Genomic DNA, 56,485 nt, shown 5'->3' on the forward strand with positions numbered 1-56,485 from the left:
CTTTCGACGCCTCGCACGTGACTACGAACGCTTGCCCGAAACACTCGCAGGTCTGCATTTTGTCGTCTTCGCCATGCTTATGCTTGTCCATGCAATCCCAGTACTTCGAAGTTCCTAACACCGTCTAGGGGATCTTTCCCATACGGCCCGGATCGTCTATCGATGGGGTTTTCACTTCGGGCGCCAGCGTCTGGGCGGCGGATGCGCCGATCGTCCAATCATGCAGCACGGTATAAGCGACCGCCAGCAACGTCGGGCCGATGAAAACACCAAGAAAACCAAACGCAAACGCGCCGCCGAGGATGCCGAGCATCACCAGAATCAACGGCATGTCACTGTTTTTGCCGATCAGGATCGGCTTGATGACGTTGTCGGCCATGCCGACTACCAGCAGGCCCCATATGACCACAAAAATCGCCCATCCAGTCGACCCGCCCTGATACAGCCAGATCGCTGCCGGCAACCAGACAATGACCGGACCGCCCGGCACCACCGACAGAAAAAACGTCACGAGCCCGAGCAACGCCGGCGCCGGTACACCCGCCATCCAGAAACCGAATCCCGCGAGAACCGCCTGTACGAGGGCCGTACCAAGAATCCCGTAGACCACCCCCTTCACCGTGCTGCCCGCCAGCGCCAGCAGATACTCGGCGCGCTCACCGGCTACTCGACGCATGCCGGCGTTCAGCCAGGCGGCCGCCCCCTCGCCACCGGTATAAAAGAAGAACGCGAGCACGATGCTCAACGCCAGCAGCCCCAGCCCATGCGTCACCGCAAGCGCCGCCGTCAGAATCCACTTCCCAGCCGGCGCGGCGAGCGTGTGCAATTGCGCGATCAACTCGGAATTGCTGCTGGTCAAGCGCTCCCAAAAGGCCTCGATGCTCGAACCAACCAGCGGGATCCGCTGCACCCACGGCGGTAGATCGGGCAACCCCGACTCGAAAAGTCTTTGCACCAGCGCAACGATGTCGTGAACATGCGCGCCGAACGCGAAACCCGCATAGACGAACGGCCCGAGCACCACGACCAGAATAATCAGCACGATCAAGGTCGCGGCCAGCTTGCGCCGCCCGCCGACCACGCCAGTGAGTCGCCGGTAGAGTCCCCAGGAACTGTAGCTGAGGATGGCGCCCCACAGCAGCGCGGTCGTAAATGGCGCCAGCACCAGCAACGACCCACCCACGAGCACAATCAATGCGAATACCGCGGCAAGTCGCTCGATCAGTTGGTCAGATTTCACGATGAATCTCCTATTGCGCCAGACCGTGGCAATGACATGACACACGCCCGTCAGGCGCCCGCTGAACGCCGTCAGTATAGAAGCGAGTTGGGCGTCCGGGGTGTCTTATACCATCCCGCCAGGGTGTTGCGAGTCGCTTGCGACTGTGCCGGTGGCGACCGCATTTTTTGAGATGAAAGCGCCCAAATTGCCCGGAGATTGCTGGCCAATCCATATAGCTGCCTGGAAAAGACTAGAATATAAGGTTCCGTGCCCCCAATTTTTCTGGATTTATGCGCTCGCGAATCACCAAACGTCTCCCTCCCGACGCCGACAAGCTCGTCGGTCTCTCGCTCGCGCTTTTCGCCTCGGGCAGCCGTACCGAAGATCGCTTCTGGGAAGCGAAGCTCGACGCGCTGCTGGCCAAAGTCGTGCGCAACGCCAACCAGACCACGCTGGACGCCGCGCTCGACCATCTGCAGCAAAACCATCCGGATGCCTACGGCGCGCTGGCCGACATGGCGGAAACGCACAGCGAATCGTTCGTGATCGAACATGAAGGCGTGTCTTATGAAGCGCTGCTGATCGCCGCGCCTGTGCTCGCCTGGACCCGCTACGTGATTCCGTCCGGCCCGCTCAAGTCCGACGCCGCCGACGCCCTGCGCGCACACCTGCAAGCGCACGTGCTCGCCGCCAACACGCGCGTGGCAATGGCTCCGTTCCTGTTCAGCATCGACCAGTTGCCGCGCCATCACGTCGAAACGTGGCGCATCGCCCAGCAACTTGCGCAAGCCGCGGTCAGCGGCGGCAACGCGAAGCTCAATTTCGGCGAACTGCCGGAGACCTCGCCGATTCTGGCGGACCCGCGCTTTCTGCTCGCCGTAGTCGCCGCGCCCGTCGGCGACGCGACGTTCCGCTGGCAGGAAGAAGAGCACGGCACTCGCATCGAGCGCGGCCAATGTCTCGAGCAATGGGCCACCCAAGGCGGCGCGAATCTGTCGGTTGTGCTGCCGGGCTGCGAATTCGAATGTCTGCTGCCGGATGCGTACTACTCGGCGTGCCGCGACGCCGATGAAAGTGTGCGTCCGCACACCGTGCGTACCGCCGTGCGTTATCTTTTCGACACTATTGGCGCGGCGCCGCAGGATCTGCGCGCGGTGGTCGCCGGCTTCGGCGAACGGCGCATCGACGAGTACCGCGTCGGCTTCACGCGCAAGGGCAGCAACGACGTGATCTACGGTGTCGTGTGGCCACTCTACGGCCGCGAAAACGGCGAGGCGGGCATCGACGAGGAGCCGGAGGAAATCACCGGCTCGGACGAACCGCTCGAGGAAATCGTCGCGCTGCTCAAGGAAACCGGCATCACGGATGTGCGCCGCCACGCGGGCCGCTTCGAGCCGGAATATTGCGACGACTGCGGCGTGCCACTGTATGCGGACCCGCTCGGCGAAATCGTCCACGCGGAAATGCCCGAAGACGCCGAGCCCGCGCAACCCCATTTCCATTGATTTCGAAGTCGACATCCCTGCCTTATCGCAAAAAAGCCCCGTATGTACGGGGCTTTTTTGTTGATTGTCCGCATTTCTTATGCCTTTTGGACAGCCGTCAAAACGAAGGGAATTTGTCATCATAGGCACGGTGACGCATCGCCGTGATCGAGTCAGCTCCACGAGTCCCACAGATGCGTCGCGCCATTTCGCCCGATACATCTGGAGACATGCATGCGCTTCGCGATTCTCAATTCAAACGCAGAACGACGTGATGGACTCAAGGCCTTGCTGCGGCAGATCGACCGGCTGGCACGCTTCACAGAAGCCGATGAATGGCGTCTGCTCGAACGTCCGTTCAAGCGTTATCGGCCTGATCTCGTCGTGATCGACTGGGAGGACTGGATGTCGGTTGCGCAGGTGCGCGCGTTGCTCAGCCACTTTCCGGACCTGCGCATCAGCGTGCTCACCGACGGGACTTTGCCCGCGCTCGTGCGCGCGCTGATGGACGAAGGTGTGCTCGGCGTTGTTCCACGCGACACCGATCCCTGCCTGATCGTGCGCGCATTGGAAATGGTGCTGCTCGGCGGTCACTACGTGCCGCCCGGCGCGCTGGCGATCGATCCGCCGCTGCCGACCGACACCGCGATCCGTACGTTCGACGAAGAAAGTCCGCCGCCCCGCCGCAACAAACTCTCGGGCGGGCTGTCACCGCGGCAGGAGCAGATCATGCGCTGCGTGCACATGGGCAGCACCAACAAGATGATCGCGCGCACGCTCGGCATTAGCGAAGGTACGGTCAAGATCCACCTGACGAGCATATTCCAGCAACTTGGTGCGCCCAATCGCGCCGCCGCGGTCGCGCTTTACAACGGATGGCTCACGAATCATTTGCAAGTGCTGCGCAACAACGGCGAGCACAGCGCGCGGCCGGTCATCCGCGGGCAGCCTGGCCCGGTTCCGCTCCGGCGCCGCACACGTGCGCGCTTCCAGTATCCGTTGCCGGGCAGCGACACCAGCAGCGCGCTACCGATGGCCGCGGAGCCCGCCACGTCGTACGGTGAGGCCCCACCCGGCCGGCCCGCGCGGAAGTCGGTCGGGCCGGGTTCCGCATGACGCGGGGCGCGGGGCACGCCGCGCGCATGGGTTGGAACGTCCGCATGCGCGCAGCGTCGAGGGTGGGCTGGCATGGAATCCGCTCACACCTTTTGTCGTCCAACGAGTAATATGAGACACATGGGTTTCCTCTACACACCGCTTCCGTTCTGGGTCGCTGTCGGTGGCTGGATTGCCACTGCGATGGTGATCGCGCTCGCGCTGTGGAAAAAACCTTTCAAAAGACTTCAGGACGGCACGCTCCAGCATGTCTGGCTCGCGATAATCGTCGCGGTGTCGGTGCTGTGGTCGAGCAACGCCTGGCTCGACGACGGCACCGTGATGCACCTGCTCGGCGCCACGCTCGTCGTCACGCTGTTCGACTGGGGGCTCGCCCTGATCGCGATGGCGGTGGTCGCGGGTCTGGCCGCCGTCGTCTTCGATGCGCCGTGGCAGGGCATCGCGCTGACGTTCCTCGTGTACGGAGCCCTGCCCGTCGCCATCTCGACCTTGCTCCAGCGCATCTGCACCGCGTGGCTACCGCGCAATCTTTTCATGTTCATCTTCGGCCAGGGCTTCGTTTCGCCCGCCATTGCCGTGTCGTTGACGGCTGCGGCAGCGCTCGGCATCCATATCGCGGTGTCCGGCGGTTCGATGACCGTGGTGCCGATCGGCTACGCGCTCAGCGTGCTGCTGCTCGCCACCGGCGAAGCATGGTTCACTGGCATGGCGACCGCGCTGATCGCGGTCTACCGTCCCGCGTGGGTGACCACCTACGACGTGCGGCGCTATCGTCTGGGCGGCCCGCGCACCTGAGAATGCGCGCTTTGACGTCGCGTGCGGCGCATCTGTGATAATCAGCGCCTCGTCACTGGAGACTTTCCGGGCGTCCCCGCCAGGACAAGGCAGAATATTTGCAGCAACATTGAACTCAACCCTTACGCAGGGCATCTTATTTGCCTCATCTCCCATTTGCGTCTAAAGAACTAGATGGATCGCACCAATGTACCGAGCCGGTTGCTGCGGGTGATCGGCCGGTTGGCAGCCTGCGCAGCGAGTCTCTCGCTCATCTGCGCGGCTCCCGCACTCGCTGATCAGCTCGAACAGCACAACGACCTCGTCAAAAGATTTATCACCGAAATGCACGCGGATCCGCTCGTCGCGGACTGCGCCGCGCATGGCGACTTCGTCGCGAGCACGTCGACCGCTTTCGACCACGTCGAATTCCCGTCCAGTTCGTTCGACAGTGCGCACTCGTCGGTCACGCCATGGAACGACTCGTTCGACGAAGGCAAGCAGCGCGTCAAGGTGGACAGCATCGTCACCGTCGAGGGCGTCGGCGTGCGCCAGGACAACTCGGGCGAGCCGGCCGATCTGAAATTCCGCTGCGGCTACGTCGGCTCGCAAATGCTCGCGTTCAGCTGGAACGATCCGGTACCGCCAAACCGCGCGCCTAGCGCGGGATCGGGCAAGCACAAAGGCGGCAAAGGCAAGCACGCGGTCGGCGGCAAGACGTCGAAGAAGTCGTCGAAGACAGGCTCGGGCCAATCGTCGCGCACGACGTCGAGCAAATCGGCAAACAAGAGCTCGAAGAAGAAGAGCCAATGACATCTGGCGCTGATCGAGCCGCGCCACCGTCCGATCAGTCGCCCCAATAAAAAACGAGGCACGCACTTTTGCCGTGCGTGCCTCGTTTTTTGTGTCCATCCGTCCGCTTCTTCAGGCGAACGTCTCCACGTGTCGCAGGATCGCTTGCAACATTGCGGCGCCAAGCGATGCGCTGCGCTCGCCGTTCCAGCCGACCCGCTCGTCGGGCAGATTTGCGTTGTCCTTGAACGGCATTTCCAACGTCAACGACAGACAGCCGAATTCGTTGCCGATGTACTTCGACGCGAGCTTCAACGCATCCTCGCGATACTTGCTCGCCGCATAGCCATACTTGTCCTGAAAATCCGGACTCGCGTGCTTGAACGCCTCGATGAACGCCGTCTGCTCGCGGCCCTGCCGCTCGGTGAAGCCCGGCAACATTTCGGAGCCCGCGACGAACACATACGGCAATGCCTCGTCGCCATGAATATCGAAGAACAGGTCGCAGCCTATCGCATGAATCGCGTCGCGCACCACCAGCACCTCGGGACTGCGCGCGGCGTCCGGCTCCATCCATTCGCGATTCAGGTTCGCGCCGGCCGCGTTGGTGCGCAGATTGCCGCGCACGCTGCCGTCCGGATTCATGTTCGGCACGATGTGAAACACCGCATGATCGTAGAGCTTGCGCGCGACCGGGTCGCCCGCCCAATCGCCCCAACCGGCGAGGCGCTTCACGAACCCCTCGATGAACCATTCGGCCATCGTCTCGCCCGGATGCTGCCGGGCAATCAGCCAGATTTTCTTTTTGGGCGCGGCGTTGGCGGCATCGTTGGCGGGCGGCGTGCCGAGCGTGAGCAGCGAAATCGGTCGCCCTTCGACCGTCTTGCCGAGTTCGCTCAGCGACGCGTGCGGCATCTGCTGCACGGCGCCGAGAAACTCCGCATGACGCTCCTCGCTGTACGGTTCGAAGTACGCGTAGTAGATGCTGTCGAAATCGGGCGTATGGTCGATCGTCAGCACGCGGCCGTCGTACGACGTCGGCACGCGAAACCAGTTCACGCGGTCGTAGCTCGCGACCGCCCGATAGTCGCGCCAGCCCTCCGCGAACGCGCACGCGGCGGCGTTCTCGAAGGTCATCGCGCAGCGCTCGCCCGCCGCGCCCGACAGGCGGAAATAGAACCACTGCGCAAACTCGGCGTGGCTGTCGGGCCGTACGCGCAGGCGAATATTGCCGGCGTCCTCGCAGGACAACACATCAACTGCGCCTGCGTCGAAATTGCTCGTAATCGATAACGTCATCGGAGTCTTCCCTGCCTGAATTCACGCTGCCTTTTTAGCGCAGCGGCACGCTTATTCCGCAACGCGGCGGCGAAATACGAAAGTGGAGTCGTTCGAGGCTTCGGCACTGAACGCGTAGCCTTCGGTCTCGAAGTCCTTCAACTGCTCGGGACGATCGAGGCGATTTTCCACCGCGAAGCGCGCCATCAAGCCGCGCGCGCGTTTTGCATGGAAGCTGATGATCTTGTAGCGGCCGCCCTTCCAGTCTTCGAACACCGGCGTGACGACCGGCGCGTCGAGCAGCTTCGGCTTGACCGACTTGAAATATTCGCCCGATGCGCAATTGACCAGCACGCGCGAGGTGGCCGCATTCTTCTTCAACTGCGCGTTCAACGCGTGCGTGATCCGCTCGCCCCAGAACGCGTACAGATCCTTGCCGCGCGGATTGACGAAGCGCGTGCCCATTTCGAGCCGGTACGGCTGCAGCAGATCGAGCGGACGCAGCAGGCCGTAGAGGCCCGACAGCACCCGCACGTGATTCTGCGCATAGTCGAGATCGGCCGACGACAACGTCTTCGCATCGAAACCTTCGTACACGTCGCCGTTGAAAGCGAGCACCGCCTGCTTGGCGTTGTGCATGCCGAATTGCGGCGACCAGTCCGCGTAACGCTGAAAATTGAGGTGCGCGAGCTGATCGGAAATGCTCATCAGCGAAGCGATCTGTTGCGGCGACAAACGGCGCAGGCCGCTGATCAGTTCGGCGGCGTCATCGACGAAATCGGGGATCGTGTGCTTTTTGACGTGCGGCGGGGTGTCGTAGTCGAGCGATTTCGCCGGCGACAGAACGATTATCATAGAGGCTTGCAGGCACGCCGTGCCTGGCGGTCAAAGACGAAAGCCCGATTGTAACGAATGCCCGGTTCCCTCGCCTCAAGCGGCGCGTTGCGCGTCGTACTCGATTCCAATGTCTGGATCGACATACTCGTATTCGACGACCCTCACACGCGGCCGATCGCCGCCGCGCTCGAAAGCGGCGCGCTCGCCGCGCTGATCGACGCGCGCTGCCTCGCCGAGCTCGCCTACGTGCTCGACTATCCGCAGTTCGCGCACCGCAATGTCGACAAAGCCGCTGCGCTCGCGGTCGTCGCGCGGCTGGCGCAACTGGTCAAGCCGTGTGAGCCGACCGAGTCCGCCGCCGACGCGCGGCCGCTGCCCCAATGCAAGGATCGCGACGATCAGAAGTTTCTCGAGCTTGCGCATGCGGCGCAGGCCGACTGGCTCGTGTCGAAAGACCGTGCGGTGCTGAAGCTCGCGAAACGGATCGCGCGCGACTTCGGCTTCAGGATCGCGCAACCGGCACCGTTCGTCGCGGCAATCGGCATCGCGCAGAATGCTGGGGGCGAGCCCGTCAACGCGTGAATCCGACCGTCCGTGTGGCGCGTTGAGCCGAGCGCATGTTGAAGGTTCATCGTCAGGCGGCTTCTGACGATCAACGTGACACCCGCGGCGCGCACAGCGTGTCGCGATTCCCTACAATCAGGCTTCGCCCTTCGCAACGACAGTTCGAGAACCGGCCCACCTTATCGCCCTGCTACCCACGACGCCATGAACGCACCGCACGACACGCCCACGAGCCCCACGTTTCCGTCTCGCCTGCCGAACGTCGGCACGACGATTTTCACCGTGATGAGCGCGCTCGCCGCGGAAAAAGGCGCGGTGAATCTGGGTCAGGGCTTTCCCGACTTCGCCTGCGATCCGCGCATCGTCGACGCGGTCGCGAACGCGATGCGCGACGGTCACAACCAGTATCCGCCGATGGCCGGTGTGCTGCCGCTGCGTCAGGCGATTTCGGACAAGATCGCGAATCTGTACGGCCGCCGCTACGACGCCAATAGCGAAATCACCGTGACCGCGGGCGCCACACAGGCGTTGCTGACCGCGATTCTTTGCACTGTCCATCCCGGCGACGAAGTGATCGTGATCGAACCGACCTACGACAGCTATCTGCCGTCGATCGAACTCGCGGGCGGCAAGCCGGTTTTCGTCACGCTCGACGCACCCGACTACGCGATCCCGTTCGACAAGCTCGCCGCCGCGATCACGCCGAAGACGCGGCTCATCATGATCAACACGCCGCACAATCCGACCGGAACCGTGTGGCGCGAACAGGACGTGCGCAAGCTCGAGGAGATCGTGCGCGGCACCAACGTGCTGATCCTGTCCGACGAGGTGTACGAGCACATGGTCTACGACGGCGCGCCGCATGAAAGCGTCGCGCGTTATCCGGAACTCGCGCAGCGCAGCTTCGTCGTGTCGAGCTTCGGCAAGACCTACCACGTGACGGGCTGGAAAGTCGGCTATGTGGCCGCGCCCGCCGCGCTGACCGCCGAGTTCCGCAAGGTGCACCAGTTCAACGTGTTCACCGTCAACACACCGATGCAGATCGGCCTCGCCGATTACATGAAGGACCCGGCGCCATACGTGGAGCTGCCGGCGTTCTATCAGCGCAAGCGCGATTTCTTCCACGCGGGCCTCGCGAATTCGCGCTTCAGGCTGCTGCCGTGCACGGGCACGTATTTTCAGTGCGTCGACTATTCGGCGATCAGCGACCTGCCCGAAGCCGAATTCGCGCAATGGCTGACCGGCGAAATCGGCGTCGCGGCGATTCCGGTCTCGGCGTTCTATCACGAGGCGCACGAGTCGGGCGTAGTGCGTTTCTGCTTCGCCAAGCAGGAAGGCACGCTCGCTACCGCGCTCGAACGGCTCGCGCGGCTCTAGGATGCCTTGCGCGATGCCACGAACGAACCCACGTTACTTGCCATCGCGCTGCGCGGCACGGGTGTGCGCTTCGCACCCATGCGCGCTTCATGGCACTGCGCTCATGCCCTCAGGACGCACGCGACGCCGCGACACAGGCCTTGCGATCCTCCGTCACGCGCTGCGCAGCCGGCCGCGGGTTGATCGTCTTCACGTAGCGCTTCCAGTCGATCCCCGCTTCGAGCAGAAGATCGCGGCCGTAAATGGTCTGTGTCGCCATACCGACGAGCGGCAGGCTCACGTAGCCGGCGGTATCCGCCACGCTGAATTGCTCGCCGCACAGATACGGCGAGAACTTCGCGATCCGTTTGAAACCGGCGATGTGATGCGTGAGCAGCTTCTCGACGCGCCCTTTCGTCGCGTCGCTGACCGTGCCGCCGAAAAACGCTTCCTTGTACAGATTGCGCACTGTCAGCTCGAGATGTACATCGACGAAAAAGATCATTTCGCGTTCCTTGGCGGCCTGCCACGGATCGGCGGAGAAGATCCGCTTGTCGGGAAAACGCGCAGCCAGATATTCGACGATGCACTGCGACTCGCAGAGGTCGCCGTGCTCGGTCTGCAGATATGGCACCTTGCCGAGCGGCGAATGCTCGAGCAGCGCTTCTTCCTGACTCGGCTTCACGAACTGCTCCTCGAACTCGATGCCATGTTCGAGCAGCACGAACTTGACCTTGTTGTAGTAGTTGGACAGCGCAAAACCGCACAGCTTGATCATGGGGTGTCTCCTTGTGTCATGGTGTGTGAGACCGCGCGTCGAGGTTGAAGCAGCGGCTTTCCATCGAATCATCCAAGAAATTGCACGATCGTGCTATTCTAAAATAACCATGGAGTCGGGCATCACAATGAACTCTCGCAATTTCAGCATCGCGACCATCGGCATCGTCGGCACCGGCGCGATGGGCCGCGGTATCGCGCAAATCGCGGCGCTCGCGGGCCTGCGCGTGCGGCTCTACGACACCCACGCGGCCGCCGTCGGCGCCGCGCGCGACTATCTCGCGGAGACTTTCGCCAAATTGACGGCCAAAGGCAAGCTGGAGCAGTCGCGCTCGCTCGCCGCGCTCGCCAACGTGAGCGGCGTGCAGGCGATCAGCGAACTGGTCGGCTGCGATCTCGTCATCGAGGCGATCGTCGAAAAGCTCGAGGTGAAGCAGGCGCTGTTTCGCGAGCTCGAAACCGTGGTCAGCGGCCGCTGCATCCTCGCGTCGAATACGTCGTCGCTGTCGATCACCGCGATTGCCGCGGGCAGCACCGATCCGTCGCGCGTGGTCGGCTATCACTTCTTCAATCCGGTGCCACTGATGAAGGTCGTCGAAGTGATCGACGGCCTGCGCAGCGACCCCGAAGCCGGCGACGCGCTGATGGATCTCGCGCGCCGCATGGGCCACACGCCGGTGCGCGCGAAGGACATGCCGGGTTTCATCGTCAATCACGCGGGCCGCGGCATGAATACCGAGGGCTTGCGCGTGGCAGGCGAAGGCGTCGCGAGCTTTGCGGACATCGACCGCATCATGCGCGAGCAGGCCGGCTTTCGCCTCGGGCCGTTCGAGCTGCTGGACCTGACCGCGCTCGACGTGTCGCATCCGGTGATGGAGTCGATCTATCACCAGTTCTACGAAGAACCGCGTTACACGCCGTCGCCGATCACGGGCACGCGGCTATCGGGCGGACTGCTCGGCCGCAAGAGCGGCGAAGGTTTCTATCGCTACGTGGACGGCAAGCAGCAGGTTGCCGCCGAAGCGCCCGCGCCGACCACGGTGCCGCAAAGCGTGTGGGTCAGCCAACGCTACCGCGACGCGTACGAGGCCGTCGTGCAACTGGTCGGCAAAGCGGGCGTAAAGCTCGACGAAGACGCGACGCCCGCCGCCGGTTCGCTGATCGTCGTCACGCCGTTTGGCCACGACGCGACCACGGCCGCGGTCGACGAAGCGCTCGACGCGAGCCGCGTCGTCGCCGTCGACGCACTGTTCCCGCTCCTCAGCGCGCAACGCCGCACGCTGATGACCACACCGGCCACGACACGCGCCGCGCGCGATAGCGCGCATGCGCTGTTCGCCGCCGACGGCATCCCGGTCACCGTGATCCGCGATTCGACCGGCTTCGTCGCGCAGCGGGTGGTCGCGACGATCGTCAACATCGGCTGCGACATCGCGCAGAAGCAGATCGCGACGCCGGAGGACATCGACCTCGCCGTCATGCTCGGCCTCGGCTACCCGCGCGGACCGCTCGCGCTCGGCGACGCGCTCGGCGCCACCACCATTCTCACGATCCTGCGCAACATGCACGGCGTGCTCGGCGAGCCGCGCTACCGTCCGTCGCCGTGGCTCGCAAGACGCGCGCAACTCGGCCTCGCGCTCACGCAGCGCGACGCCGCCGACATCCCAACGGAGACCCAATCATGAGCGCCGCCCTGCTCGCTTCACGCCCGGCCAGCAGCGAATCCACGCTGGTCCTCACGCTGTCGAACCCCGGTGCGCGCAACGCGCTGCATCCGGACATGTACGCCGCGGGCATCGAGGCATTCGATACCGTCGAGCGCGATCCGTCGATTCGCGCCGTCGTGATCACCGGCGCCGATAACTTCTTTTGCGCGGGCGGCAACCTGAACCGCCTGCTCGAAAATCGCGCGAAAGATCCCTCCGTGCAAGCCGATAGCATCGACATGCTCGCTCAATGGATTTCGGCACTGCGGCTATCGTCGAAGCCGGTCATTGCCGCGGTGGAAGGCGCGGCGGCAGGCGCGGGATTTTCGCTCGCGCTCGCCTGCGATCTGATCATCGCCGCGGACAACGCCAAATTCGCGATGTCCTACGCGCGCGTCGGTCTGACGCCCGACGGCGGCGGCTCGTGGTTTCTCGCCGAGGCGCTGCCGCGCCAGCTGGCCACCGAGGTACTGATCGAAGCCAAGCCGATCGGCGCCGCGCGTCTGCACGAACTCGGCGTCGTCAACCGGCTCACGAAAGCCGGCACCGCGCTCGATAACGCGCTCGCCTGGGCCGACGAGCTCGGCGCGATTTCGCCCAATTCGGTCGCGCGCATCAAGGGGCTGATCGCCGCGGCCGGTACGCAGCCGCTCGCTGATCATCTGGTCGCCGAGCGCGATAACTTCGTCGCGTCGCTGCATCATCGCGACGGTCTCGAAGGCATCACCGCGTTCCTCGAAAAACGCGCACCCATCTACAAATGAACGACGAGAGAGCCGCCCGACATGCCCGACTACCAACTGCCGAAACGGCGCCGCATCTTCCTGATGCGTCACGGCGACGTCACCTACTTCGACGACTCCGGCCGCGCGATCGATCCTGAAACCGTGCCGCTGAACGCGAACGGCCGCGAGCAGGCGAGCGCGGCGGGCCGCGTGTTCGCCGGGCAGCAGGTGCGCTTTGACCGCGTGATCGTCAGCGGCTTGCCCCGCACGATCGAAACCGCGCGGTGCGTGCTTGCCGAAACGGGTCAGCAGATCGAGCCCGAAATCGAGCCCGCGTGGCGAGAAATTCGCGGCGGACGGCTCGGCGGCATTCCGCCGAGCGATATCGAGGCCGCGTTTCTCGGCGTGTTCGACGGCATCGTGCCGGAGAGCATGCGCTTTCTCGACGGCGAAACGATCGGCGAGCTGTTCGATCGCGTTCTGCCGGCCGTCACGGCGCTGCGCGAAGACACGTCGTGGGACACCGCGTTGCTGGTGCTGCACGGCGGCGTCAATCGCGCGATCCTGTCGCACGCGCTGACGGCCGGCGGCCGCACGTTCTTCGGTCATCTGTCGCAGGCGACCGGCTGCATCAATGCGCTCGACGTCGGCGCCGCGCCGCGCGACTGGGTGCTGCGCATGCTCAACTATTCACCGCCGTCGCCGTTGCATCGCGACGTTCGCAACACCACGATGGAAATGCTCTACGCACAGTTCATCCGATACCAGCGTAGCTGACACCGAACTGGAGGAGACACATGGCGCAAGCCACACAGACCGGCGAACCGACACGCAGACAGGACTACTCGGCTTTCGAGGGCACCCGCCCGGTCAACGAGCGGCAACGCTTCGACAACGACGCGCTCGCCGCGTGGCTGGCCGGACATGTCGACGGATTCGAGGGGCCGCTCACGCTCGAGCAATTCGCGGGCGGACAATCCAATCCCACGTTCAAGCTGATCACGCCGTCGCGCGCGTACGTGATGCGCGCGAAGCCCGGACCCGCGGCGAAGCTGCTGCCGTCCGCGCATGCGATCGAACGCGAATACCGCGTGATGCACGCGCTCGCCGACACCGACGTGCCGGTCGCACAGATGCTCGCGCTGTGCGAGGACGAAAGCGTGATCGGTCGCGCGTTCTACGTGATGGAGTTCGTGGAAGGTCGCGTGCTGTGGGATCAATCGCTGCCCGGCATGACGCCCACCGAGCGCGCGGCGATCTACGACGAAATGAATCGCGTGATCGCGGCGTTGCACAGTGTCGACGCCGCCACCGCCGGCCTCGCCGACTACGGTAAGCCGGGCAATTACTTCGCGCGCCAGATCGGCCGCTGGAGCAAGCAGTATCTGGCGTCCGAGACCGAGCCGATCGACGCGATGCACCGGCTGATCGAATGGCTGCCGCAGCATATGCCGGCCGAAACGAACGAGCGCGTGTCGGTCGTGCACGGCGACTACCGGCTCGACAATCTGATTTTCGATCGCAACGAGCCGCGCGTGCTCGCGGTGCTCGACTGGGAACTGTCGACGCTCGGCGATCCGCTCGCCGACTTTGCTTACCACTGCATGGCGTGGCATGTCGACCCGACGCAGTTCCGCGGCATCGCGGGACTCGATTGGGCCGCGCTCGGCATTCCCGATGAAGCGCGGTACGTCGAGCGCTATTGCCAACGCACCGGTTTCGAGATTCGTGGCGACTGGAATTTCTATCTGGCCTACAACATGTTCCGCATCGCAGCGATCCTCCAAGGGATCATGAAGCGCGTCGTCGACGGTACCGCATCGAACGCGCAGGCGCTCGACGCCGGCCGGCGCGCGAAGCCGATGGCCGAACTCGCCTGGCGCTATGCGCAGAAGGTTCTCTAGACACAAGGGCGCGCCCTGCTCCCCATCATTCGCAGTCCGTTACCCGCGAGGTCCAAGATGAATTTCGATTACACCCCGAAGGTCCAGGCGTTGCGCGAAAAACTGCTCGCCTTTTTCGACGAGCACATTTACCCGAACGAACAGGCGTTCTATGCGGAGATCGCGCGCAACCGCCAGAACGGCAACGCATGGGTGCCGACCGAACTGGTCGAGCAACTCAAGCAGAAGGCGCGCGACGCCGGTCTATGGAATCTGTTCCTGCCGCAATCGGAGCGCGGCGCGGGCCTGACGAATCTCGAATACGCGCCGCTGTGCGAGATCATGGGCCGCGTGCCGTGGGCGCCGGAAGTGTTCAACTGCAACGCGCCGGACACCGGCAACATGGAGACGATCGAGCGCTACGGCAGCGAAGAGAACAAGCGCGAGTGGCTCGAACCGCTGCTGCAAGGGCAGATCCGTTCGGCGTTTCTGATGACGGAGCCAGAGGTCGCGTCGTCGGATGCGACGAACATCCAGACCAGCATCGTGCGCGATGGCGACCATTACGTGATCAACGGTCACAAGTGGTGGTCGTCGGGCGCGGGCGATCCGCGCTGCAAGGTCTATATCGTGATGGGCAAGACCGATCCCGACGCGCCGCGCCATCAGCAGCAGTCGATGATCCTCGTGCCCGCCGACGCCACCGGCATCACCGTGCATCGCCCGCTCACGGTGTTCGGTTACGACGACGCGCCGCACGGCCACATGGAGATCACACTCGACAACGTGCGCGTGCCCGCTACCAGCATGCTGCTCGGCGAAGGCCGCGGCTTCGAGATCGCGCAAGGCCGTCTCGGCCCGGGACGCATCCATCACTGCATGCGCCTGATCGGTCTCGCCGAACGCGCGCTCGAATTGATGGCGAAGCGCTCGCTGCAGCGTGTCGCGTTCGGCAAGCCGGTGGCGTCGCAAGGGGTCACGCAGGAGCGTCTTGCCGAGGCGCGCTGCATGATCGAGCAGGCGCGTCTGCTCACGCTGAAGACCGCGTACATGATGGATACCGTCGGCAACAAGGGCGCGCGCGGCGAGATCGCGATGATCAAGGTGGTCGCGCCGAACATGGCGTGTCAGGTGATCGACTGGGCGATTCAGGCTCATGGCGGCGGCGGCGTCAGCGACGATTTTCCGCTCGCGTATGCCTATGCGTCGGCGCGCACGCTGCGTTTCGCCGACGGCCCCGACGAAGTGCATCGCAACGCGATCGCCAAGCTCGAACTTGCGCGTCATATGGATGCGGGCTCGGTGGCCCGCGTTGAGATGCCGGTCACACGCGTTTGAGTGCTTCGGCTCGGTGTGAGCGTGGGGACTGAGCCCGCGGCAAGCAGCGTCGCGCGATCTATGCTCTAATTTTCGGCAACGGCGGCGCCCTCTTTGCGGCGCCGCTTCGACGAACAAAGGAGCCAGGATGATCGACGTCTATAGCTGGGCGACCCCGAACGGCCACAAGATTCATATCATGCTCGAGGAAACGGGCCTACCCTACAACGTGCATGCCGTGAACATCGGTGCCGGCGACCAGTTCAAGCCGGAATTTCTCGCCATCAGTCCCAACAACAAGATTCCCGCGATCGTCGATTCCGAAGGTCCGAAGGGCGCCGACGGCCGGCCCTTCGCGCTATTCGAATCGGGCGCGATCCTGATTTATCTGGCCGAGAAAACCGGCAAGTTTCTACCGAGCGATCCGGCCGCGCGCTACGCGGCACTGCAATGGCTGATGTTCCAGATGGGCGGCCTCGGTCCGATGCTGGGGCAAACGCATCACTTCCGCGTGTATGCACCCGAGCAGATCGAATACGCGGTCAATCGCTACACCAATGAGGCGCGACGTCTGTACGGCGTGATGGACACGCAACTCGGCAAGACGCGTTACCTGGCCGGCAATGACTATACGATCGCGGACATCGCCGCGTTTCCGTGGACCCGTTCGTGGAAAAACCAGGGCATCGAGCTCGATACCTTGCCGAACGTGAAGCGCTGGCATGAAGAGATCGCTGCGCGGCCGGCGGTGGTGCGCGGCGTCGACGTGCTGGCGTCGGCGCGCGCGCCGCTGATGGACGACAAGGCGAAAGAGATCCTGTTTGGCGCGACGCAGTACGCGAAACACTAGTTTCGGCCGTCTCGCTGACGCGGCTCGACACAAACAGAAAGCGCGAGCGGCATGCCTGCCGGCTCGCGCTTTTTCATTTCGTCTGCGAAGGGAAAACGCTAGAAATAATGCCGCGTGATGAACTCCGCGACGCACACCGGTCGTTCGCTGCCCTGACGCTCCAGCGTCACGTTCCACGCGAGTTGCACACCGCTGTTGTCGACGTCGGTCACCGACTCGACGGCGAACTTCCCGCGCAGCGACGACCCCACTGGTACCGGCGACATGAAACGCACGCGGTTCAAGCCATAGTTGACGCCCATGCGCTGCTCGATCTTCACCGTTTTGCCGAGCAAAGCCGGAATCAGCGACAGCGTCAAAAACCCATGCGCGACCGGGCCGCCAAACGGCGATTCGCGTTTGGCCCGCTCGGGATCGATGTGAATCCACTGATGATCGCCGGTTGCCTCGGCGAAACGGTTGACCCTCTCCTGATCGACGCTCAGCCATTGGCTGACGAGCGGCTCGGCGCCGATGAGCGCGCGCAAAGCACCCGCATTGTCGAAAGCGACTAGCGTCGCCGCGCTCGCCGTCATGCCGCCGCTCCCGGATTGCGCAGGCCGAACATGCCGTTCGAGCGCACGGTGATCACCGTTTCGCCGTGCTGATTGATGCCCTCCCAGCGTGTCGACACGATGCCGCGATCCGGCTTGCTCTGCGACACGCGCTTGTCGACGATGACGTTCATCATCGTGATCGTGTCGCCGACTCGTACCGGCTTGAGCCAGCGGATCTCGTCGATCCCGGGCGAACCCATCGATGTCGAATCCGCCAGTACCTTGCGCACGAGCATGCCCATCATTACCGAGCAGGTGTGCCAACCACTCGCGACGAGGCCGCGGAACGGCGATTCGGCCGCGGCGGCTTCGTCGAGATGAAACGGCTGCGGATCGAACTTCTGCGCGAACTCGACAATCTCCTCGCGCGTGAACATGTGCTTGCCGATTTCGCGGCTCGAGCCCACTTCCATGTCTTCGAAACTGATTTTCATCGTGCACCTCCTTTGTCCGGTGGAACGGCCCGATCAGTCTTCGGCGACCGCAAATCCGGGCAGCGTGGCAAACCGCGCGAGATGATGATCGACGTCGCCAAGCGTGGTCTCGATGATCGCGAGGCGCTTGAACAGATGCGCGGCCGCCACTTCGTTCGTGACACCCATGCCGCCGTGCAACTGCACCGCCTGTTGACCAACGAAACGCGCGGCCTGGCCGACCCGAACTTTTGCCGCGGAGATCGCTCGACGGCGCTCGTTCGCGTCTTCACTCGCGTGGCGCATCGCGGCCAGATACGTGATCGAGCGCGCCTGCTCCGCGTGGATCAGCATCTCGACCATGCGATGCTGCAACGCCTGGAAACGCGCGATCGGCTGGCCGAACTGCTGGCGCGTTTTGGTGTACTCGACGGTGGCGTGATTGAGCGCGTCGAGCGCGCCGAGCGCTTCCGCGCACAGCAGCAGCGTGCCGTAGTCGGCGATCTGCTCGAGGGTTGCCGCCCCCGCGTGTTTGCCGGCGAGCCGGCGCGCGGGCGTGCCATTGAATTCGAGCGTCGCGGCGCGTTGACCGTCGATCGTGCGGTACTCGGTGAGCGTGACGCCGGCCGCGTCACGCGCGACGACAAAGAGTGCGATCTCGCCATCGAGGCGCGCCGGCACGATCCAGTGGTCCGCCTGCGCGCCGTGCAGCACGACCGATTTGGTGCCGCTCAGCGTGTGCTGCGCACGCTGCCCGCTCGCGGTCGTCGCGACGTCGAACAGATCGTAGCGCGCATGCGGCTCGTGAAACGCCACGGCCAGCCTGGCTTCGCCCTGGGCCGCCCGTTCGAGCAGCGCGGCATCTTCGCCGTCGCCGGCGCCGGCAAGGCGCAGCGCTTCGATGCCGACCGCGGTCGCCCAAAACGGCTCGACGACGAGCGCACGGCCGAGCTCCTGCATGACCACGAGCATGTCGATCGGACCACCGTTGAAGCCGCCCTGCGTTTCGGGCACCGGCAACGCGGTCAGCCCCAGTTCGGTGAACGCGGCCCAGTGCACAGCCGATACGCCCGCCTCCGAGCGCACGATCTGCTGGCGCGCTTCGAAGCCGTAGCTCCTGTCGAGATAGCGGCGCAGCGCATCGGCAAATTGCTGTTGTTCGTCGTTGAAAGTGAAGTCCATGCGCCGCTCCTCAAAGTCCGAGAATCATCTGCGCGATGATGTTCTTTTGAATTTCGTTCGAGCCGCCGTAAATCGACGTCTTGCGGAAGTTGAAGTAGTACGCGGCAAGCGGCGCGGCATCGTCGTCGCCGGCAAGACTGTGCTCGCGTTCGCCTTCGAGGAACGGCACGTCGAACGGCGCGGCCAGCGGGCCGATTGCTTCGAACATCAGCTCGGTGAGCCCCTGTTGCACTTCCGTGCCCTTGATCTTCAGCATCGACGCTTCCGGGCCCGGGCCGCGACCGCCCGCCTCGTTGGCTACCACCCGTTGCACGGTGACTTCCAGCGCCATCAACTCGATTTCGAGACTCGCTACCTTCGCCGCAAACACCGGATCGTGCAGCAGCGGCTTGCCGTTCTTTTTCTGATTCAGCGCGACACGCTTCAGAAACGCCAGCTCACGCTTCGACGCTCCGACTCGCGCAATGCCGGTACGCTCGTGGCCGAGCAGATATTTCGCATACGTCCAGCCGCGATTTTCTTCGCCGACGAGATTGTCGACCGGCACTTTGACGTCCTCGAAGAACACCTCGTTGACTTCGTGATCTTCGTCGAGCGTGATGATGGGCCGCACCGTGATGCCCGGGGTTTTCATATCGATCAGCAGGAACGAGATGCCCTCCTGCTTTTTGGCGCCGCTGTCGGTGCGCACGAGGCAGAACATCATGTCGGCGTGCTGGCCGAGCGTGGTCCAGGTCTTCTGGCCGTTGACCACGTAATGATCACCGACGCGCTCCGCGCGGGTGCGCAGCGACGCAAGGTCGGAACCCGATCCCGGTTCCGAGTAGCCCTGACACCACCAGTCCGTGCCGTCGAGAATACGCGGCAGATAGTGGCGCTTCTGCGCCTCGTTACCGTACTTCATCAGCACCGGCGCAACCATCGACACACCGAAAGGCAGCACGGAAGGTGCGCCGATACGCGCGCACTCTTCTTCCCAGATATGTCGTTGCGTCGCGTCCCAGCCGGGGCCGCCGTATTCGCGCGGCCACGCGACTGCCGACCAGCCTCGCGTGCCGAGCAGCCTGTGCCAGCTTGCGAAGTCTTCGCGGGAAAGCCGTTTGTGATTGAGAACCTTGTCGCTCAGCTCGCGAGGCAGATTCGCTTCGAGCCAGGCGCGGATGTCGGCGCGGAACGCGTCTTCAGCGGGGGAATAGTCCAGATTCATGCGTAGTGTCTCCTGGCCGCCACCGCCCGGCCGCCTGGAGCCACCGCGCTATTGCAGTGGTTCCTTCAGCGCAGCTGGGACCGGCAGCGGCATCACTTCGATGCCTTCCTCGACCAAGGCACGCGCATCCTCCGGTGTCGTGACACCGCGAATACTGCGCACAGGCGCTTCGTTGTAGTGAATGCGTCGTGCTTCCTCGGCGAAGCGGTCGCCCACGTTCTCCGTTTTCTCCAGTACCTCGCGCAGCGCGCGCATCATGTGCGCCTGCATTTGCTCCACGCCCGCCGGCGCCTTGGAGTCGGTCGCGCCCGACAGATTCAGACGCGGTGCCGAAGGCAAACGGCTCACCTCGTTCGCACCGCAGATCGGACATTCGACGAGCTTGCGGGACTGCTGCGACTCGAAGTCATCGGTCGAAGCGAACCAGCCTTCGAACCGATGGCCATGCGGACACTGTAAATCGAGGACCTTCATGTGGAATCAGGGCTTGCGTGCCAGTTTAGCGCAAAATGGAAATTTGTGAACGATCGTTCGCAAAACTTTAGAGCCGGCGTGCAACCGCCAGCGGCCGCAAGGGAATATGACGCGGGTGGGCGATTTTAACGCTTTACGGCAGGTGCTGCCGAAGGCGGCCCGGCTAGTAAGCGGTGCCACATCTGCTCCGCTCTACGGCCCGCTTGCGGCGCACTGCTACGCCACGAGATTGCTCAGTTGACGGCTCACACGCGGTTCAATCTGACGGGCCTCCTTCGTCAGATTGATCTGCTTCGCGAGTTTTGCGACATCCGCCACACCGACCTCAATCTCGTACCCGCCGCGCGCGGTCAGCCATTCGAGCACGTCCGCCAGATGCCACACCGATGCACTGCCTTCGTGGACCGGTGACGGGAAGTCGATTGCGTTGTTCAGCATCAGCTTGCGCATGTTTTGCCGCGACACGCCGGCCACCTCGGCCACGTCGGTCAGCCCTACGAAGTCAGGTCCCGCCTCGATCAGCTGCGCGGACGGCACCGCACCTTTCACGTCCTTGAGCGCGCTGGTGACAGCCGCGAGCGCGCTCGCGCCTTCACGGGTGAAAAGCAGCCCGAGGCGGCCGGGTTGCCCGACGCCAATCGTGGCGTCGTCGCACCCCGCTTCGCCCAACCGCTCGACGATTGCGTCTGCATCGCATTCTTCCGCGGCGAGGCGGTATTTCAACGTGAACACATATTCCATACGTTACTCCTGTCTTCGTTGAGCCCAGGTTGTTGCGATTCCTGCTTGATACCTGCTTGATACCTGCGTGATACCTACGAACCCACTAGCGCCGTGCCGTGCAGTTGCCGACGATGCGCCGCAAGTGCCTGGCGTGATTGCCGGCATTCTTCGGCGTACTCCAGACGCTCGATATACAGAACTCCCCGCAACGACATTCGGCGTCTCTGTACGGGCAATGGATTTTTCCCCACGCATGACCTCTTCCGCCGTCCTGAACGCGCCAGCCGTGCTGCTCCGCGTATGCCAATGCGGCCTCGATCTCTTTCTTCATGTGCCTTGCTCGAACCATCGAGACCTCCAATTTAGTCGCTCCAGCACAGGTTGTCAATTGACAACCTGTGCTGGAGCAGAAATGAGATCACTGCGATCTTTAACTTCAGTCATCCAAAACAAAATCGACGACGAATTCGGTGATCGAGAGGTTCATATTAGCCGGCCGCCGGCGCCACGACGAGCCAGCCAGATGGCATAGGAGACGGCTTATTTTTCGAGCCAGAAAGAAACCGCGAAGCCAATGAAAAGCCCCTGCCGGTCATCGACCAACAGGGGCTCCGTTCACCTGCAACGCGGATCAGCTATCGGGCAGACCCGAACTTATACCGTTTCGGGCGCCTCGGTCGGCCACGTACCCGACAGCACTTTCTCGAGCCAGAAGGTACCGATGATCGTCTTCACATCGGTGATCTTGCCCGTGCGCACCCACTCGGATACCTGCTCCACGGTCGCGGTGAAAAGTTCGAGAAACTCGCCTTCGTCGAGGTTGTGCTCACCCGCGGTCAAGCCCCGCGCGAGATAGATATCAATGAATTCGGTCGAGTAAGAAATGATCGGGTGAATCCGAGTCAGGTACACGTACTCGCGCGCGGTATAGCCGGTTTCCTCGCGCAGTTCCCGGACCGCGCAGGCCAGCGCGCCCTCGTTCGGGTCGAGCTTGCCGGCCGGATATTCGACCATCACCTTGCCCATCGGATAGCGATACTGACTTTCGAGCAGCACGCGAGCGTCGTCGAACAAGGGGATCACCATGACGGCGCCCGGATGCTGAACGTATTCGCGCGTTGCCTGTTTGCCGTCGGGCAGTCGGACCGTATCGTACTTGACCGTCATGAACGGTCCTTGATGGACCGTCTTGCTGTCGATACAAGTCTCGGTTAGCGCGGCGTCGTGATTGGGAAGCTCAGCCATGTGCGGACCTCAGAACAGCCAGGCGCGCGCGACGGCGGGACGCCGTCAGCGGCGTTTGACGAGATATTGGAAGGTAAAGCCGGGGAAAGCGAACACGACGAACAGCGCGAACGTGATCGCGTAGAACTGCCAGCCCTGCTCGAAGCGATTTCCCGCGCGCGCTTCGAGCAAAAAGCCCAGCGCGCCGACCACGAAATACAGCACGATCAATTCGGCAATCCGGAGCCAGGCGCTTTTCTTCGCCGCTTTCAACGGCACCGCGGCGAAGAGGCGCTGATTCAGGAACGGCAGGTTGGCGCCGACCAGCGCCAACAGCACGATAAACCAGCCCGCAGCGGACATCAGAGCAGCAGCGTGTGCTGGATCGCCTGCAAGCAGGCGCGCAACAGCGGATCCGGCACGATACCGAGCACCAGCACGGCGACGCCGTTCAACGCGAGCAACGCGCGCGTGCTCGTGTCCGCCACGATCGGCGACTTGTCTTGCGGCTCGTCGAAGTACATCAGCTTGACGATACGCAGGTAGTAGAACGCGCCGAACAGCGACGTGATCACGGCGAGCACGGTGAGCCAGGTCAGGCCGGCGTTCATCGTCGCTTGCAGCACGGCGAGCTTCGCATAGAAGCCGACTGCCGGCGGAATACCCGCGAGCGAGAACATCATGATCATCATCACGAACGCGAATACCGCGCTGCGCTGATTGAGGCCCTTGAAGTCCTCCAGCGTGTCCGCTTCGAAGTCGCGGCGCGCGAGCAGCATGATGACGCCGAAGGTGCCGAGCGTCGTGATCAGGTAGACGATGCTGTAGAACATCGCCGAGCCGTACGCGTTCGCGGCGCCCGTGGTCTTCTGGTCGACCACGCCGGCGAGCAGGCCGAGCAGCACGAAGCCCATGTTCGAGATCGCCGAATACGCGAGCATCCGCTTGACGTTGCGCTGCACGATCCCGGTGATGTTGCCGACGATCAGCGACAGCGCCGCCAGAATCACCAGCATCTGCTGCCATTCGACCGCCAGCGGCAGCAGGCCCATCACGAGGAAACGCAGACCCCACGCGAACGCCGCGACCTTCGGGCCGCCGCCGACGATGAGCGTCATCGCCGTCGGTGCGCCCTGGTACACGTCAGGCACCCACATATGGAACGGCACCGCACCCATCTTGAACGCCACGCCCGCCACGATGAAGATGACGCCGAACAGCAGCACGGTCGGATCGTAGTGGCTCGTGCTGATCGCCTTGAACACTTCGTTCAGGTCGAGCGAGCCGGTCGCGCCATACAGCATCGAAACACCGTACAGCAGGAAGCCGGAAGCCAGCGCGCCGAGCACGTAGTACTTCATCGCCGCTTCGTTCGACGACGCCACTTCGCGACGCAGCGCGATCACCGCGTACAGCGACAGCGACATCAGTTCCAGACCGAGATACAGCGTCAGGAAGTTATTGCCCGAGATCATCACGATCTGGCCGAGCAGCGAGAACATGCCGAGCAGGAAGAAGTCGCCGCGGAACAGGCTACGGTCTTCGAGGTAGCGACGCGAATAAACGATCGTCACCGCATAGCCGAGCGACACCACCGCCTTCATCACATTGGCGAACGGATCGACCACGTACATGTGATCGAAGAAGTAATGCACTTGCGGGTCGAACGCATTGATCGCGAACCAGATCCCGGCGACGAGCGTCGAGAAGAACGCGATGAAATACGTGGTACGGCGACCCTCCTGGCCGACGAACGTGTCGTTGAGCCACGCGATGACAATGGCGGACATCACCAGTGCGTCGGGCAACAGAGCAGTCATAGGGGCGTTTTGCATGGTCTTAAATTCCTCCGCTCGTCGTTACTGAGGCAACGGCAGCTTCGATTGGGCAACGTGGGAGAGGAGGTTTTCCACGGATACGTGCATCACATCGGTAAAGGGCTTCGGGTACAGGCCCATGAACAGCGTCAGTGCGGCGAGCACAGCCAGCATGAAAAATTCGCGACGGTCGATGTCGAGCAGGTTCTTCACATGGTCGTTCGCGACCGCGCCGAAGTACACACGCTTGTACATCCACAGCGTGTAGGCCGCGCCGAGAATCAGCGTGACTGCCGCGCCACTCGCGATCCAGAAGTTGTACTGGACGGAAGCCAGAATCACCATGAATTCGCCGACGAAACCAGAAGTGCCCGGCAAGCCGCAATTCGCCATCGCGAACAGCATGACGAACGCCGCGAACTTCGGCATCACGTTGACGACGCCGCCGTAATCGGCGATCTGACGCGAGTGCATGCGGTCGTACAGTACGCCGATGCACAGGAACATCGCGCCCGACACGAAACCGTGCGAGATCATCTGCACGATCGCGCCTTCCGCGCCGAGCTGATTGAAGATAAAGAAGCCGAGCGTGACAAAGCCCATGTGCGCGATCGACGAATACGCGACCAGTTTCTTCATGTCGGCCTGCACCATCGCGACGAGACCGATGTAGATCACCGCGATCAGCGACAGCGTGATGACGACCGGTGCGAGGAAATGGCTCGCATCAGGCGTGATCGGCAGCGAGAAGCGCAGGAAACCGTACGCACCGAGCTTCAGCATGATCGCGGCCAGCACGACCGAGCCGCCGGTCGGCGCTTCCACGTGCGCGTCCGGCAACCACGTGTGCACCGGCCACATCGGCACCTTCACCGCGAAGGCCAGGAAAAACGCGATAAACAGTAGCACCTGCGGCGTCATCGCGATCTGCGCATGCTGCCACGTGGCGATGTCGAACGAGCCGGTCTGGTTGTACAGATAGATCAGCGCAACCAGCATCAGCAGCGAGCCCGCCAGCGTGTACAGGAAGAACTTGAATGCCGCGTACACGCGGTTCGCACCGCCCCACACGCCGATGATGATGTACATCGGGATCAGCGTCGCTTCGAAGAACACGTAGAACAACAGGCCGTCGGCCGCGCTGAACACGCCGACCATGATGCCCGACAGGATCAGGAAGGCCGCGAGGTACTGGCCGACGTTCTTCGTGATCACTTCCCACGCCGCGATCACGACGATCACCGTGATCAACGCGGTCAACGCAACGAACCACATCGAAATGCCGTCCACGCCGAGGTGATACGTGATGTGGAAGCGCTCGATCCAGTTCGCCTGCTCGACGAACTGCAGCTCGGCGGTGCTCGAATCGAAGCTGGTGATCAGTGGCAGCGTGACGAGGAAGCTCAGAACCGAGCCGATCAGCGAAATCCAGCGCGCGGGGGCGGGGTTCTCGTCGTTGCCGATCGCGAGGACCAGCAGACCGAAGAAGATCGGCAACCAGATCGCGATGCTCAGAATCGGATAAGCGTGCATGGGTGTCCCTCGCCTTATTTGCCGCCGAGCGTTACGAACAGGGTCAGGAGCCCCAGCATGCCGATGATCATGGCGAACGCGTAGTGGTAGATGTAGCCGGATTGGAGGAAGCGGATCACGCTCGCGAACCAGCCGATAAAGCGTGCGCTGCCGTTGACGATGCCGTCGATCACGACCACGTCGCCTTCCTTCCACAGACCCCGGCCAATGGCCACCGCGCCTCGCGCAAACACGACTTCGTTGATCTTGTCCATGTAGTACTTGTTATCGAGCAACGTGTAGATCGGGCCGAATGCGCGCTTGATGACAGCGGGCAGATCCGGACGGACCAGATACAGGAACCATGCGACCACCACGCCTGCGAGCGCGAGCCACACAGGCAGGCCCGACACCGAGTGCAGACCCATCGACGCCCAGCCCTGGAACTCTTCGGTCATCTCATGCAGCGCCGGATGGTTCTCGCTGATGTAGATCACCTTGTCGAACGCGACGCCGTGCTGGAAGAAGTCGCCGAACAGCATCGGACCGACGCCGATCGCGCCGATCACGATCGACGGAATCGCCAGCAGCACGAGCGGCACCCACACGACCCACGGCGTTTCGTGCGGCTCGTGAGCGTGGTCGTCGTGACCATGACCATGGTCGTCATGCCCATGCGACTCGGCCTCCGCGCCCATCGGCGATTCCGGGTGCTTCGGATTGCGGAAGCGCTCCTCACCGTGGAACACCATGAAATACATACGGAACGAATACAACGCGGTCACGAACACGCTTGCGACCACCGCGAAGTACGCGAAACCCGAGCCCGGCAGATGCGACAGTTTCACCGCGTCGATGATCGAGTCTTTCGAGTAGAAGCCCGAGAAGAACGGCGTGCCGATCAGCGCGAGCGAACCGATCAGCGACGTGATCCACGTAATCGGCATGTACTTGCGCAGGCCGCCCATGTTGCGCATGTCCTGATCGTGATGCATGCCGATGATCACCGAACCCGCGCCGAGGAACAGCAGCGCCTTGAAGAACGCGTGCGTCATCAGGTGAAACACGGCGACCGAATATGCCGACGCGCCGAGCGCGACCGTCATGTAACCGAGCTGCGACAGCGTGGAATAAGCGATCACACGCTTGATGTCGTTCTGGACGATCCCGAGGAAACCCATGAACAGCGCGGTAATCGCACCGATGACCATGACGAACGACAGCGCCGTATCCGACAGTTCGAAGAGCGGCGACATGCGCGTGACCATGAAGATACCGGCCGTCACCATGGTCGCCGCGTGAATCAGCGCGGAGATCGGCGTCGGGCCTTCCATCGAGTCCGGCAGCCACACGTGCAGCGGGAACTGAGCCGACTTACCCATCGCGCCGATGAACAGGCAGATGCAAGCCACCGTCAGCAGGCCCCAGTCGGTACCCGGGAAGTTCAGCGCCGCGAGTTCGGTACGCTTCGCGAAGACTTCGCCGTAGTTCATCGAGCCGGCGAACGCGAACAGCAAACCGATGCCGAGCAGGAAACCGAAGTCGCCGACGCGATTCACGATGAACGCCTTCATGTTCGCGTAGATCGCACTCTCACGCTTGAAGTAGAAGCCGATCAGCAGGTACGACATGAGACCCACCGCTTCCCAGCCGAAGAACAGCTGCAGGAAGTTGTTGCTCATCACGAGCATCAGCATCGAGAACGTGAACAGCGAGATGTACGAGAAGAAGCGCTGGTAGCCGTCGTCGTCGGCCATGTAGCCGATCGTGTAGATATGCACCATCAGCGACACGAAGTTCACCACGCAGATCATCATCGCGGTCAGCGAGTCGACCAGGAAACCGACTTCGAGCTGGGTCTTGCCGATTGACATCCATTGATAAACGGTAGCGTTGAAGCTCGCGCCGTCCATCACCTGGAAAAAGACCATGACCGACAGGATGAACGAAATCGCGACGCCGAGGATCGTGACCGAATGCGCACCCGCCCGCCCTATCGCCTTGCCGAACAGCCCCGCAATCAGGGAACCAGCGAGCGGTGCCAGCGGAATTGCCAACAGCAGGTTTTCATTGAGTATCGTGGACATAACCGCTTTTCCTGAAATTAACCTTTGAGCTGATCGAGATCCTCGACATTGATCGTGTCGAGACTACGGAACAGGGTCACCAGAATTGCGAGACCGATCGCCGCTTCGGCTGCCGCAACCGTCAGCACGAAGAAGACGAAAATCTGGCCATGCACGTCGCCCAGGTAGTGCGAGAACGCGATGAAATTGGTGTTCACCGCGAGCAGCATCAGTTCGATCGCCATCAGGATGATGATGACGTTGCGGCGGTTCAGGAAAATGCCGACGATGCTGATCGCAAACAGGATCGCGCCGAGGACAAGGTAATGGGCAAGGGTCAACATGATTTCTATCTCCTGTCCGCTCAGCTGTTCTTGGCCGGCGCCGAGTCGGCTGCTGCTGCAGCTGCCGCGGCAGCCGCGGCAGCCGCCTGTTCCGCAGCGAGGGTCGCCGCGGTTTTCTCTGACGGCATCTTCACAACGCGCACGCGGTCCTGCACGCGCACCTTGACCTGTGCGCTGACGTTCTGACGCTTGCTGTCCTTCTTGTGGCTCGTGGTCAGCGCGATCGCCGCGATGATGGCAACCAGCAGGATCAGGCCGGCAATTTCGAACGCGAAGATGTAGTCGGTATAGATGACCTTGCCGATCAGGCGCGTGTTCGACCAGTCGCCCATGCCAGCGGCAGCCGCGGCCGTGTCGTGCAGCGCCGTGGTGGTCGCGCCGTAGCCGTGCCACAGGATCAGCGCGGTTTCGATCACGATGATCGCGCCCACCGCCGAGGCCATCGGCACGAAGCGTTTGAAGTCCTTGCGCAGCACGTCGAGATTGACGTCCAGCATCATCACGACGAACAGGAACAGCACCATCACCGCGCCGACGTAGACCAGCACCAGCAGGATCGCGAGGAACTCGGCCTCCAGCAGCATCCAGATCGCCGCTGCGTTGAAGAACGCCAGCACGAGAAACAGTGCGGACGACACCGGGTTGCGCGAGGTGATCACCTTCAGCCCTGAAATCACCAGGAGCAGCGCGAAGATGTAGAACAGTACGGTCGTGAATTCCATGATTACCGGTTCATCGTTAGGCCATCGTCAGGCATTGTTCTTTGGCACCCGTGGCTGGCAAAAGCGGACGAAACCGCCAGAACCGCCACACAGGTGCGCCGTGCCGCGGCGTTCAGGCCGCGGCGGTCGGCCCGACAGCAGGCCGTGTTACTGCTTTTACTGCCGCATTTGCAGCAAGCGGGAAAACGCTTCAACGATACGGTGCGTCGGCTGCCTTGTTGGCGGCGATTTCTGCTTCGTAGCGGTCGCCAACGGCTAGCAGCATTTCCTTCGTGAAGTAAAGGTCGCCGCGCTTCTCGCCGTGATACTCGAGAATGTGCGTCTCGACGATCGAATCGACCGGGCAGCTTTCTTCGCAGAAACCGCAGAAGATGCACTTGGTCAGGTCGATGTCGTAGCGCGTCGTGCGGCGCGTGTTGTCCGCGCGCGTTTCCGATTCGATTGTGATCGCGAGCGCCGGGCACACTGCTTCGCACAGCTTGCACGCGATGCAGCGCTCTTCGCCGTTTTCATAGCGGCGCAGCGCATGCAGACCGCGGAAACGCGGCGAGATCGGGGTCTTCTCTTCCGGGAACTGCACGGTGATCTTGCGCTGGAACGCGTAGCGTCCGGTCAGCGCGAGGCCTTTCAGGAGTTCCGTGAGGAAGAAAGTCTTGAAGAAGTTTTGGATTGCGGTCATAGGTTCGTCCGCCCTTTATTTCCAGATGTTCAACGGCGACATGATCCAGAAGCCGACCACCACGAGCCACACCACGCAGACCGGAATGAAAATCTTCCAGCCGAGACGCATGATCTGGTCATAGCGGTAGCGCGGGAACGTGGCACGCGCCCAGATGAACACCGACAACAGGAAGAAAACCTTGGCGACGAGCCAGACGATGCCCGGGATGAACGACAGGAACCCGAACGGGGCGCTCCAGCCGCCGAGGAACAGTGTTGCAGCCAATGCCGAGATCACGATCATGTTGATGTACTCGGCGAGGAAGAACAGCGCGAACGCCATACCCGAGTAATCGATCATGTGGCCCGCGACGATTTCCGATTCGCCTTCCACCACGTCGAACGGGTGACGGTTCGTTTCCGCGATGCCCGAGATGAAGTAGACGACGAACATCGGCAGGAGCGGCAGCCAGTTCCAGGACAGGAAGTTCAGGCCGTGCGAGGCGAAGAAGCCCTGCTCCTGCGAGCCGACGATGCCCGACAGGTTCAGCGTGCCGGCCGTCATCAGCACGACCACCAGCGCGAAGCCCATCGAGATTTCGTACGAGACCATCTGCGCGGCGGCGCGCATCGCGCCGAGGAACGCGTACTTCGAGTTCGACGCCCAGCCGGCCAGAATCACGCCATACACGCCGATCGACGAGATCGCCATCGCGTATAGCAGACCCGCGTTGATGTCACCGAGCACCGCGCCCGCCTGGAAAGGAATCACCGCCCAGACCGCGAAGGCCGGCACCACCACCATGATCGGCGCGATCATGTAGATCCAGCGGCTTGCCTGAGCGGGCTGGATCACTTCCTTCAGCAGCAGTTTCAGCACGTCGGCGATCGGCTGCAAGAGCCCGGCGGGACCGACGCGGTTCGGACCGAGACGCACATGCATCCAGCCGATCAGCTTGCGCTCCCACAGGATCAGGTAAGCGACGCACAGCAGGATCGCGACGGCCACCACCAGGATGCGCACGAGCGCCCACACCGTGGGCCATGCCACACCGAGAAGTTGGGCGCCGCCCGAGTTGATCGTATCGAACAAGCTCATTTACGCCTTCTCCACCACCAGTTCACCGAACAGGCTGCCCAGCGCTGCACCGGCAGGCGTAGCCGCCGATACGCGGACGACCGTCTCCGCAAGATTCGCATCGCGCACGGCCGGCAACTGCACCGCTTGCTCGCCCTGACGAACGCGCACCGCGTCGCCCTCTTTCAAACCCAGTTTGTCGAACAGCGCAGCCGGCAGGCCGACCGAATTCGCCGTACGGGCCGCCGCGGTCAGATGCAGCGACTCCGCGCGACGCACGAGCGCATCGGCATGATAGATCGGCACGTTCGCGAGACGCTCGAACTTGCCTTCCGCCGCCTTCGCGGCCCGGCCGCGCGTCACCGCGACGCTGGTGCGGTTCGATAGACGCGACTTCAGCTCGCCGTCGCCGAGCGCGGCCGCACGCACTTCTTCGACCGTGTCGTATTCGAAGCCCGGCGCGCCGAGCAGGCTGCCCAGCACGCGCAACACCTTCCAGGCCGGACGCGTGTCGCCGAGCGGACGCACGACGCCGTTGAACGCCTGCACCGTGCCTTCGGCATTGACGAACGTACCGCCCGATTCGGTGAACGGCGCGATCGGCAGCAGCACGTCGGCATAGTCGGCGCCGGTCTGGAACGGCGACATCACGACGACCATTTCGGCCTGCTTCAGCGCCGCAAGCGCCCGCGCCGGATTGGCCGTGTCGAATTCCGGCTCGAGATTCAACAGCAGATAGCCCTTGCGCGGCTGCTCGAACACTTCGCGCGCGTTCAGACCGCCTTCGCCCGGCAGCGCGTTCACGAGGTGCGCGCCGACCGTGTTGGCCGCTTCGGTCAGGAAACCGAGCGTTGCACCGGTTGCCTCGGCAATCCATTGCGCTGCGGCGTGGATCGCCGCGAAGTCCGGATGACGGACCGCTTCGTTACCGAGCAGCACGACGCGATGCTCGCCGGTGGTCAGCGATTTCGCGATCTGCTTGTGCGCGTCCGTCGGCTGTGTGCCGGCGAATGCTTCCGGCAATGCGACGCCCTTCGCTTCGCCCACCGCACCGGCGATGCCTGCCAACACCTCGAGCCATGCCGACGGCGCCGCGACCACGCGTTGCGCCTGAGGGATCATCGCGTCGTCGTTGGTGGCCTGGAGCAGCGTAAGTGCCGAACCGCCTCGTGCGACCTGGCGCAAACGCGCGGCGAACAGCGGATGGTCACGGCGCAGATCCGAGCCGATCACGAGCGCCGCATCGACGTTCGACAGATCGGCGATCGTGCCGCCGAGCCACGGCGCGCCAGTAACGGGCGCCGAGAAATCCGACTGACGCAGACGGAAGTCGACGTTCGGCGTGCCGACCGCTTGCGCGATCTGCTTCAACAGGAACAGTTCTTCGACGGTGCTGTGCGCGCTCGACAGCGCCGCGAGCGCGTTCGCGCCGTGGTCGCCCTTGATGCCCTTCAGACCCTTGACCACGTACTCGAGCGCTGTCTGCCAGTCGGTTTCGACCCACTGGCCGCCCTGCTTGAGCATCGGTTTGGTCAGACGCTCGGGGCTATTGAGGCCTTCGTACGAGAAGCGGTCCTTGTCCGAAATCCAGCACTCGTTGATCGCTTCGTTTTCGAACGGCAAAACGCGCATCACGCGATTGTTTTTCACCTGCACGATGAGGTTCGCGCCGACGGAATCGTGCGGGCTCACCGACTTGCGACGCGACAGCTCCCATGTACGGGCGCTGTAGCGGAACGGCTTGCTCGTGAGCGCGCCGACCGGGCACAGGTCGATCATGTTGCCCGACAGCTCGGAGTCGACCGTCTTGCCGACGAACGACGTGATTTCCGCATGCTCGCCGCGGCCCAGCATGCCGAGTTCCATCACGCCCGCGATTTCCTGGCCGAAGCGGACGCAACGCGTGCAGTGGATGCAGCGCGACATCTCTTCCATCGAGATAAGTGGGCCCACGTTCTTGTGGAACACCACGCGCTTTTCTTCGCTGTAGCGCGACGACGACTTGCCGTAACCAACGGCGAGATCCTGCAGCTGGCATTCGCCGCCCTGGTCGCAGATCGGGCAATCGAGCGGATGGTTGATCAGCAGGAATTCCATCACGGCTTGCTGTCCCTTCACCGCCTTGTCCGACTTGGTGCGTACGATCATGCCGGCCGACACCGGCGTCGCGCACGCGGGCACGGCCTTCGGCATCTTCTCGACATCGACCAGACACATCCGGCAATTGGCCGCAATCGACAGCTTCTTGTGATAGCAGAAGTGAGGAATGTAGGTGTCGACCTTATGCGCAGCCTGGATCACCATGCTGCCTTCAGGCACCTCGACTTTCTTGCCGTCTATTTCCAGTTCAACCATGATGGTCAATCTTCCTTAACCTGTTACCGCTCAATCGTTCGCGTGTTCATCGCCCGCTTCGGGCGATGAATCCTGCGGTTGAGGTGTTCGTCTGGTAGTTATCCGTCAGCCAAACCTGTCGGCCCGACTCAGGCAGCCACGGTTTCGGGCGCCGCCGCCATGCCGGCATGACCGCCGACGAGGCAATGCTTGTGGGCGACGTGATATTCGAATTCGTCCCAGTAGTGCTTGAGCATGCCCCGGACCGGCATCGCGGCCGCGTCGCCGAGCGCGCAGATCGTGCGGCCCATGATGTTTTCCGCGACGGAGTTCAGCAGATCCAGATCTTCCTGGCGGCCGAGACCATGCTCGATACGATGCACGACGCGATACAGCCAGCCCGTGCCTTCACGGCAAGGCGTGCATTGACCGCACGACTCTTCGTAATAGAAGTACGACAGGCGCAGCAGCGAGCGCACCATGCAGCGCGTCTCGTCCATCACGATCACTGCGCCCGAGCCGAGCATCGAGCCGGCCTTCGCGATCGAGTCGTAATCCATATCGGTCTGCATCATCATGTCGCCCGGAATCACCGGCGCCGACGAACCACCAGGAATCACAGCCTTGATCTTCTTGCCGCCACGCATGCCGCCGGCGAGTTCCATCAGCGTCGCGAACGGCGTGCCGAGCGGAATTTCGTAATTGCCCGGACGCTCGACGTCGCCCGACACCGAGAAAATCTTCGTGCCGCCGTTGTTCGGCTTGCCGATTTCAAGGTAATTCTGCGGGCCGATGGCGAGCAGGAACGGCACCGCCGCGAACGTTTCGGTGTTGTTGATCGTGGTCGGCTTGCCGTACACGCCAAAGCTCGCCGGGAACGGCGGCTTGAAGCGCGGCTGCCCCTTCTTGCCCTCGATCGATTCGAGCAGCGCGGTTTCTTCGCCACAGATGTACGCGCCGTAACCGTGATGCGCATGCAGCTCAAACGAAAAGCCAGAGCCCATGATGTTGTCGCCGAGGAACCCGGCGCGGCGAGCTTCTTCCAACGCTTCTTCGAAGCGCTTATAGACTTCCCAGATTTCGCCGTGAATATAGTTGTAGCCGACCGTGATGCCCATCGCGTACGCGCCGATCGCCATACCTTCGATCAACGAATGCGGATTGAAGCGCAGAATGTCGCGGTCCTTGAACGTACCCGGCTCGCCCTCGTCCGAATTACAGACGAGGTACTTCTGGCCCGGGAACTGACGCGGCATGAAGCTCCACTTCAGACCGGTCGGGAAGCCCGCGCCGCCGCGGCCGCGCAGACCCGACCCCTTGACGTCGGCGATCACCTGCTCGGGCGCGATCTTTTCTTCCAGGATACGGCGCAGCTGGGCGTAACCGCCGCGCGCCACGTAATCTTCGAGATGCCAGTTGTCGCCGTTCAGGCCGGCGAGAATCAGCGGTTTGATGTGACGATCGTGTAAAGACGTCATTTCGAAAGTTCCTCGAGCAGCTGGTCGATCTTCTCGCGGCTCATGAAGCTGCACATGCGTTGGTTGTTCACCAGCATCACGGGCGCGTCGCCGCACGAACCCATGCACTCACCTTCTTTCAGGGAGAATTTGCCGTCGGGCGTGGTTTCGCCGAAGTCGATGCCGAGCTTCTGCTTCAGGTATTCAGCGGCGCTTTCGGAACCGCCGTCCGGGCCGAGCTGGCACGGCAGGTTCGTACAGAGCGTGATCTTGAACTTGCCGACCGGCGAGGTCTCATACATCGTGTAGAAGGTCGCTACCTCCTGCACGGCGATTGCCGGCATGCCGAGATAATCCGCGACGAACTGCATGAGTTCGGGCGACAGCCAGCCATGCTCCGTTTGAGCAATGGCCAACGCCGACATCACGGCGGACTGTTTCTGATCCGCGGGGTACTTTGCGACCGCACGATCGATTTCTTTCAGGCCTTCAGCTGAGATCATTTTCAGACACGACTCTTTCAATTCCTACCGAACGAAAACCTGTCGCTCACGTCATACTGCGACAGACCCGGCGTTCCTTTGCTTGACCCGCGTGGCGGTGCGACGACCGCAGACGCGCGTCGATGAATACGTCCTAGCGATCCACTTCGCCGAACACGATGTCCTGCGTGCCGATGATCGTCACGGCGTCGGCGATCATGTGGCCGCGCGCCATTTCGTCGAGCGCGGACAGGTGCGCATAGCCCGGGGCGCGGATCTTCAAACGATACGGCTTGTTGGCGCCGTCCGAGATCAGATAGATGCCGAACTCGCCCTTCGGATGTTCGACTGCGGCATACGCCTCGCCTTCGGGCACATGGAAGCCTTCGGTGAACAGCTTGAAGTGGTGGATCAGATCTTCCATGTTCGACTTCATGCCGACGCGCGACGGCGGCGCAACCTTGTGATTGTCCGTCATTACCGGGCCCGGATTTTTGCGCAGCCACTCAATGCACTGTTTCGCGATACGCGTGGACTGGCGCATTTCTTCGACGCGCACCAGATAGCGGTCATAGCAGTCGCCATTCACGCCGACCGGAATGTCGAAGTCGAGCTTGTCATAAACCTCATACGGCTGCTTCTTGCGCAGATCCCACTCGATGCCCGAGCCACGCAGCATCGCGCCGGTCATGCCGAGCTGCAGCGCGCGCTCCGGGCTGACCACGCCGATACCAACCAGACGCTGCTTCCAGATCCGGTTGTCGGTGAGCAGCGTTTCGTATTCGTCGACGCACTTCGGGAAGCGCGTAAAGAAGTCGTCGATGAAGTCGAGCAGCGAACCCTGACGGTTTTCGTTCATCTTCGACAACGCCTTCGCATTGCGAATCTTCGACGCCTTGTATTGCGGCATTGCGTCAGGCAGATCGCGATAGACGCCGCCCGGGCGATAGTAGGCCGCGTGCATGCGCGCGCCCGACACCGCCTCGTACACGTCCATCAGGTCTTCGCGCTCGCGGAACGCATACAGGAACACCGCCATCGCACCGACGTCGAGCGCGTGCGAGCCAATCCACATCAGGTGATTCAACACGCGCGTGACTTCGTCGAACAGCACACGAATGTATTGCGCGCGCAGCGGCACGTCGATGCCGAGCAGCTTTTCAATGGCGAGCACGTAGCCGTGCTCGTTGGCCATCATCGACACGTAGTCGAGACGGTCCATGTACGGCACCGACTGGATGAACGTCTTGCTTTCGGCGAGCTTTTCAGTCGCGCGATGCAGCAGACCGATGTGCGGATCGGCGCGTTGGATCACTTCGCCGTCGAGTTCGAGCACGAGACGCAACACACCGTGCGCTGCCGGGTGCTGCGGACCAAAGTTGAGCGTGTAGTTCTTGATCTCTGCCATGACGTTCTCTTAGTGTTTCAGACCGCCATAGCGATCCTCGCGGATCACGCGCGGCGTGATTTCCCGCGGCTCGATCGTCACCGGCTGATAAACGACGCGCTTCTCTTCCGGGTCGTAACGCATCTCGACGTAGCCGGAGACCGGGAAATCCTTGCGGAACGGATGACCGATGAAACCGTAGTCGGTCAGAATGCGGCGCAGGTCCGGGTGACCTTCGAAGACGATGCCGTACAGGTCGAACGCTTCGCGCTCGTACCAGTTGACCGAATTCCAGATATCGACGACGGACGGCAGGATCGGCATGTCGTCGTCCGGCGCGAACACGCGCAGCCGCAGACGCCAGTTGTTTTGTACCGACAGCAGATGCAGCACTGCCGCAAAACGCGGGCCGTCGTAAGCGCCTTCGGCATAGGTCTGATAATCGACGCCGCACAGGTCGACACACTGCTCGAAACCGAGCGAGCGATCGTCGCGCAGACGCTTTGCCACGTTGAGGTAGTCGCCGGCCTTGACGACGATCGTCAATTCACCGACCGACTCGGTCACGCTCAACAGGAGGCCGCCAAAGGCCGCCTCGAGGTTCGCTTTCAGGGTCTCGAGTTTGCTTGCCATATTGTGGGGAGGCGTTGGCCTTATTGACGGGCGATGGTGTTAGTGCGGCGAATCTTGGCTTGCAGCTGGATCACGCCGTATACCAGCGCTTCCGCCGTGGGCGGACAACCCGGCACGTACACATCGACCGGGACGATCCGGTCGCAGCCGCGCACCACCGAGTATGAGTAGTGATAATAGCCACCGCCGTTCGCGCATGAGCCCATCGAGATCACCCACCGCGGCTCCGCCATCTGGTCGTAAACCTTGCGCAGAGCGGGCGCCATCTTGTTGCACAGCGTGCCGGCGACGATCATCACGTCCGACTGACGCGGACTCGGACGAAACACCACGCCGAAACGGTCGAGATCATAACGGGCAGCGCCCGCATGCATCATCTCGACCGCGCAGCACGCAAGACCGAACGTCATCGGCCACAGCGAGCCGGTGCGTGTCCAGTTGATCAGTTTGTCCGCCGTAGTGGTGACAAACCCTTCCTTCAAGACCCCTTCGATACTCATTTGCTTTCCACTCCAGACGGGGCGGCAAGCCTGGCCACCCACGCAAACCGGCGATTAATCCATCATTCCCAGTCGAGGCCGCCCTTCTTCCAGATGTAGGCAAAGCCAAGCAGGAACTCGAGCAGGAAAATCATCATTGCCGTGAACCCAGTCCAGCCGATGTCACGCAACGCCACGCCCCACGGGAACAGGAATGCGGTCTCAAGGTCGAAAATGATGAAGAGAATGGCGACGAGGTAGTAGCGCACGTCGAATTTCATGCGCGCATCTTCGAATGCTTCGAAGCCGCACTCGTACGGTGCGTTTTTCTCGGTGTCGGGCTTGTTGGGACCGAGGAGCTTGCCAATACTGACCAGTGCTACGCCTAAACCGGTGCCCACAATAAGGAACAGCAAAACGGGGAAATAGGCTGCGAGGTTCAAGACAATCCTCAATCGGTTGGTTCTGAGTGCCGTCAGGAGCATAGCACCCCTGACGCGAAATCACTTCCTCAACGCGCATGACGTAAGCCGTACAGCGATACGCCAGAAGTGAAAATGCCAGCCGAAGCGAAGCAAACGGCTGGCATTTAGATAACATTTGGTGCCGACGGCGAGACTCGAACTCGCACAGCTTTCGCCACTACCCCCTCAAGATAGCGTGTCTACCAATTTCACCACGTCGGCACTATATGCAATCCGGGAAAACAACTTGCAAAACCCGCGAATCGCTTCAAGACTTGAATTGTAACTTGCTTAAGCAGATTGTTCAACGCACAAGACCACGTCCGCCGAAAATTTATTTCGGCACGCCCGTCGCCGGAACCGACGCAGGCGAAGCCGGTGCTGCCGCCACCGGGGCCGAGCCCGCAGCCGGCGCCGAAGCCGCGACCGGCGCAGTAGCTGCCGCGCCCAGCACGCCTGCCGAGGGCTTCACGTGATACGCACCAAGGTAAGTGAGTGCCAGTGTCGTGGCAAAGAACAGCGCTGCGAGCACTGCCGTGGTACGCGACAGGAAGTTCGCCGAACCCGTCGCACCGAACAGGCTACCCGACGCGCCGCTGCCGAAAGCCGCGCCCATATCGGCACCTTTGCCGTGCTGCAGCAACACAAGTCCGATGACCCCGAACGCCGACAACAACTGAACGACGATAATCAATGTTTTCAAATACAGCATCACACTCACCTGAGTCTTTATTTAACCGCGCCGCACACTGTGTGTTGCGCGAAATGGAGTCATCCTCGCCGAGACGCCCAGCTTAACCAGCTACGCTGGTCGCAGCGGCCGCCTTGCAGATCGCCAGGAAATCCTGATCTTTCAACGACGCGCCGCCGATCAGGCCGCCGTCGATATCGAGCTGACGGAACAGTTCTTCCGCGTTGTCCGGCTTAACGCTGCCGCCGTATAGCAACGGCACTTCCGCCGCCCCCTTGGCCGCAAGACGTGCGCGCAGGAACCCATGCACGGCCTGCGCCTGTGCCGCCGATGCGCTCTTGCCGGTGCCAATTGCCCACACCGGCTCATACGCGACGACGAGGCGAGCCGCTTCCTGAGCCGACAGCTTCGCGAGCACCTCGTCGAGTTGACCGCCGACGACCTGCTCGGTGCAACCCGCTTCGCGTTCTTCGAGCGTTTCGCCGACGCACACGATCGGCGTCAAACCCGCCTCGAGCACACGCTGCGCTTTCACCGCGACCAGTTCGGCGCTTTCGCGGTGATACGCGCGGCGCTCCGAGTGCCCGACGATCGCAAACGTGGCGCCGAAGTCCGTCACCATCGGCGCAGCCACTTCGCCGGTATAGGCGCCATGCGTGAACGCGGACACGTCCTGCACGCCCCACACGACCGGGCTGCCTTCGAGCAGCGACTGAGTCTGCCCGAGATAGAGGCTCGGCACGCACACACCGACGCGCACGTCGGCCGGCAATTCACTGGCGCCCTGTGCCACTGCCTGCAGCAACGCGGCGTTGGCGGCGAGCCGCCCATGCATCTTCCAGTTACCGACTACCAGTTTGGCTCGTTGTTGATTCGACATCGTCTCGTATTGTCCTGTCTTGCCAGTCCGGCCTGCTGCCGGCGGACTTCGCTCGCGCCTCGCTGCAGTTTGTTCCTGCGCTCGCGGCCCGCTCGTCGGATTGATCCGGCGCGCGCAAAACGCGCAATTTTACTGCGTGGGGTGGATCGGGTCAAACCGATGACGTCAAGCCTCCTTACCCCACGTCAACACGATCTTGCCGACGTGCGTGCCGCTTTCCATCAGCGCATGCGCGTCGGCAGCCTGGGCGGCCGGAAACACGCGATGCACGACCGGCTTGATGCGCCCAGCTTCGAGATGCGGCCACACGCGCTCCTTCAGTTGCGCGGCGATCTGCGCCTTGAACTCGATCGGCCGTGGTCGCAGTGTCGAGCCGGTCACCGTCAGACGGCGACGCAACACTTCGTTCAGGTTCAGCTCCGCCTTCGCGCCGCCGAGCAGCGCAATTAGTACGATACGGCCACCGTCGGCGAGAGCCGACAATTCGCGCGGCACGTAGCTGCCTGCCACCATGTCGAGGATCACGTCGACGCCACGATCGTTGGTCAGCGACTTGATGACTTCGACGAAATCTTCAGTCCTGTAGTTGATCGCGCGTTCGGCGCCGAGCGCTTCGCACGCGCGGCACTTTTCGTCCGAACCCGCGGTCGCGAACACACGGAAGCCGAGCGCGTGCGCAATCTGGATCGCCGTCACGCCGATGCCGCTCGAACCACCCTGCACGAGCAGCGTTTCATTCGCACCGCCCTCGCCCTGGCCGAGCTGCGCGCGATTGAAGACGTTGCTCCACACCGTGAAAAACGTCTCGGGCAGCGAAGCCGCTTCGATATCCGACAACCCCGTCGGCACCGGCAGGCATTGCAGCAGCGGCGCGGCCGCAAATTCCGCGTAGCCGCCGCCCGCGAGCAGCGCGCACACGCGATCGCCGATCTTCAGACCAAACGGGTTGTTCTTCGCGTCGATCGTGCCGCCGACGATCTCGCCCGCCACCTCCAGCCCCGGCAGATCCGACGCTCCCGGCGGCGGCGCATAGCCGCCCTTGCGCTGAAACACGTCCGGACGATTGATGCCGGATGCCGCCACCTTGATCAGCACCTCGCCAGCCTTGAGCTGCGGCGTCGGACGCTCCGCCAGCTTGAGGACTTCCGGCGCACCGAATTCAGTGATTTCGATCGCTTTCATCTGCGTCAACTCCAAGATTGGATTGCGTTACCTACCCGTTGCTGCCGTCTGCCGTAGCGCACCGCTGCGATTCGAATGCGCAACGCAATCCATCCTGCATGAAAAACGGCCGGCGCGCATGACACGGCCGGCCGTTTGTCCGCTACCGCCTTACTGCGGCGTCGGCTCGCCTTGCGGCGCGTCGTTCAGCAATGCCTTCGCCGACAGACGCACACGACCCTTCTCGTCCGTCTGGATGACCTTGACCTTCACCTGCTGGCCATCCTTCAGATAGTCGTTGATGTCCTTGATGCGCTCGTTCGCGATCTCGGAGATATGCAGCAGACCATCCTTACCCGGCAGGATGTTCACGATCGCGCCGAAGTCGAGCAGCTTGAGCACGGTGCCTTCGTACACCTGGCCCACTTCGACTTCCATCGTGATCGCTTCGATACGACGCTTCGCTTCGGCCATGCCTTCGCTGTTCGTGCTCGCGATCGTGACGACGCCGTCATCCGAAATGTCGATCGTCGTGCCGGTTTCTTCGGTGAGCGCCCGGATCACCGAGCCGCCCTTGCCGATCACGTCGCGAATCTTTTCCGGGTTGATCTTGATCGTGATCATGCGCGGTGCGAACTCCGATAGTTGGGTGTTCGCGCCGGCCACGGCCGAGGTCATCTTGCCGAGGATGTGCATGCGGCCTTCCTTCGCCTGCGCGAGCGCGACCTGCATGATTTCCTTCGTGATGCCCTGAATCTTGATGTCCATCTGCAGCGCGGTCACGCCTTGTTCCGTACCCGCGACCTTGAAGTCCATGTCGCCGAGGTGATCTTCGTCGCCGAGAATGTCGGTCAGCACCGCGAAGCGATTACCTTCGAGGATCAGGCCCATCGCGATACCGGCGACGTGCGCCTTCATCGGCACGCCGGCGTCCATCAGCGCGAGGCAGCCGCCGCACACCGAAGCCATCGACGACGATCCGTTCGACTCGGTGATTTCCGACACGACGCGGATCGAGTAGCCGAACTCGTCGGCGCTCGGCAGGCAGGCGACGAGCGCGCGCTTGGCGAGACGGCCGTGACCGATTTCACGGCGCTTCGGCGAACCGACGCGGCCCGTTTCGCCCGTCGCGAACGGAGGCATGTTGTAGTGGAGCATGAAGCGTTCGCGGTACTCGCCTTCGAGCGCGTCGATGTTTTGCTCGTCGCCCTTCGTGCCGAGCGTCGCGACCACCATCGCCTGCGTCTCGCCGCGCGTGAACAGCGCCGAGCCGTGGGTACGCGGCAGCACGCCGGTGCGGATTTCGATCGGGCGCACGGTGCGCGTGTCGCGGCCGTCGATACGTGGCTCGCCGTTCAGGATCTGCGTACGGACGATCTTCGCTTCGATGTCGAACAGCACGTTGCCGACCGACGCCTTGTCGGCCGCCACGGTGCCCGCTGCCGCCGCTTCTTCCTCGAGCTTCGCCGAGCTCGCCGCGTAGACTTCCTTCAGCTTGGTCGAGCGAGCCTGCTTGTCGCGGATCTGGTAAGCGGCGAGCAGATCGGCCTGCGCGAGTTCGGTCACGCGTGCGATCAGCGCTTCGTTCTTTGCGGCGGGCTGCCAGTCCCACTCGGGCTTGCCGCCTTCGCGGACGAGTTCGTGGATCGCGTCGATCGCGGTCTGCATCTGCTCGTGACCGAACACGACGGCGCCGAGCATCACTTCTTCGCTCAATTGCTGCGCTTCCGATTCGACCATCAGCACCGCGCGTTCCGTGCCGGCGACGACGAGGTCGAGTGCCGATTCCTTCATCTGCGGACGCGTCGGGTTCAGCACGTATTCGTTGTTGATGTAGGCCACGCGCGCCGCGCCGACCGGGCCGTTGAACGGCAGACCGGACACCGCGAGCGCCGCCGAGGCGCCGATCAGCGCAGGGATGTCGGCGGGGATTTCCGGATTCAGCGACAGCACGTGAATCACGACCTGCACTTCGTTGTAGAAGCCTTCCGGGAAGAGCGGACGCAGCGGACGGTCGATCAGGCGCGAGATCAGCGTCTCGCCTTCCGACGGACGGCCTTCGCGACGGAAGAAGCCACCCGGGATCTTGCCGGCGGCGTAAGTCTTTTCGATGTAATCGACGGTGAGGGGGAAGAAGTCCTGGCCCGGCTTCGCGGTCTTCGCGCCGACCACGGTGGCGAGCACCACGGTATCTTCGACGTCGACGATCACCGCGCCGCCCGCCTGGCGAGCGATTTCACCGGTTTCGAGGCGAACGTTGTGCTGCCCCCACTTAAACTCTTTGACGATCTTATTGAACATAGTCATTGCTTTTCCTCATCGTAATGCCGCGCGGACCGGAGCGGCGCGGCAACGCCAAGCCGGCGCCGCATGGGAAGAGTCGTGCTATGCCATTCCAGAGAGCCACGTGCTGCGACTGCGCGCGAACCGCTGGAATGACACAAAACTCCGCCCTGAAGCCCGGCCTTGTTTCCTGTTACTGCTTCTTCTACTGCTGTTCTGCTACTCCTACTACGCTTGCCCGTAGACGCCGCGCGAACCGGCATACGCCGCGGATCACAGGCGGTGCGCGTTACACGAAGCGCGCCGCGCAAAAACAAAATGCCTGTATCAGCGAAACTGACACAGGCATCTTGCTGAACGACTGGCCGATTACTTACGCAGACCCAGCTTCTCGATCAGGCTGCGGTAACGATCCGCGTCCTTACCCTTCAGGTAGTCGAGCAACTTGCGACGGCGGCTCACCATGCGCAGCAGACCGCGGCGGCTGTGGTGATCCTTCGTGTGCTCCTTGAAGTGGGAGGTCAGTTCGTTGATACGGGTCGTGAGCAGCGCGACCTGAACTTCGGGGGAGCCGGTGTCGTTGGCTGCGCGTGCGAATTGCGCGACGACTTCGGACTTCTTGCTTGCTTCAACTGCGGACATGTCAATTTCCTTGATAACTGGACAGGCGGTCACGGAAGAAAGGCCGTGCCGTGGGATACCCGTTTCACAATTTACTGAGTCCCGTTCGTGGCTGAATTAACTGAATCAGAACCCAGCCCAACAACGGGACGCGTATTGTAGCACAGCCGATTCCGGCCGCGAACCCCGGGCCAGCAAGGCGGATTGAGTGTCGCTCGCGGGCGCTCAGTGGCGCCGCATCCGGCAGACCGTCGGCAATAGTGTGCGCTCGGCTGGTATCGCCAGCACCGTGCGGAAGCCATAGCCCGACCCTTCGTTATCGAAATGCACGCCGGGTGTGCCGGCTTTGTCCATCTGCATCACGTAGAGGGGCTGGATCAGCTGATGGTCATCGGCGCGCATCCACGATGCGTGAATACCGTTGTCGAAGCGGATGCCCTCGAGCGCTTTCGCGACCGCCGTCGGAGCGGCGCTGCCGGCGCGGCTCATCGCGGCGGTGAGCGTTTCGATCATCAGTGGCATACGCAGCACCGGATAGTCGTCCTGGGCGGCCGGAAAGCGCGCGCGGAACGCCGCGTACCACGCGTCGGAGGCCGCGCCACCGACATTCGGATGCCACTCGGCCACCGCGATCACGTGACCCACGCCTGCGTCGCCAAGCGCGGCCGGCGCGCCGAGGCTGTTGCCGTAGAACGTGTAGAACTTCGTGTCGAGGCCCTGCTCGCGCGCCGCCTTCACGAGCAGCGTCAGGTCGTTGCCCCAGTTGCCGGTGATCACGGCGTCCGCGCCGCTCGCGCGGATCTTCGCGATGTACGGCGCGAAATCCTTCACGCGGCCGATCGGGTGAAATTCGTCGCCGACCACCGCGATGTCGGGACGCTTCGCCGCGAGCGTCGAACGCGCGAGGCTGCTCACGTCGTGTCCGAAGCTGTAATCCTGGTTCAGCAGGTACACCTTTTTCACCGCCTTGTCGCGCTCGATCACCTCGGCGAGCGCGGCCATCCGCATGCCGGCGTGCGCGTCGAAGCGGAAGTGCCAGAAGCTGCAGTCCGCGTTGGTGAGCGCGGGGTCGTCGGCGGAGTAGTTGAGGAACAGTTCGCGGTTGTCCGGCTCGCGGCTGTTCTGCTTCTCGATCGCACCGATCAGCGCCGCGGCGACCGCCGAGCTATTGCCCTGCAGGATGTAGCCGATATGGCGATCCGCGGCCGCGCGCAATTGCGTCAGCGCTTCCTCCGTGCTGCCCTTGCTGTCGAGCACGACGAGTTCGAACGGATGCGCGCCGTCCGCGAGCTCCACGCCGCCGTGCTCGTTGACCTGCTCGACACCGAAACGCAGATTGCGCTCGACTGCCGCGCCCGCGTTCGCGAACGGGCCGGACATGCCTTCGATCAGCGCGAGCTGGATTGGCGTACCGGTGAGTTTGCCGGCCGGCAGGCTCGCGGACTTGCTTGCGTGATTACCGGCCGGGCTTGCCGCCAGCGTGGCCGCGCGGCTCCCCGGCTTGCCGGTGGGCGGAACGGTCCCCTGCGCGGACGCCTGACTCGCGCCCGTCGAGGCCGGATTCGCCGCCTCAGCCACGCCAACTCCCGCCACCGCCATCGAAATCGCCGTCAGCGCAACCGCCGCCGCCCCTCGCCACATCGCCGTCATGGTCGTCCGCTCTGAATCTTCGAAGCGCGGATCATAGGATGACGCGCACGGAATAGGCAAGCCGGCGCATCCGTTACCGTTTGGTGGCGACGCACGTTCAAGCAACGCCGTTCTTTCGCCACAGCGCGTGTCAAAATAGTGCGTTTCGATGATAAGAACCGCTATTCAAACGCCATCGGAGGAATACATGCCGAACCGCCACCACCCCACGGCGGCTGCTATCACAGCCCCGGCCGGCGCCAGTCTGCGCCGCGCCGCGCTCGTTTGCCTGAGCGTGCTCGCGCTCGCCGGCTGCGCCCAGCCGTGGCAGCAGTATCAACAGGGAGCGGACGCATCGACGGTCATCGCGCGTCTCGGTCCGCCGCGCGAAACCTATGATCTGCCCGACGGCGGCAAGCGTCTGTTGTGGCCGACCCAACCGATGGGCGAAACCACCACCGCCGCCGACATCAACGCAGCCGGCAAGATCATCAACATGCGCCAGGTGCTGCAGCCCAACGAGTTCTACCGCGCCGAGATCGGCAAATGGACACGCGGCGACGTGCTGGTGAACTTCGGCCGCCCGGTCGAAACGTCGTACTTCCCGCTGATGAGGCGCGAAGTGTGGACCTATCGCTATCTCGAAGACAACGTCTGGTACATGATGTACAACTTCTACTTCGATGACCAGGGCATCTTGCGCCTCACGCAGAAGACCCCCGACCCGCTGCACGACCCCGACCGCCGCAACCTGTTCTGAGCATTGAGCACTCTTCGGAAGAAGCACCAAATCTCAAAAAAGCCGCCTTCGATAGGCGGCTTTTTTATTGTTTAAGCATAAAACAGAATTTTATCCTGTTTGCGCCAACAATTTTGCGAAAGAAAGGTTATTGTAAACGCCGTTCGGGCGCCGGCTCGCAATCACGTGCAGACGCGGTTTCGGTCCGGTGCCAGGTCAATTGCCTCTCATACGGAGTTGCTACGATGAACCGACCCAAACACCTGCTGGTCGCCAACGTCGCGTGGGCCCATGAAACCGCGACGCGTAATCCGGCATTTTTTCGCGACCTGATGCGCGGACAGAATCCACACATTCTTTGGATCGGCTGCGCGGACAGCCGCGTGCCCGCCGAAACGATCACGCATTGCGAGCCAGGCGATCTGTTCGTCCATCGCAACATCGCCAACCTGTTTCATCCCGGCGACGACAACGTCGCGAGCGTCCTTGAATACGCGGTGCGGGTGCTCAAGGTCGGCCATGTGATCGTCTGCGGCCACTATGGCTGCGGCGGCGTGCGCGCCGCGCTGCTGCCGCCGGACCCCGCGCTGCCCCATGTGAACCGCCGTATCGCGCCGCTCTGCGCACTCGCCAAAACGCATCACTCGGAGCTGGACGGCGCGGCGACCGAGCCGGATCGCGTCAATCGCCTCGCCGAGCTGAACGTGCTCGAACAGGTGCGGCAGCTACGGGCGAGCCCGATCGTGCACGAGGCTGAGCCGGCGCCGCTCGTGCACGGCTGGATCTTTGCGCTCGACGACGGGCGCATCAAGGTTCTCACCTCCGGCTATACCGCCGACGACGCGATGACCTGCACGACCGCGGCGCACAGCGCGGCCTAGCGAAGCGCGTCGCCCGTCCCATTCGAACCGCGGACGGAGCCGACAGCGGAATCGTCATCGGGCCATACCTGTTCGTCGCCCATCGTCCCACCTCCCGCTCTTCGACACCATGGATAATCAAACCTCTTTCTCCGCGCTCCAGAGCGACGTGCTCGCCGGAACGGCCGTTTTTCTGGTGGCCCTGCCGCTTTGCCTCGGCATTGCTCACGCATCGGGCGTCGACCCGTTTGCCGGACTGGTGTCCGGCATCATTGGCGGGCTCGTGGTTGCCGCGCTGAGCGGCTCGCGTCTGAGCGTGAGCGGCCCGGCCGCGGGCCTCGTCGTGATCGTCGTCGACGGCATCGCACGGCTTGGCGGCTTTTCCGCTTTCCTGCTGGCCGTACTGCTGTCGGGCGTCATCCAGTTCGGCTTCGGCATGCTCAAGGCCGGCCGGTTCGCCGCCTACGTGCCGTCGCCGGTGATCAAGGGGATGCTCGCGGCCATCGGCGTGCTGTTGATCCTCAAGCAGTTTCCCGTTGCGCTGGGGCTGTTCGGCACCGCCGACTCCGGCCAGTCGGCGGCGGCGGTCGCAACGCCGCTCGGCCCAATCTCACCGACCGCCGTGCTGATCACACTGCTGTCGCTCGCGATCCTCGCCGGCTGGGAAACGCGCGCGCTGCGCCGCTTCGCTGTCGTGCGCATCATGCCCGCGCCGCTCGCGGTGGTGCTGCTCGGCATCGGCGCGACGCTCGCCCTCAATCTCGTCGCGCCATCGTTGGCACCGCCCGCCGAAGGGCGGGTCGCGTTGCCATCGCTGGAATCGTTCGCGGCACTGCAGGCCGTGCTCGCGTCGGCCGACTTCGGCCCACGGTTCGCCCAGCTCGTCAATCCCGACATATGGCGTGTTGCGATCACGATCGCCATCCTCGCAAGTCTCGAAACGCTACTGAGCCTCGAAGCGGTCGAACAGATCGATCCGGAGCGCCGCCGCGCGCCTCCCGATCGCGAGCTGAAGGCGCAGGGCGTGGGCAATCTGATCGCGGGTGCGATCGGCGGCCTGCCGATCACCGCGGTGATCGTGCGCAGCTCCGCGAACGTCCATGCCGGCGCAAAAAGCCGCCTCTCGGCGATCGTTCACGGCGTGTTGCTTCTCGTCAGCGTGTTCGCGCTCACGAGCGTGATCAACCTGATCCCGCTCGCCTGCCTTGCCGCGATCCTGATCTTCACCGGGTTCAAACTCGCCAAGCCGTCGTTGTTCGCCGGGCTCGCGCGGCAGGGATTCGCGCCGTTCGCACCATTTATCGTCACAGTCGTCGGTGTGCTCGTCACCGATCTGCTGATCGGTATCGTGCTCGGCATCCTGTGCAGCATGCTGTTTGCGCTGTACGCAAACCTGCGCGGCCCGATCGTGCTCGCGCAGCATGGCGATCACTACCTGCTGTCGTTTCGCAAGGACGTGTCGTTTCTCGGTAAAGTGCCGCTCAAGCACTATCTGCAGCAGATTCCGGATGGCGCCACCGTTATCGTCGATGCGACACGCGCCGATTTCGTCGATCACGACGTGCGCGAACTGCTGGACGCGTTCGTCGCCGATGCGCCTCGCCGTGGGATTACCGTCGACGTCAGATTTCAAGTCCGCGAGCAGGCCCGCGCAACGCGCGGCTGGTCGCTGCGGCGCACGACGGCGGAGTAGTTTCGTCATATCGCGCCGCCGCAGCTGCGCGATGACGGCAGAAAAAAGCCCCGTGTGCCGAGCACCACGGGGCTTCTCCTCCGATCCACACAAGCGATCGCGCGCTACCGGCGCGCCATGCTCGCGTTACTCCGAGCGCTGCGGATTCACCTTGTCCGCATTCGAATACAGCTTGTTGAGCGCCGAAAAATATGCCTTCGCGGATGCCGCGACGATATCCGGATCAGTGCCCGTGCCGTTGACGATGCGCCCGCTCTTCGACAACCGCACGGTCACTTCGCCCTGCGCCTGCGTGCCGGTCGTGATCGCGTTGACCGAGTACAGCAGCAGTTCGGAGCCGCTGCCCACTTCCGTTTCGATCGCGTTGAGGGTGGCGTCGACCGGTCCGTTGCCGCGCGCTTCGCCGGTGATCTCTTTACCCTCTACCGAGAACACGACCTTCGCGTGCGGCTGCTCGCCGGTTTCGGAATGCTGCGACATCGACAGAAACTTGTAGTGCTCCTTCTCGTGCGCTTCCGCCGATTCCTCGTTGACGATGGCGATGATGTCTTCGTCGAAGATCTCCGCCTTGCGATCGGCGAGTTCCTTGAAGCGCGCGAACGCGGTGTTCAGTTCGGCTTCGCTGTCGAGCGCGATGCCAAGCTCCTGCAGACGCTGTTTGAACGCATTGCGGCCCGACAGCTTGCCGAGCACGATCTTGTTCGCGGCCCAACCCACGTCTTCCGCGCGCATGATTTCGTAGGTATCGCGCGCCTTCAGCACGCCATCCTGATGGATGCCCGACGCGTGCGCGAAAGCGTTCGCGCCGACCACGGCCTTGTTCGGCTGCACGACGAAGCCAGTGATCTGCGACACGAGCTTCGAGGCCGGCACGATCTGAGTCGTGTCGAGGCCGACGTCGAGTCCGAAGTAATCCTTGCGGGTCTTCACCGCCATTACGATTTCTTCGAGCGACGTATTGCCCGCGCGCTCGCCGAGCCCGTTGATCGTGCATTCGACCTGGCGCGCGCCGCCAATCTGCACGCCGGCGAGCGAATTCGCGACCGCCATGCCGAGGTCATTGTGGCAATGCACGGAGAACACCGCCTTGTGCGAGTTGGGAATGCGCTCGCGCAGCGTCTTCACGAGTTGGCCATAGAGTTCCGGCACGCCGTAGCCGACGGTGTCCGCGATGTTGATCGTGGTCGCGCCTTCGGCGATCACCGCTTCCAGCACACGGCACAGGAAGTCCAAATCCGAGCGGCTGCCGTCTTCCGGCGAGAATTCGACGTCGTCGGTGAACTTGCGCGCGAAACGCACCGCAAGCCTGGCCTGCTCGAATACCTGCTCGGGCGTCATCCGCAGCTTCTTCTCCATGTGCAGTGGCGACGTTGCGATGAACGTGTGGATGCGGAAATGATCGGCCGGCTTCAGTGCGTCGGCGGCCTTCTGTATGTCCTTGTCGTTCGCGCGCGCAAGCGAGCAGATCGTGCTGTCCTTCACGAGGCCGGCGATCGTATGGATCGCGTCGAAGTCGCCGTTCGAGCTGGCCGCGAAGCCCGCTTCGATCACGTCGACTTTCATCCGTTCGAGTTGCCTGGCGATGCGGATCTTCTCTTCCTTCGTCATCGACGCGCCGGGCGATTGCTCGCCGTCACGCAGCGTGGTGTCGAAAATGATCAGTTTGTCGGACATGTCGGGCCTCCTCGGGAGTCGTTCAGATGTGGGACTTGGTTTTGGAATGGGACGATGAGCGCCGCCGCTGGCAAGGTAGGGCGATCACGATGATCGCGGCCGGTGCGGACGGAACGCAAAAACGCATAAGGGCGTGAACGAAGCATGATGGCGCGGCGCAGCGAACGGCCTCGCCGACCCGGCAAAATCGGCCACGCCCACGCACTGATCCGACGACTATAGCGGCATTCCAGCCACCGCGCAATGCGCGCCGGGGCGGCCTGCGGCGCTGTCCGAAGCGACCGCGTAACGGCACCAACCAACGAAAAACGGCAGCCTGCAGGCTGCCGTTTTTCGTACGTCGCTGCGATGCAGCGCGGTTCAAATCCTCAACGGTCGTGCGACATCGAACGCGCCGGATTGGCCCGGCCGCGCACCGCCTGATACGCCCAGAACACGTAGCCGGACAGACCGTACAGCACGAACAGACCGAACAGCATCAACGGCGGATCGGACGACACGAGCACGAAGGCGACCACCACCAGCAGGATCACGCCGAACGGCACGCGATGCCGTACGTCGAGCGCCTTGCCGCTATAGAACGGCGCGTTCGACACCATCGTCACGCCCGCGTAGATAGTCAGCACGAAGGCGACCCACGGCAGCCAGACGAGCTTCAGCGGCACGCGGTTGTCGGTGGCGAGCCACACGAAACCGGCGATCAGTGCCGCCGCGGCCGGGCTCGGCATGCCCTGGAAAAAACGCTTGTCGACCACGCCGATATTCGTGTTGAAACGCGCGAGCCGTAGCGCCGCGCCGGAACAATAGACGAACGCCGCGAGCCAGCCCCACCGGCCGAGGTCCTTCAGGATCCACTCGTACATCACGAGCGCGGGCGCAACACCGAACGACACCATGTCCGACAGGCTGTCGAACTGCTCGCCGAACGCGCTTTGCGTATGCGTCATGCGCGCGACGCGACCGTCCATGCCATCGAGCACCATCGCGACGAAGATCGCGATCGCCGCGATCTCGAAGCGCACGTTCATCGCCTGCACGACGGCGAAGAAGCCGCAGAACAGCGCGGCCGTGGTGAATGCGTTCGGCAGCAGGTAGATGCCGCGTTTTCTGAGGAACTGCTGACGCTGCGCGCGCCGGCTGTCGGCGACCGGCGACTCCGTGACCACCGGCGGCTTGTTGCGACGAAACGGCCGCGGCAGCGGTCCACTGCTGCGGGGTCGACGCGGTTTGAATGCGGCCATTCGGACAACCTCCTGTATGCCGCTTTACAGCTCGGCGAGGATTGTGGACGACGCCGACACCTTCTCGCCGATCGACACGCGCGGACGGCTGCCCACCGGCAAATACACGTCGACGCGCGAACCGAAGCGGATGAATCCGTAACGCTGGCCGCGGGTCAGCGGCTCGCCTGCACGGACGTAGCAAAGAATCCGCCGCGCGATCAGCCCGGCAATCTGCACCGACGTGACCGTCTGGCCGCCGGCCATTTCGATCACGACCGCGTTGCGCTCGTTTTCGAGCGAGGCTTTATCGACCGCCGCGTTCAGATAGGCGCCAGGAAAGTATTCGACTTTCGAGATCGCACCGTCGACGGGCGAGCGCTGCGAGTGCACGTTGAATACGTTCATGAACACGCTGATCTTCAGCGCTTCGCGATTCGCATAAGGATCATGCGCGGTTTCTACCGCGACGATACGACCGTCGGCAGGACACAGCACCGCGTTGGCCTGCGTCGGAATCGGACGCGCCGGGTCGCGGAAAAACTGCACGATGAAGATCAGGATCAGCCAGAAGAGCCACGCAAAGCCGAACCCCCCGAAGGCGTGAACCAGTAATGCAACGACGGCCGCGATGGCGATGAACGGCCAGCCTTCTCGCGCGATGATCGGATGAGGGTAATTCATGGATGGCTTCTGTGTTTTTGTAAAACCGTAGGATAGCAAAAGCCGCCCAGGGTTCAGCACCCTTGGACGGCTTTTTGACTGGTCCGGCCGCCGCACCGAAGCGCCGCGCCGAACCTCGTTACGTCGAGACGCTTAGTTCTTCGACTGGTCGACGAGCTTGTTCTTCGCGATCCACGGCATCATCGCGCGCAGCTTCGAGCCAACCTGCTCGATCTGGTGCTCGGCCGTCAGACGGCGACGCGATTGCAGCGTCGGTGCGCCAGCCTTGTTCTCGATGATGAAGCTCTTCGCGTATTCGCCGGTCTGGATGTCGGTCAGCACGGCCTTCATCGCCTTCTTCGTTTCAGCGGTCACGATGCGCGGCCCCGTCACGTACTCGCCGTACTCGGCGTTGTTCGAGATCGAGTAGTTCATGTTCGCGATGCCGCCTTCGTAGATCAGGTCGACGATCAGCTTCAGTTCGTGCAGGCACTCGAAGTACGCCATTTCCGGCGCGTAACCCGCTTCGACCAGCGTTTCGAAGCCGGCCTTGATCAGGTCGACGGTACCGCCGCACAGCACAGCCTGCTCGCCGAACAGGTCGGTTTCGGTTTCTTCGCGGAAGTTCGTTTCGATGATGCCGGCCCGGCCGCCGCCGTTAGCCGCTGCGTACGACAGCGCGATGTCGCGCGCCGCGCCCGACTTGTCCTGCGCAACCGCGATCAGGTGCGGCACGCCGCCACCTTGGGAGTAGGTGCCGCGAACCGTGTGGCCCGGCGCCTTCGGCGCGATCATGATGACGTCGAGGTCGGCACGCGGGATCACCTGGCCGTAGTGAACGTTGAAGCCGTGCGCGAACGCGAGCGCTGCGCCCTGCTTGATGTTCGCGTGGACTTCCTTCGCGTACACGTCGGCGATCTGCTCGTCCGGCAGCAGCATCATGACGACGTCCGCGCCCTTCACCGCTTCCGCGACTTCCTTGACTTGCAGGCCGGCGTTTTCAGCCTTGCTCCACGATGCGCCGCCCTTGCGCAGACCGACCGTGATGTTCACGCCGCTTTCCTTCAGGTTCAGCGCGTGCGCATGGCCTTGCGAGCCATAGCCGATGATGGTGACCTGCTTGCCCTTGATGAGGGAGAGATCGGCGTCCTTGTCGTAGAAAACTTTCATGTCGGTTCCTTGGCTAGATTCGATGATTCAGAGAAATTCGGGTACTGCGAATGTTGTTATTGCCAGCCGGGCGATACCGCGTTGCCCGGCCTTGCAAAACGCGACCTCAGACCTTCAGAATGCGCTCGCCGCGACCGATGCCCGAGCTGCCCGTGCGGACCGTCTCGAGAATCGCCGTGGAATCGAGCCCCTCGATGAAGGCGTCGAGCTTGTCGCTCGCCCCCGTCAATTCGATCGTGTAGGTCTTTTCGGTGACGTCGATGATGCGGCCGCGGAAAATGTCCGCCATCCGCTTCATCTCCTCACGTTCCTTGCCGACCGCCCTCACCTTGATCAGCATCAGCTCGCGTTCGATGTGGGCGCCCTCGGTAAGGTCGACCACTTTCACCACCTCGATCAGGCGGTTCAGATGCTTCGTGATCTGTTCGATCACGTCGTCCGAGCCAACGGAGACGATGGTCATGCGCGACAGCGAACGGTCTTCGGTCGGAGCCACCGTCAAGGTTTCAATGTTGTAGCCGCGTGCGGAGAACAGACCCACCACGCGCGACAGCGCGCCTGGTTCGTTTTCCAGCAGGACGGAAATGATGTGTCTCATGTTTCGCTTCTTCCAGATGATGTGTCGATGTCTGCGAGCGGAGCGGCGCCGCTTCGTCTGCCCTCGCCTTTTTTGAAGGCGCGCATCACGAAGCCGGCGCTGGAGTTATCCAGACGCCCCGTCGTTAAAGATCTTCCGAACCCATGAGCATCTCGGTGATGCCCTTGCCGGCCTGAACCATCGGCCAGACGTTTTCGGTCGGATCGGTCTGGAAGTCGAGAAACACCGTGCGATCCTTCAGGCGCAGCGCTTCCTTCAGCGCCGGCTCCACATCGGCCGTGCGCTCGATGCGCATGCCCACGTGTCCGTACGCTTCGGCGAGCTTCACGAAGTCCGGCAGCGCATCCATGTACGAATGCGAATAGCGTTTGCTGTATTCGATCTGCTGCCACTGGCGCACCATGCCCAGATAGCGGTTATTCAGCGAAATAATCTTGATCGGCAGGTCGTACTGCTTGCAGGTCGACAGCTCCTGGATGCACATCTGGATCGAGCCTTCGCCCGTGATGCACAGCACGTCGTCGTCCGGATGGGCCATCTTCACGCCCATCGCGGCCGGTAGGCCAAAGCCCATCGTGCCGAGGCCACCGGAATTGATCCAGCGACGCGGCTTGTTGAACTTGTAGAACTGCGCGGCCCACATCTGGTGCTGGCCCACGTCGGAGCACACGAACGCGTTGCCGTCGGTCAGCTCCCACGCCTTTTCGACCACGTACTGCGGCTTGATGATGTCGCTCTTGCGGTCGAACTTCAGGCAATCTTTCGCGCGCCAGCCTTCAATGTCCTTCCACCAGTCGGCGAGCGCCGCTGCGTCGGGCCCATGCTCGGCCGTCTGCAACTGCTCGATCAGTTCCTTCAGCACTTCCTTCACGTCGCCGACGATCGGAATGTCGACCTTGACGCGCTTGGAAATGGAAGAGGGATCGATGTCGATATGGATGATCTTGCGCGGCCGCGACGCGAAGTGGCTCGGATCGCCGATCACGCGGTCGTCGAAGCGCGCGCCGATCGCGATCAGCACGTCGCAGTGCTGCATCGCCATATTGGCTTCGTACGTGCCGTGCATGCCGAGCATGCCGAGGAATTTCTTGTCGCTCGAGCGGTAGCCGCCCAGACCCATTAGCGTATTGGTGACCGGATAGCCGAGCAGATCGGCGAACTGGTTCAATTCACGCGACGCATCCGCGAGCACGATGCCGCCGCCGGTGTAGATATACGGACGCTTCGCCGACAGCAGCAGCGACACCGCCTTGCGGATCTGACCGGAGTGGCCCTTCGTGACCGGGTTGTATGAGCGCAGCGAAACGCTCTTGATCGGCTCGTATTGGCACGGCGTCTTCGACACGTCCTTCGGAATGTCGATCAGCACTGGGCCGGGACGGCCTGTACGGGCGATGTAGAAAGCTTTCTTGACCGTGGCGGCGAGATCGCGCACGTCCTTCACGAGGAAGTTGTGCTTTACGCAGGGACGCGTGATGCCGACCGTGTCGCATTCCTGGAATGCATCCTGACCGATCGCGGCAGTCGGCACCTGGCCGCTGATCACGACCAACGGGATCGAATCCATATAGGCGGTCGCGATGCCGGTCACTGCGTTGGTGACGCCGGGGCCGGAGGTCACGAGACACACGCCGACCTTGCCGGTGGAGCGCGCGTAGGCGTCCGCGGCATGCACGGCGGCCTGCTCGTGGCGCACGAGCACATGCTGGAACTTGTCCTGCTTGTACAGCTCGTCGTAAATGTAGAGTACCGAGCCGCCGGGATAGCCCCAGATGAACTCGACGTCTTCGTCGGCCAGTGCCTTCATGAGCACGGTGGCGCCGATAGAGTCTGCTTCGTGATGGGGGGTCGTATCCGACGTGGAGAATTCCGCGCTGGGCATATTCATTGATTCACCTTTCGAATTTTCGGCAAAAAATTGATCGGGTGCTCTCTGCCGGGCTTGTGGCTCGGGTTCAAGCGGCGCGTCCAGTTGACAGGAGGGCTTCTTGGGCCACACCTCAATTGAGACAACTCACTTATGTTGCGAACCAGCGACGATAGCTTCTGACGCGCTCGCGGTCAAGAAAATATTGCCATTTGCTCGCGCGTAGGAGAGCGCGATCGGACGGAATGTCGACCGTCATGCAAATGCAAGCTTGAGCAGGTTTCACCCCTATCGGAGCAAAAGTTTGTTAGCATCCGCGAGTTTTACGACATTTTTCGACCGATTACGCGCACGCTTGCTGCGCCGACCCCAACCGGATGGCATCAGACAAGGAACTCGCCGATTTTCTGGCGGGCGTCGAAAGGCGCGCATTCAAGCAGACGGTCTACGCCGTGCGGGACGACGACGCGTCCCTCGACATCGTGCAAGACGCGATGATCAAGCTCGCCGAGAAATACGGCGACCGTCCGGCGGCCGAGCTACCGCTGCTGTTTCAGCGTATTCTGCAGAATGCGACGCACGACTATTTCCGCCGTGCCAAAGTACGCAACACCTGGGTTAGTCTATTCTCGTCGCTCGGCAATGCCGACGACGACGAGTTCGATCCGCTGGAAACCTTCGAGGCCGAGGCGGGTTCGGCTGGCGCCGAGAGCAACGAACAGAAGCTCGAACGAGAGCAGGTCCTGCAGTCGATCGACAACGAGATCCAGAAATTACCGGCACGTCAACGGGAGGCGTTTC

55 protein-coding genes, 1 tRNA gene and 1 pseudogene (1 of these 57 cut by a window edge) are annotated in these 56,485 nt (G+C 62.7%); 17 read left to right on the top strand and 40 right to left on the bottom strand.

Annotated elements, in window-relative coordinates:
• A pseudogene (locus F6X37_RS08240) lies at positions 1 to 118 on the top strand (IS5/IS1182 family transposase); the annotation flags it as partial.
• A gap of 6 nt (positions 119 to 124) precedes the next feature.
• Here the strand turns inward: F6X37_RS08240 and F6X37_RS08245 are convergent.
• The gene (locus F6X37_RS08245) at positions 125 to 1,240 is read right to left on the bottom strand and encodes an AI-2E family transporter (RefSeq protein ID WP_187611057.1); all 1,116 of its coding nucleotides are present in this window, start codon (positions 1,238 to 1,240) and stop codon (positions 125 to 127) included.
• Between the two features lie 272 nt (positions 1,241 to 1,512).
• On the opposite strand from F6X37_RS08245, the gene F6X37_RS08250 reads away from it, so the two are divergent.
• The 4 genes from F6X37_RS08250 to F6X37_RS08265 all read left to right on the top strand — a co-directional run bounded on the left by F6X37_RS08250 (position 1,513) and on the right by F6X37_RS08265 (position 5,409).
• Complete coding sequence (locus F6X37_RS08250) at positions 1,513 to 2,727, top strand: DUF2863 family protein (protein WP_184028728.1); 1,215 nt, start codon at positions 1,513 to 1,515, stop codon at positions 2,725 to 2,727.
• Between the two features lie 213 nt (positions 2,728 to 2,940).
• A complete protein-coding gene (locus tag F6X37_RS08255) occupies positions 2,941 to 3,822 on the top strand; it encodes a response regulator transcription factor (protein ID WP_090803814.1) in 882 nt (293 codons plus the stop codon).
• Between the two features lie 120 nt (positions 3,823 to 3,942).
• A complete protein-coding gene (locus F6X37_RS08260; protein WP_090803813.1) occupies positions 3,943 to 4,617 on the top strand; it encodes an energy-coupling factor ABC transporter permease in 675 nt (224 codons plus the stop codon).
• 174 nt (positions 4,618 to 4,791) lie between these two features.
• Positions 4,792 to 5,409 carry a BspC domain-containing protein gene (locus F6X37_RS08265; protein WP_090803811.1) on the top strand — a complete coding sequence of 206 codons (618 nt, stop codon included), beginning with the start codon at positions 4,792 to 4,794 and terminating at the stop codon, positions 5,407 to 5,409.
• 111 nt (positions 5,410 to 5,520) lie between these two features.
• Here F6X37_RS08265 and F6X37_RS08270 read toward each other — a convergent pair whose 3' ends face one another.
• Together F6X37_RS08270 and yaaA are read right to left on the bottom strand one after the other, a co-directional pair.
• Positions 5,521 to 6,687: a carboxypeptidase family protein gene (locus F6X37_RS08270; protein WP_187610952.1), complete on the bottom strand. Its 1,167-nt coding sequence runs from the start codon at positions 6,685 to 6,687 to the stop codon at positions 5,521 to 5,523.
• 51 nt (positions 6,688 to 6,738) lie between these two features.
• Positions 6,739 to 7,521, bottom strand: coding sequence for a peroxide stress protein YaaA (yaaA, locus tag F6X37_RS08275; protein ID WP_090803807.1), 783 nt, complete (start codon positions 7,519 to 7,521; stop codon positions 6,739 to 6,741).
• A gap of 57 nt (positions 7,522 to 7,578) precedes the next feature.
• On the opposite strand from yaaA, the gene F6X37_RS08280 reads away from it, so the two are divergent.
• Both F6X37_RS08280 and F6X37_RS08285 read left to right on the top strand, forming a co-directional pair.
• Entirely contained in the window at positions 7,579 to 8,085 is a 507-nt protein-coding gene (locus tag F6X37_RS08280; RefSeq protein WP_184045951.1) for a putative toxin-antitoxin system toxin component, PIN family, read from the top strand.
• Positions 8,086 to 8,271: 186 nt separating this feature from the next.
• The gene (locus tag F6X37_RS08285) at positions 8,272 to 9,444 is read left to right on the top strand and encodes a pyridoxal phosphate-dependent aminotransferase (protein WP_187610953.1); all 1,173 of its coding nucleotides are present in this window, start codon (positions 8,272 to 8,274) and stop codon (positions 9,442 to 9,444) included.
• A gap of 109 nt (positions 9,445 to 9,553) precedes the next feature.
• On the opposite strand, the gene F6X37_RS08290 is transcribed toward F6X37_RS08285, so the two are convergent.
• A complete protein-coding gene (locus F6X37_RS08290; protein WP_187610954.1) occupies positions 9,554 to 10,201 on the bottom strand; it encodes a glutathione S-transferase family protein in 648 nt (215 codons plus the stop codon).
• Positions 10,202 to 10,328: 127 nt separating this feature from the next.
• On the opposite strand from F6X37_RS08290, the gene F6X37_RS08295 reads away from it, so the two are divergent.
• From F6X37_RS08295 to F6X37_RS08320, 6 genes are all read left to right on the top strand, one after another.
• Positions 10,329 to 11,885, top strand: coding sequence for a 3-hydroxyacyl-CoA dehydrogenase (locus F6X37_RS08295; protein ID WP_187610955.1), 1,557 nt, complete (start codon positions 10,329 to 10,331; stop codon positions 11,883 to 11,885).
• The gene (locus tag F6X37_RS08300) at positions 11,882 to 12,670 is read left to right on the top strand and encodes an oxepin-CoA hydrolase, alternative type (RefSeq protein ID WP_187610956.1); all 789 of its coding nucleotides are present in this window, start codon (positions 11,882 to 11,884) and stop codon (positions 12,668 to 12,670) included. The genes F6X37_RS08295 and F6X37_RS08300 overlap by 4 nt, the downstream gene beginning before the upstream one ends.
• Positions 12,671 to 12,691: 21 nt before the next feature.
• Complete coding sequence (locus F6X37_RS08305) at positions 12,692 to 13,408, top strand: histidine phosphatase family protein (RefSeq protein ID WP_187610957.1); 717 nt, start codon at positions 12,692 to 12,694, stop codon at positions 13,406 to 13,408.
• 20 nt (positions 13,409 to 13,428) lie between these two features.
• Positions 13,429 to 14,535 (top strand): phosphotransferase, encoded by a 1,107-nt coding sequence (locus F6X37_RS08310; RefSeq protein ID WP_187610958.1) that lies wholly within the window; start codon positions 13,429 to 13,431, stop codon positions 14,533 to 14,535.
• Between the two features lie 57 nt (positions 14,536 to 14,592).
• Positions 14,593 to 15,852, top strand: a complete 1,260-nt coding sequence (locus F6X37_RS08315) for an acyl-CoA dehydrogenase family protein (protein ID WP_187610959.1) — start codon at positions 14,593 to 14,595, stop codon at positions 15,850 to 15,852.
• Positions 15,853 to 15,979: 127 nt separating this feature from the next.
• Positions 15,980 to 16,681, top strand: a complete 702-nt coding sequence (locus tag F6X37_RS08320; protein WP_018420032.1) for a glutathione binding-like protein — start codon at positions 15,980 to 15,982, stop codon at positions 16,679 to 16,681.
• A gap of 98 nt (positions 16,682 to 16,779) precedes the next feature.
• On the opposite strand, the gene F6X37_RS08325 is transcribed toward F6X37_RS08320, so the two are convergent.
• The 30 genes from F6X37_RS08325 to F6X37_RS08470 all read right to left on the bottom strand — a co-directional run bounded on the left by F6X37_RS08325 (position 16,780) and on the right by F6X37_RS08470 (position 45,221).
• Positions 16,780 to 17,256 (bottom strand): MaoC family dehydratase, encoded by a 477-nt coding sequence (locus tag F6X37_RS08325; RefSeq protein ID WP_187610960.1) that lies wholly within the window; start codon positions 17,254 to 17,256, stop codon positions 16,780 to 16,782.
• Positions 17,253 to 17,711 carry a MaoC family dehydratase gene (locus tag F6X37_RS08330; protein WP_090803790.1) on the bottom strand — a complete coding sequence of 153 codons (459 nt, stop codon included), beginning with the start codon at positions 17,709 to 17,711 and terminating at the stop codon, positions 17,253 to 17,255. Before F6X37_RS08330 ends, F6X37_RS08325 begins: the two co-directional genes overlap by 4 nt.
• A 33-nt stretch (positions 17,712 to 17,744) precedes the next feature.
• Positions 17,745 to 18,872 (bottom strand): acyl-CoA dehydrogenase family protein, encoded by a 1,128-nt coding sequence (locus F6X37_RS08335; protein WP_187610961.1) that lies wholly within the window; start codon positions 18,870 to 18,872, stop codon positions 17,745 to 17,747.
• A gap of 10 nt (positions 18,873 to 18,882) precedes the next feature.
• On the bottom strand, positions 18,883 to 20,079 hold the full coding sequence (locus F6X37_RS08340) for an acyl-CoA dehydrogenase family protein (RefSeq protein WP_090803787.1): 1,197 nt from the start codon (positions 20,077 to 20,079) through the stop codon (positions 18,883 to 18,885).
• A gap of 48 nt (positions 20,080 to 20,127) precedes the next feature.
• Positions 20,128 to 20,553, bottom strand: coding sequence for a DUF1178 family protein (locus F6X37_RS08345; RefSeq protein ID WP_184045929.1), 426 nt, complete (start codon positions 20,551 to 20,553; stop codon positions 20,128 to 20,130).
• 216 nt (positions 20,554 to 20,769) lie between these two features.
• Entirely contained in the window at positions 20,770 to 21,294 is a 525-nt protein-coding gene (locus F6X37_RS08350) for a helix-turn-helix transcriptional regulator (protein ID WP_184059308.1), read from the bottom strand.
• Positions 21,295 to 21,379: 85 nt separating this feature from the next.
• Entirely contained in the window at positions 21,380 to 21,625 is a 246-nt protein-coding gene (locus F6X37_RS08355) for a hypothetical protein (RefSeq protein ID WP_090805657.1), read from the bottom strand.
• A 305-nt stretch (positions 21,626 to 21,930) separates the two neighbouring features.
• The gene (locus F6X37_RS08360; protein WP_187610962.1) at positions 21,931 to 22,521 is read right to left on the bottom strand and encodes an NUDIX domain-containing protein; all 591 of its coding nucleotides are present in this window, start codon (positions 22,519 to 22,521) and stop codon (positions 21,931 to 21,933) included.
• A 45-nt stretch (positions 22,522 to 22,566) separates the two neighbouring features.
• On the bottom strand, positions 22,567 to 22,863 hold the full coding sequence (locus F6X37_RS08365; protein ID WP_018420024.1) for a DUF2818 family protein: 297 nt from the start codon (positions 22,861 to 22,863) through the stop codon (positions 22,567 to 22,569).
• Positions 22,863 to 24,335: an NADH-quinone oxidoreductase subunit NuoN gene (nuoN, locus tag F6X37_RS08370; RefSeq protein WP_187610963.1), complete on the bottom strand. Its 1,473-nt coding sequence runs from the start codon at positions 24,333 to 24,335 to the stop codon at positions 22,863 to 22,865. The genes F6X37_RS08365 and nuoN overlap by 1 nt, the downstream gene beginning before the upstream one ends.
• A gap of 24 nt (positions 24,336 to 24,359) precedes the next feature.
• On the bottom strand, positions 24,360 to 25,850 hold the full coding sequence (locus tag F6X37_RS08375) for an NADH-quinone oxidoreductase subunit M (RefSeq protein ID WP_090803779.1): 1,491 nt from the start codon (positions 25,848 to 25,850) through the stop codon (positions 24,360 to 24,362).
• Positions 25,851 to 25,864: 14 nt separating this feature from the next.
• Positions 25,865 to 27,916 (bottom strand): NADH-quinone oxidoreductase subunit L, encoded by a 2,052-nt coding sequence (nuoL, locus tag F6X37_RS08380; RefSeq protein ID WP_187610964.1) that lies wholly within the window; start codon positions 27,914 to 27,916, stop codon positions 25,865 to 25,867.
• Positions 27,917 to 27,933: 17 nt separating this feature from the next.
• On the bottom strand, positions 27,934 to 28,239 hold the full coding sequence (gene nuoK, locus F6X37_RS08385; protein ID WP_187610965.1) for an NADH-quinone oxidoreductase subunit NuoK: 306 nt from the start codon (positions 28,237 to 28,239) through the stop codon (positions 27,934 to 27,936).
• A gap of 20 nt (positions 28,240 to 28,259) precedes the next feature.
• Positions 28,260 to 28,961, bottom strand: a complete 702-nt coding sequence (locus F6X37_RS08390) for an NADH-quinone oxidoreductase subunit J (RefSeq protein ID WP_187610966.1) — start codon at positions 28,959 to 28,961, stop codon at positions 28,260 to 28,262.
• A 190-nt stretch (positions 28,962 to 29,151) separates the two neighbouring features.
• The gene (nuoI, locus tag F6X37_RS08395) at positions 29,152 to 29,640 is read right to left on the bottom strand and encodes an NADH-quinone oxidoreductase subunit NuoI (RefSeq protein WP_090803773.1); all 489 of its coding nucleotides are present in this window, start codon (positions 29,638 to 29,640) and stop codon (positions 29,152 to 29,154) included.
• Positions 29,641 to 29,655: 15 nt separating this feature from the next.
• Positions 29,656 to 30,720, bottom strand: a complete 1,065-nt coding sequence (nuoH, locus tag F6X37_RS08400) for an NADH-quinone oxidoreductase subunit NuoH (RefSeq protein WP_187610967.1) — start codon at positions 30,718 to 30,720, stop codon at positions 29,656 to 29,658.
• Complete coding sequence (gene nuoG / locus F6X37_RS08405; RefSeq protein WP_187610968.1) at positions 30,721 to 33,054, bottom strand: NADH-quinone oxidoreductase subunit NuoG; 2,334 nt, start codon at positions 33,052 to 33,054, stop codon at positions 30,721 to 30,723.
• Positions 33,055 to 33,182: 128 nt separating this feature from the next.
• On the bottom strand, positions 33,183 to 34,511 hold the full coding sequence (nuoF, locus tag F6X37_RS08410; RefSeq protein WP_187610969.1) for an NADH-quinone oxidoreductase subunit NuoF: 1,329 nt from the start codon (positions 34,509 to 34,511) through the stop codon (positions 33,183 to 33,185).
• Positions 34,508 to 34,993: an NADH-quinone oxidoreductase subunit NuoE gene (gene nuoE / locus F6X37_RS08415; protein WP_187610970.1), complete on the bottom strand. Its 486-nt coding sequence runs from the start codon at positions 34,991 to 34,993 to the stop codon at positions 34,508 to 34,510. Before nuoE ends, nuoF begins: the two co-directional genes overlap by 4 nt.
• Before the next feature lie 133 nt (positions 34,994 to 35,126).
• Positions 35,127 to 36,380 carry an NADH-quinone oxidoreductase subunit D gene (locus F6X37_RS08420; RefSeq protein ID WP_090803765.1) on the bottom strand — a complete coding sequence of 418 codons (1,254 nt, stop codon included), beginning with the start codon at positions 36,378 to 36,380 and terminating at the stop codon, positions 35,127 to 35,129.
• A gap of 9 nt (positions 36,381 to 36,389) precedes the next feature.
• Positions 36,390 to 36,992 carry an NADH-quinone oxidoreductase subunit C gene (locus F6X37_RS08425; RefSeq protein WP_090803764.1) on the bottom strand — a complete coding sequence of 201 codons (603 nt, stop codon included), beginning with the start codon at positions 36,990 to 36,992 and terminating at the stop codon, positions 36,390 to 36,392.
• 20 nt (positions 36,993 to 37,012) lie between these two features.
• Positions 37,013 to 37,492, bottom strand: a complete 480-nt coding sequence (locus F6X37_RS08430) for a NuoB/complex I 20 kDa subunit family protein (protein ID WP_006052903.1) — start codon at positions 37,490 to 37,492, stop codon at positions 37,013 to 37,015.
• A 62-nt stretch (positions 37,493 to 37,554) separates the two neighbouring features.
• Positions 37,555 to 37,914, bottom strand: coding sequence for an NADH-quinone oxidoreductase subunit A (locus tag F6X37_RS08435; RefSeq protein WP_184059326.1), 360 nt, complete (start codon positions 37,912 to 37,914; stop codon positions 37,555 to 37,557).
• Positions 37,915 to 38,072: 158 nt separating this feature from the next.
• Positions 38,073 to 38,157 (bottom strand) — tRNA-Leu (locus F6X37_RS08440).
• A gap of 112 nt (positions 38,158 to 38,269) precedes the next feature.
• Complete coding sequence (gene secG / locus F6X37_RS08445; protein ID WP_184059328.1) at positions 38,270 to 38,647, bottom strand: preprotein translocase subunit SecG; 378 nt, start codon at positions 38,645 to 38,647, stop codon at positions 38,270 to 38,272.
• An 82-nt stretch (positions 38,648 to 38,729) separates the two neighbouring features.
• Positions 38,730 to 39,506 carry a triose-phosphate isomerase gene (gene tpiA / locus F6X37_RS08450; protein WP_187610971.1) on the bottom strand — a complete coding sequence of 259 codons (777 nt, stop codon included), beginning with the start codon at positions 39,504 to 39,506 and terminating at the stop codon, positions 38,730 to 38,732.
• Positions 39,507 to 39,671: 165 nt separating this feature from the next.
• The gene (locus F6X37_RS08455; protein ID WP_187610972.1) at positions 39,672 to 40,688 is read right to left on the bottom strand and encodes an NAD(P)H-quinone oxidoreductase; all 1,017 of its coding nucleotides are present in this window, start codon (positions 40,686 to 40,688) and stop codon (positions 39,672 to 39,674) included.
• Between the two features lie 150 nt (positions 40,689 to 40,838).
• Positions 40,839 to 42,974: a polyribonucleotide nucleotidyltransferase gene (pnp, locus tag F6X37_RS08460; protein WP_187610973.1), complete on the bottom strand. Its 2,136-nt coding sequence runs from the start codon at positions 42,972 to 42,974 to the stop codon at positions 40,839 to 40,841.
• 345 nt (positions 42,975 to 43,319) lie between these two features.
• Entirely contained in the window at positions 43,320 to 43,592 is a 273-nt protein-coding gene (rpsO, locus tag F6X37_RS08465) for a 30S ribosomal protein S15 (protein WP_008920609.1), read from the bottom strand.
• Between the two features lie 204 nt (positions 43,593 to 43,796).
• Positions 43,797 to 45,221 carry a branched-chain amino acid ABC transporter substrate-binding protein gene (locus F6X37_RS08470; protein ID WP_187610974.1) on the bottom strand — a complete coding sequence of 475 codons (1,425 nt, stop codon included), beginning with the start codon at positions 45,219 to 45,221 and terminating at the stop codon, positions 43,797 to 43,799.
• A 187-nt stretch (positions 45,222 to 45,408) separates the two neighbouring features.
• Between F6X37_RS08470 and F6X37_RS08475 the strand changes: the two genes are divergently transcribed.
• The 3 genes from F6X37_RS08475 to F6X37_RS08485 all read left to right on the top strand — a co-directional run bounded on the left by F6X37_RS08475 (position 45,409) and on the right by F6X37_RS08485 (position 48,492).
• The gene (locus tag F6X37_RS08475; RefSeq protein WP_187610975.1) at positions 45,409 to 45,960 is read left to right on the top strand and encodes a hypothetical protein; all 552 of its coding nucleotides are present in this window, start codon (positions 45,409 to 45,411) and stop codon (positions 45,958 to 45,960) included.
• A gap of 224 nt (positions 45,961 to 46,184) precedes the next feature.
• Positions 46,185 to 46,820, top strand: coding sequence for a carbonic anhydrase (locus tag F6X37_RS08480; protein WP_018420005.1), 636 nt, complete (start codon positions 46,185 to 46,187; stop codon positions 46,818 to 46,820).
• A gap of 109 nt (positions 46,821 to 46,929) precedes the next feature.
• On the top strand, positions 46,930 to 48,492 hold the full coding sequence (locus tag F6X37_RS08485) for a SulP family inorganic anion transporter (RefSeq protein ID WP_187610976.1): 1,563 nt from the start codon (positions 46,930 to 46,932) through the stop codon (positions 48,490 to 48,492).
• 126 nt (positions 48,493 to 48,618) lie between these two features.
• On the opposite strand, the gene F6X37_RS08490 is transcribed toward F6X37_RS08485, so the two are convergent.
• The 6 genes from F6X37_RS08490 to F6X37_RS08515 form a co-directional block, all read right to left on the bottom strand.
• Positions 48,619 to 50,166: a 2-isopropylmalate synthase gene (locus tag F6X37_RS08490; RefSeq protein ID WP_018420003.1), complete on the bottom strand. Its 1,548-nt coding sequence runs from the start codon at positions 50,164 to 50,166 to the stop codon at positions 48,619 to 48,621.
• Between the two features lie 368 nt (positions 50,167 to 50,534).
• A complete protein-coding gene (pssA, locus tag F6X37_RS08495; protein ID WP_018420002.1) occupies positions 50,535 to 51,407 on the bottom strand; it encodes a CDP-diacylglycerol--serine O-phosphatidyltransferase in 873 nt (290 codons plus the stop codon).
• A gap of 24 nt (positions 51,408 to 51,431) precedes the next feature.
• A complete protein-coding gene (locus F6X37_RS08500; protein WP_184059342.1) occupies positions 51,432 to 52,070 on the bottom strand; it encodes a phosphatidylserine decarboxylase in 639 nt (212 codons plus the stop codon).
• A gap of 132 nt (positions 52,071 to 52,202) precedes the next feature.
• Positions 52,203 to 53,219: a ketol-acid reductoisomerase gene (gene ilvC, locus F6X37_RS08505; RefSeq protein ID WP_008920617.1), complete on the bottom strand. Its 1,017-nt coding sequence runs from the start codon at positions 53,217 to 53,219 to the stop codon at positions 52,203 to 52,205.
• A gap of 106 nt (positions 53,220 to 53,325) precedes the next feature.
• Entirely contained in the window at positions 53,326 to 53,817 is a 492-nt protein-coding gene (ilvN, locus tag F6X37_RS08510; RefSeq protein WP_018420000.1) for an acetolactate synthase small subunit, read from the bottom strand.
• Positions 53,818 to 53,941: 124 nt separating this feature from the next.
• Positions 53,942 to 55,705 (bottom strand): acetolactate synthase 3 catalytic subunit, encoded by a 1,764-nt coding sequence (locus F6X37_RS08515; RefSeq protein ID WP_184028488.1) that lies wholly within the window; start codon positions 55,703 to 55,705, stop codon positions 53,942 to 53,944.
• Between the two features lie 356 nt (positions 55,706 to 56,061).
• Between F6X37_RS08515 and F6X37_RS08520 the strand changes: the two genes are divergently transcribed.
• A protein-coding gene (locus tag F6X37_RS08520) for an RNA polymerase sigma factor (RefSeq protein ID WP_090803748.1) crosses the window boundary here: on the top strand, positions 56,062 to 56,485 show its 5' portion. The gene runs 140 nt beyond the window's last position; 424 of the gene's 564 nt are visible here — the first part of the coding sequence; the start codon lies at positions 56,062 to 56,064; its stop codon lies beyond the right edge, outside the window.

The organism is Paraburkholderia sp. 31.1 (genome assembly GCF_014397645.1).
GTDB lineage: Bacteria > Pseudomonadota > Gammaproteobacteria > Burkholderiales > Burkholderiaceae > Paraburkholderia > Paraburkholderia tuberum.

Coding starts and splice junctions, on each gene's coding strand:
- F6X37_RS08250 (WP_184028728.1), top strand. CDS start 1,513: ATGCGCTCGCGAATCACCAAACGTCTCCCTCCCGACGCCGACAAGCTC.
- F6X37_RS08255 (WP_090803814.1), top strand. CDS start 2,941: ATGCGCTTCGCGATTCTCAATTCAAACGCAGAACGACGTGATGGACTC.
- F6X37_RS08260 (WP_090803813.1), top strand. CDS start 3,943: ATGGGTTTCCTCTACACACCGCTTCCGTTCTGGGTCGCTGTCGGTGGC.
- F6X37_RS08265 (WP_090803811.1), top strand. CDS start 4,792: ATGGATCGCACCAATGTACCGAGCCGGTTGCTGCGGGTGATCGGCCGG.
- F6X37_RS08270 (WP_187610952.1), bottom strand. CDS start 6,687: ATGACGTTATCGATTACGAGCAATTTCGACGCAGGCGCAGTTGATGTG.
- yaaA (WP_090803807.1), bottom strand. CDS start 7,521: ATGATAATCGTTCTGTCGCCGGCGAAATCGCTCGACTACGACACCCCG.
- F6X37_RS08280 (WP_184045951.1), top strand. CDS start 7,579: ATGCCCGGTTCCCTCGCCTCAAGCGGCGCGTTGCGCGTCGTACTCGAT.
- F6X37_RS08285 (WP_187610953.1), top strand. CDS start 8,272: ATGAACGCACCGCACGACACGCCCACGAGCCCCACGTTTCCGTCTCGC.
- F6X37_RS08290 (WP_187610954.1), bottom strand. CDS start 10,201: ATGATCAAGCTGTGCGGTTTTGCGCTGTCCAACTACTACAACAAGGTC.
- F6X37_RS08295 (WP_187610955.1), top strand. CDS start 10,329: ATGAACTCTCGCAATTTCAGCATCGCGACCATCGGCATCGTCGGCACC.
- F6X37_RS08300 (WP_187610956.1), top strand. CDS start 11,882: ATGAGCGCCGCCCTGCTCGCTTCACGCCCGGCCAGCAGCGAATCCACG.
- F6X37_RS08305 (WP_187610957.1), top strand. CDS start 12,692: ATGCCCGACTACCAACTGCCGAAACGGCGCCGCATCTTCCTGATGCGT.
- F6X37_RS08310 (WP_187610958.1), top strand. CDS start 13,429: ATGGCGCAAGCCACACAGACCGGCGAACCGACACGCAGACAGGACTAC.
- F6X37_RS08315 (WP_187610959.1), top strand. CDS start 14,593: ATGAATTTCGATTACACCCCGAAGGTCCAGGCGTTGCGCGAAAAACTG.
- F6X37_RS08320 (WP_018420032.1), top strand. CDS start 15,980: ATGATCGACGTCTATAGCTGGGCGACCCCGAACGGCCACAAGATTCAT.
- F6X37_RS08325 (WP_187610960.1), bottom strand. CDS start 17,256: ATGACGGCGAGCGCGGCGACGCTAGTCGCTTTCGACAATGCGGGTGCT.
- F6X37_RS08330 (WP_090803790.1), bottom strand. CDS start 17,711: ATGAAAATCAGTTTCGAAGACATGGAAGTGGGCTCGAGCCGCGAAATC.
- F6X37_RS08335 (WP_187610961.1), bottom strand. CDS start 18,872: ATGGACTTCACTTTCAACGACGAACAACAGCAATTTGCCGATGCGCTG.
- F6X37_RS08340 (WP_090803787.1), bottom strand. CDS start 20,079: ATGAATCTGGACTATTCCCCCGCTGAAGACGCGTTCCGCGCCGACATC.
- F6X37_RS08345 (WP_184045929.1), bottom strand. CDS start 20,553: ATGAAGGTCCTCGATTTACAGTGTCCGCATGGCCATCGGTTCGAAGGC.
- F6X37_RS08350 (WP_184059308.1), bottom strand. CDS start 21,294: ATGGAATATGTGTTCACGTTGAAATACCGCCTCGCCGCGGAAGAATGC.
- F6X37_RS08355 (WP_090805657.1), bottom strand. CDS start 21,625: ATGGTTCGAGCAAGGCACATGAAGAAAGAGATCGAGGCCGCATTGGCA.
- F6X37_RS08360 (WP_187610962.1), bottom strand. CDS start 22,521: ATGGCTGAGCTTCCCAATCACGACGCCGCGCTAACCGAGACTTGTATC.
- F6X37_RS08365 (WP_018420024.1), bottom strand. CDS start 22,863: ATGTCCGCTGCGGGCTGGTTTATCGTGCTGTTGGCGCTGGTCGGCGCC.
- nuoN (WP_187610963.1), bottom strand. CDS start 24,335: ATGCAAAACGCCCCTATGACTGCTCTGTTGCCCGACGCACTGGTGATG.
- F6X37_RS08375 (WP_090803779.1), bottom strand. CDS start 25,850: ATGCACGCTTATCCGATTCTGAGCATCGCGATCTGGTTGCCGATCTTC.
- nuoL (WP_187610964.1), bottom strand. CDS start 27,916: ATGTCCACGATACTCAATGAAAACCTGCTGTTGGCAATTCCGCTGGCA.
- nuoK (WP_187610965.1), bottom strand. CDS start 28,239: ATGTTGACCCTTGCCCATTACCTTGTCCTCGGCGCGATCCTGTTTGCG.
- F6X37_RS08390 (WP_187610966.1), bottom strand. CDS start 28,961: ATGGAATTCACGACCGTACTGTTCTACATCTTCGCGCTGCTCCTGGTG.
- nuoI (WP_090803773.1), bottom strand. CDS start 29,640: ATGACCGCAATCCAAAACTTCTTCAAGACTTTCTTCCTCACGGAACTC.
- nuoH (WP_187610967.1), bottom strand. CDS start 30,720: ATGAGCTTGTTCGATACGATCAACTCGGGCGGCGCCCAACTTCTCGGT.
- nuoG (WP_187610968.1), bottom strand. CDS start 33,054: ATGGTTGAACTGGAAATAGACGGCAAGAAAGTCGAGGTGCCTGAAGGC.
- nuoF (WP_187610969.1), bottom strand. CDS start 34,511: ATGACGTCTTTACACGATCGTCACATCAAACCGCTGATTCTCGCCGGC.
- nuoE (WP_187610970.1), bottom strand. CDS start 34,993: ATGATCTCAGCTGAAGGCCTGAAAGAAATCGATCGTGCGGTCGCAAAG.
- F6X37_RS08420 (WP_090803765.1), bottom strand. CDS start 36,380: ATGGCAGAGATCAAGAACTACACGCTCAACTTTGGTCCGCAGCACCCG.
- F6X37_RS08425 (WP_090803764.1), bottom strand. CDS start 36,992: ATGGCAAGCAAACTCGAGACCCTGAAAGCGAACCTCGAGGCGGCCTTT.
- F6X37_RS08430 (WP_006052903.1), bottom strand. CDS start 37,492: ATGAGTATCGAAGGGGTCTTGAAGGAAGGGTTTGTCACCACTACGGCG.
- secG (WP_184059328.1), bottom strand. CDS start 38,647: ATGCTGTATTTGAAAACATTGATTATCGTCGTTCAGTTGTTGTCGGCG.
- tpiA (WP_187610971.1), bottom strand. CDS start 39,506: ATGTCGAATCAACAACGAGCCAAACTGGTAGTCGGTAACTGGAAGATG.
- F6X37_RS08455 (WP_187610972.1), bottom strand. CDS start 40,688: ATGAAAGCGATCGAAATCACTGAATTCGGTGCGCCGGAAGTCCTCAAG.
- pnp (WP_187610973.1), bottom strand. CDS start 42,974: ATGACTATGTTCAATAAGATCGTCAAAGAGTTTAAGTGGGGGCAGCAC.
- rpsO (WP_008920609.1), bottom strand. CDS start 43,592: ATGTCCGCAGTTGAAGCAAGCAAGAAGTCCGAAGTCGTCGCGCAATTC.
- F6X37_RS08470 (WP_187610974.1), bottom strand. CDS start 45,221: ATGACGGCGATGTGGCGAGGGGCGGCGGCGGTTGCGCTGACGGCGATT.
- F6X37_RS08475 (WP_187610975.1), top strand. CDS start 45,409: ATGCCGAACCGCCACCACCCCACGGCGGCTGCTATCACAGCCCCGGCC.
- F6X37_RS08480 (WP_018420005.1), top strand. CDS start 46,185: ATGAACCGACCCAAACACCTGCTGGTCGCCAACGTCGCGTGGGCCCAT.
- F6X37_RS08485 (WP_187610976.1), top strand. CDS start 46,930: ATGGATAATCAAACCTCTTTCTCCGCGCTCCAGAGCGACGTGCTCGCC.
- F6X37_RS08490 (WP_018420003.1), bottom strand. CDS start 50,166: ATGTCCGACAAACTGATCATTTTCGACACCACGCTGCGTGACGGCGAG.
- pssA (WP_018420002.1), bottom strand. CDS start 51,407: ATGGCCGCATTCAAACCGCGTCGACCCCGCAGCAGTGGACCGCTGCCG.
- F6X37_RS08500 (WP_184059342.1), bottom strand. CDS start 52,070: ATGAATTACCCTCATCCGATCATCGCGCGAGAAGGCTGGCCGTTCATC.
- ilvC (WP_008920617.1), bottom strand. CDS start 53,219: ATGAAAGTTTTCTACGACAAGGACGCCGATCTCTCCCTCATCAAGGGC.
- ilvN (WP_018420000.1), bottom strand. CDS start 53,817: ATGAGACACATCATTTCCGTCCTGCTGGAAAACGAACCAGGCGCGCTG.
- F6X37_RS08515 (WP_184028488.1), bottom strand. CDS start 55,705: ATGAATATGCCCAGCGCGGAATTCTCCACGTCGGATACGACCCCCCAT.